The 49,918-nt window shown below is 57.8% G+C and carries 45 protein-coding genes, 2 tRNA genes, 1 pseudogene and 1 riboswitch; of the genes and pseudogenes, 22 read left to right on the forward strand and 26 right to left on the reverse strand.

Features of this window, described 5'->3' with window-relative positions; all coding sequences use genetic code 11:
- Nucleotides 1–60 precede the first annotated feature (60 nt).
- Nucleotides 61–240: riboswitch (cobalamin riboswitch) on the reverse strand.
- Between the two features lie 33 nt (nt 241–273).
- Both EYC79_RS01195 and EYC79_RS01200 read right to left on the reverse strand, forming a co-directional pair.
- The gene (locus EYC79_RS01195) at nt 274–1,104 is read right to left on the reverse strand and encodes a TolB family protein (protein ID WP_130976953.1); all 831 of its coding nucleotides are present in this window, start codon (nt 1,102–1,104) and stop codon (nt 274–276) included.
- 38 nt (nt 1,105–1,142) lie between these two features.
- Nucleotides 1,143–2,822 carry an NAD+ synthase gene (locus EYC79_RS01200; RefSeq protein ID WP_130976954.1) on the reverse strand — a complete coding sequence of 560 codons (1,680 nt, stop codon included), beginning with the start codon at nt 2,820–2,822 and terminating at the stop codon, nt 1,143–1,145.
- A 283-nt stretch (nt 2,823–3,105) separates the two neighbouring features.
- Here EYC79_RS01200 and EYC79_RS01205 point away from each other — a divergent pair, with 283 nt between their 5' ends.
- From EYC79_RS01205 to sthA, 3 genes are all read left to right on the forward strand, one after another.
- Nucleotides 3,106–5,001 (forward strand): LTA synthase family protein, encoded by a 1,896-nt coding sequence (locus tag EYC79_RS01205; RefSeq protein WP_130976979.1) that lies wholly within the window; start codon nt 3,106–3,108, stop codon nt 4,999–5,001.
- An 82-nt stretch (nt 5,002–5,083) separates the two neighbouring features.
- Nucleotides 5,084–5,629, forward strand: a complete 546-nt coding sequence (locus tag EYC79_RS01210) for a DUF1003 domain-containing protein (RefSeq protein WP_062425441.1) — start codon at nt 5,084–5,086, stop codon at nt 5,627–5,629.
- A 234-nt stretch (nt 5,630–5,863) separates the two neighbouring features.
- The gene (gene sthA / locus EYC79_RS01215) at nt 5,864–7,282 is read left to right on the forward strand and encodes a Si-specific NAD(P)(+) transhydrogenase (RefSeq protein WP_062598105.1); all 1,419 of its coding nucleotides are present in this window, start codon (nt 5,864–5,866) and stop codon (nt 7,280–7,282) included.
- 6 nt (nt 7,283–7,288) lie between these two features.
- Here sthA and EYC79_RS01220 read toward each other — a convergent pair whose 3' ends face one another.
- The 4 genes from EYC79_RS01220 to EYC79_RS01235 form a co-directional block, all read right to left on the reverse strand.
- Nucleotides 7,289–7,942: a hypothetical protein gene (locus EYC79_RS01220; RefSeq protein ID WP_130976955.1), complete on the reverse strand. Its 654-nt coding sequence runs from the start codon at nt 7,940–7,942 to the stop codon at nt 7,289–7,291.
- Between the two features lie 399 nt (nt 7,943–8,341).
- A complete protein-coding gene (locus EYC79_RS01225; RefSeq protein ID WP_130976956.1) occupies nt 8,342–8,866 on the reverse strand; it encodes a nucleoside/nucleotide kinase family protein in 525 nt (174 codons plus the stop codon).
- 162 nt (nt 8,867–9,028) lie between these two features.
- Entirely contained in the window at nt 9,029–10,504 is a 1,476-nt protein-coding gene (gene tig, locus EYC79_RS01230) for a trigger factor (RefSeq protein WP_130976957.1), read from the reverse strand.
- A 188-nt stretch (nt 10,505–10,692) separates the two neighbouring features.
- Nucleotides 10,693–10,777, reverse strand: a tRNA-Leu gene (locus tag EYC79_RS01235).
- 553 nt (nt 10,778–11,330) lie between these two features.
- Between EYC79_RS01235 and EYC79_RS01240 the strand changes: the two genes are divergently transcribed.
- From EYC79_RS01240 to trmFO, 3 genes are all read left to right on the forward strand, one after another.
- The gene (locus EYC79_RS01240) at nt 11,331–11,477 is read left to right on the forward strand and encodes a DUF1127 domain-containing protein (RefSeq protein ID WP_082447210.1); all 147 of its coding nucleotides are present in this window, start codon (nt 11,331–11,333) and stop codon (nt 11,475–11,477) included.
- 430 nt (nt 11,478–11,907) lie between these two features.
- Entirely contained in the window at nt 11,908–12,051 is a 144-nt protein-coding gene (locus EYC79_RS01245; RefSeq protein WP_082447266.1) for a DUF1127 domain-containing protein, read from the forward strand.
- Nucleotides 12,052–12,346: 295 nt separating this feature from the next.
- The gene (trmFO, locus tag EYC79_RS01250) at nt 12,347–13,816 is read left to right on the forward strand and encodes a methylenetetrahydrofolate--tRNA-(uracil(54)-C(5))-methyltransferase (FADH(2)-oxidizing) TrmFO (protein WP_130976958.1); all 1,470 of its coding nucleotides are present in this window, start codon (nt 12,347–12,349) and stop codon (nt 13,814–13,816) included.
- On the opposite strand, the gene EYC79_RS01255 is transcribed toward trmFO, so the two are convergent.
- The 5 genes from EYC79_RS01255 to yajC form a co-directional block, all read right to left on the reverse strand.
- The gene (locus tag EYC79_RS01255; RefSeq protein ID WP_130976959.1) at nt 13,768–14,250 is read right to left on the reverse strand and encodes a hypothetical protein; all 483 of its coding nucleotides are present in this window, start codon (nt 14,248–14,250) and stop codon (nt 13,768–13,770) included. The two genes, trmFO and EYC79_RS01255, sit on opposite strands and share 49 nt — an antisense overlap.
- A gap of 253 nt (nt 14,251–14,503) precedes the next feature.
- Entirely contained in the window at nt 14,504–15,352 is an 849-nt protein-coding gene (locus EYC79_RS01260) for a phytoene/squalene synthase family protein (protein ID WP_062437661.1), read from the reverse strand.
- A 13-nt stretch (nt 15,353–15,365) separates the two neighbouring features.
- On the reverse strand, nt 15,366–15,758 hold the full coding sequence (locus tag EYC79_RS01265; RefSeq protein WP_130976960.1) for an Mth938-like domain-containing protein: 393 nt from the start codon (nt 15,756–15,758) through the stop codon (nt 15,366–15,368).
- The gene (gene secDF / locus EYC79_RS01270; RefSeq protein ID WP_130976961.1) at nt 15,758–18,319 is read right to left on the reverse strand and encodes a protein translocase subunit SecDF; all 2,562 of its coding nucleotides are present in this window, start codon (nt 18,317–18,319) and stop codon (nt 15,758–15,760) included. The genes EYC79_RS01265 and secDF overlap by 1 nt, the downstream gene beginning before the upstream one ends.
- 63 nt (nt 18,320–18,382) lie before the next feature.
- Nucleotides 18,383–18,739, reverse strand: coding sequence for a preprotein translocase subunit YajC (yajC, locus tag EYC79_RS01275; RefSeq protein WP_113260685.1), 357 nt, complete (start codon nt 18,737–18,739; stop codon nt 18,383–18,385).
- Between the two features lie 234 nt (nt 18,740–18,973).
- On the opposite strand from yajC, the gene EYC79_RS01280 reads away from it, so the two are divergent.
- Together EYC79_RS01280 and EYC79_RS01285 are read left to right on the forward strand one after the other, a co-directional pair.
- Entirely contained in the window at nt 18,974–19,849 is an 876-nt protein-coding gene (locus tag EYC79_RS01280) for an ATP-binding protein (protein ID WP_113179530.1), read from the forward strand.
- A 152-nt stretch (nt 19,850–20,001) separates the two neighbouring features.
- Nucleotides 20,002–20,901: a PhnA-like protein gene (locus EYC79_RS01285; protein ID WP_245495162.1), complete on the forward strand. Its 900-nt coding sequence runs from the start codon at nt 20,002–20,004 to the stop codon at nt 20,899–20,901.
- A gap of 118 nt (nt 20,902–21,019) precedes the next feature.
- Here the strand turns inward: EYC79_RS01285 and dksA are convergent, their stop codons facing one another.
- On the reverse strand, nt 21,020–21,439 hold the full coding sequence (gene dksA, locus EYC79_RS01290) for an RNA polymerase-binding protein DksA (RefSeq protein ID WP_062425454.1): 420 nt from the start codon (nt 21,437–21,439) through the stop codon (nt 21,020–21,022).
- Nucleotides 21,440–21,707: 268 nt separating this feature from the next.
- Between dksA and EYC79_RS01295 the strand changes: the two genes are divergently transcribed.
- From EYC79_RS01295 to EYC79_RS01310, 4 genes are all read left to right on the forward strand, one after another.
- Nucleotides 21,708–22,217 (forward strand): SixA phosphatase family protein, encoded by a 510-nt coding sequence (locus EYC79_RS01295; RefSeq protein ID WP_130976962.1) that lies wholly within the window; start codon nt 21,708–21,710, stop codon nt 22,215–22,217.
- Nucleotides 22,218–22,318: 101 nt separating this feature from the next.
- Entirely contained in the window at nt 22,319–23,794 is a 1,476-nt protein-coding gene (locus tag EYC79_RS01300; protein WP_130976963.1) for a YcjX family GTP-binding protein, read from the forward strand.
- Nucleotides 23,791–24,867: a YcjF family protein gene (locus EYC79_RS01305; RefSeq protein WP_130976964.1), complete on the forward strand. Its 1,077-nt coding sequence runs from the start codon at nt 23,791–23,793 to the stop codon at nt 24,865–24,867. The genes EYC79_RS01300 and EYC79_RS01305 overlap by 4 nt, the downstream gene beginning before the upstream one ends.
- Before the next feature lie 128 nt (nt 24,868–24,995).
- A complete protein-coding gene (locus EYC79_RS01310; RefSeq protein ID WP_062425458.1) occupies nt 24,996–25,553 on the forward strand; it encodes a hypothetical protein in 558 nt (185 codons plus the stop codon).
- 127 nt (nt 25,554–25,680) lie between these two features.
- Here the strand turns inward: EYC79_RS01310 and folK are convergent, their stop codons facing one another.
- From folK to folP, 3 genes are read right to left on the reverse strand one after another with little or no spacing between them, the layout of a single operon-like run.
- Nucleotides 25,681–26,199 (reverse strand): 2-amino-4-hydroxy-6-hydroxymethyldihydropteridine diphosphokinase, encoded by a 519-nt coding sequence (folK, locus tag EYC79_RS01315; protein WP_130976965.1) that lies wholly within the window; start codon nt 26,197–26,199, stop codon nt 25,681–25,683.
- Nucleotides 26,192–26,557, reverse strand: coding sequence for a dihydroneopterin aldolase (gene folB, locus EYC79_RS01320; RefSeq protein ID WP_062425460.1), 366 nt, complete (start codon nt 26,555–26,557; stop codon nt 26,192–26,194). The genes folK and folB overlap by 8 nt, the downstream gene beginning before the upstream one ends.
- Nucleotides 26,554–27,417, reverse strand: a complete 864-nt coding sequence (gene folP / locus EYC79_RS01325; RefSeq protein WP_472240646.1) for a dihydropteroate synthase — start codon at nt 27,415–27,417, stop codon at nt 26,554–26,556. Before folP ends, folB begins: the two co-directional genes overlap by 4 nt.
- Before the next feature lie 208 nt (nt 27,418–27,625).
- On the opposite strand from folP, the gene EYC79_RS01330 reads away from it, so the two are divergent.
- Nucleotides 27,626–28,255, forward strand: coding sequence for a DUF922 domain-containing Zn-dependent protease (locus EYC79_RS01330; protein WP_130976966.1), 630 nt, complete (start codon nt 27,626–27,628; stop codon nt 28,253–28,255).
- Nucleotides 28,256–28,554: 299 nt separating this feature from the next.
- On the opposite strand, the gene EYC79_RS01335 is transcribed toward EYC79_RS01330, so the two are convergent.
- Nucleotides 28,555–28,875, reverse strand: a complete 321-nt coding sequence (locus EYC79_RS01335) for a 2Fe-2S iron-sulfur cluster-binding protein (RefSeq protein WP_062437684.1) — start codon at nt 28,873–28,875, stop codon at nt 28,555–28,557.
- Nucleotides 28,876–29,035: 160 nt separating this feature from the next.
- The gene (locus tag EYC79_RS01340) at nt 29,036–29,404 is read right to left on the reverse strand and encodes an Hpt domain-containing protein (protein WP_130976967.1); all 369 of its coding nucleotides are present in this window, start codon (nt 29,402–29,404) and stop codon (nt 29,036–29,038) included.
- A 615-nt stretch (nt 29,405–30,019) separates the two neighbouring features.
- Here EYC79_RS01340 and EYC79_RS01345 point away from each other — a divergent pair.
- Nucleotides 30,020–36,865: an apolipoprotein A-IV repeat region-like domain-containing protein gene (locus EYC79_RS01345; protein WP_165456933.1), complete on the forward strand. Its 6,846-nt coding sequence runs from the start codon at nt 30,020–30,022 to the stop codon at nt 36,863–36,865.
- A 646-nt stretch (nt 36,866–37,511) separates the two neighbouring features.
- Here EYC79_RS01345 and EYC79_RS01350 read toward each other — a convergent pair.
- Both EYC79_RS01350 and EYC79_RS01355 read right to left on the reverse strand, forming a co-directional pair.
- Entirely contained in the window at nt 37,512–38,447 is a 936-nt protein-coding gene (locus tag EYC79_RS01350; protein WP_112952445.1) for a PopZ family protein, read from the reverse strand.
- A 197-nt stretch (nt 38,448–38,644) separates the two neighbouring features.
- Nucleotides 38,645–39,316 (reverse strand): protein-L-isoaspartate O-methyltransferase family protein, encoded by a 672-nt coding sequence (locus EYC79_RS01355; RefSeq protein ID WP_130976969.1) that lies wholly within the window; start codon nt 39,314–39,316, stop codon nt 38,645–38,647.
- Nucleotides 39,317–39,559: 243 nt separating this feature from the next.
- On the opposite strand from EYC79_RS01355, the gene EYC79_RS01360 reads away from it, so the two are divergent.
- Together EYC79_RS01360 and EYC79_RS01365 are read left to right on the forward strand one after the other, a co-directional pair.
- Nucleotides 39,560–39,712: a DUF3309 family protein gene (locus EYC79_RS01360; RefSeq protein ID WP_082447214.1), complete on the forward strand. Its 153-nt coding sequence runs from the start codon at nt 39,560–39,562 to the stop codon at nt 39,710–39,712.
- A gap of 167 nt (nt 39,713–39,879) precedes the next feature.
- A tRNA-Cys gene (locus EYC79_RS01365) sits at nt 39,880–39,953 on the forward strand.
- 411 nt (nt 39,954–40,364) lie between these two features.
- On the opposite strand, the gene EYC79_RS01370 is transcribed toward EYC79_RS01365, so the two are convergent.
- Nucleotides 40,365–40,703: a hypothetical protein gene (locus EYC79_RS01370; protein WP_130976970.1), complete on the reverse strand. Its 339-nt coding sequence runs from the start codon at nt 40,701–40,703 to the stop codon at nt 40,365–40,367.
- Between the two features lie 399 nt (nt 40,704–41,102).
- Entirely contained in the window at nt 41,103–41,429 is a 327-nt protein-coding gene (locus EYC79_RS01375; RefSeq protein ID WP_130976971.1) for a hypothetical protein, read from the reverse strand.
- A 417-nt stretch (nt 41,430–41,846) separates the two neighbouring features.
- Here EYC79_RS01375 and EYC79_RS23665 point away from each other — a divergent pair, with 417 nt between their 5' ends.
- The 4 genes from EYC79_RS23665 (at nt 41,847) to EYC79_RS01390 (ending at nt 43,080) form a co-directional block, all read left to right on the forward strand.
- Nucleotides 41,847–41,987, forward strand: coding sequence for a hypothetical protein (locus EYC79_RS23665; protein ID WP_245495163.1), 141 nt, complete (start codon nt 41,847–41,849; stop codon nt 41,985–41,987).
- Nucleotides 41,921–42,406 (forward strand): RNA ligase family protein, encoded by a 486-nt coding sequence (locus EYC79_RS01380; protein ID WP_245495164.1) that lies wholly within the window; start codon nt 41,921–41,923, stop codon nt 42,404–42,406. Before EYC79_RS23665 ends, EYC79_RS01380 begins: the two co-directional genes overlap by 67 nt.
- Nucleotides 42,407–42,471: 65 nt before the next feature.
- Nucleotides 42,472–42,762 (forward strand): hypothetical protein, encoded by a 291-nt coding sequence (locus tag EYC79_RS01385; RefSeq protein WP_062426121.1) that lies wholly within the window; start codon nt 42,472–42,474, stop codon nt 42,760–42,762.
- Between the two features lie 72 nt (nt 42,763–42,834).
- A complete protein-coding gene (locus tag EYC79_RS01390) occupies nt 42,835–43,080 on the forward strand; it encodes a DUF982 domain-containing protein (protein ID WP_111847916.1) in 246 nt (81 codons plus the stop codon).
- 474 nt (nt 43,081–43,554) lie between these two features.
- Here EYC79_RS01390 and wrbA read toward each other — a convergent pair whose 3' ends face one another.
- On the reverse strand, nt 43,555–44,154 hold the full coding sequence (wrbA, locus tag EYC79_RS01395) for an NAD(P)H:quinone oxidoreductase type IV (RefSeq protein ID WP_112519040.1): 600 nt from the start codon (nt 44,152–44,154) through the stop codon (nt 43,555–43,557).
- Between the two features lie 245 nt (nt 44,155–44,399).
- Here wrbA and EYC79_RS01400 point away from each other — a divergent pair, with 245 nt between their 5' ends.
- Nucleotides 44,400–45,173, forward strand: a complete 774-nt coding sequence (locus EYC79_RS01400; RefSeq protein ID WP_062425469.1) for a competence/damage-inducible protein A — start codon at nt 44,400–44,402, stop codon at nt 45,171–45,173.
- A 119-nt stretch (nt 45,174–45,292) separates the two neighbouring features.
- Nucleotides 45,293–46,138, forward strand: a complete 846-nt coding sequence (locus tag EYC79_RS01405) for a universal stress protein (protein ID WP_130976972.1) — start codon at nt 45,293–45,295, stop codon at nt 46,136–46,138.
- Nucleotides 46,139–46,304: 166 nt separating this feature from the next.
- Here EYC79_RS01405 and EYC79_RS01410 read toward each other — a convergent pair whose 3' ends face one another.
- The 4 genes and pseudogenes from EYC79_RS01410 to EYC79_RS23670 all read right to left on the reverse strand — a co-directional run.
- Nucleotides 46,305–47,078, reverse strand: coding sequence for an amino acid ABC transporter ATP-binding protein (locus EYC79_RS01410; RefSeq protein WP_062425471.1), 774 nt, complete (start codon nt 47,076–47,078; stop codon nt 46,305–46,307).
- Nucleotides 47,079–47,089: 11 nt separating this feature from the next.
- Entirely contained in the window at nt 47,090–48,247 is a 1,158-nt protein-coding gene (locus EYC79_RS01415; protein WP_062425472.1) for an amino acid ABC transporter permease, read from the reverse strand.
- Between the two features lie 5 nt (nt 48,248–48,252).
- Entirely contained in the window at nt 48,253–49,449 is a 1,197-nt protein-coding gene (locus tag EYC79_RS01420) for an amino acid ABC transporter permease (RefSeq protein WP_113260702.1), read from the reverse strand.
- Between the two features lie 106 nt (nt 49,450–49,555).
- Nucleotides 49,556–49,918, reverse strand: a pseudogene (locus EYC79_RS23670) (amino acid ABC transporter substrate-binding protein); the annotation flags it as partial.

Genomic DNA, 49,918 nt, shown 5'->3' on the forward strand with positions numbered 1-49,918 from the left:
GGGCCGATGCTGTAGGCAGGCACAAACGCTCTTCCTCACAACCTGCCGCCGTCCGCGCGGACTGGTCTATCGTGTCAGGCCGGTCTTCTGACTTGGCTTCGTCTGCCCGTTGCCGCCTTCCCGATTGCTCAGTGGCTTATGGCAACAGGCATCCGCCTCACAGCGTTGGGCACGTTGCGGTCTTGCACCGCATTCCCGATTCTCCTGCTGAAAGCAGGCACCTGACGACGTTGCGTATGGGCAATTGCCGATCGGAAGGCAAGCGCGCTACGTCTATCCAACCGGAAAATATCGCACATAGGCGAACTCGTCACCATTCGGTGACCAGTTGGGCGAGTTCATCGTTCCCTGCCCGCCAAAGAGGTCGAAGAGCGTTTCGACGTTGCCACCATCCGGGTCCATAAGTCGCACGCGAACATCGAGATCACGCGGGTGGTCGAAGACGTCGCCGTCATAGGAAATGAAAACGACCTTGTCTCCCTTGGGAGAGGGATGCGGGAACCAGTCGCCATATGGGCTATCGGTGATCCGCTCGACGCCCGATCCATCCGGTCGCACCCGCCAGATCTGCATCTGTCCTGTGCGGCTGGAGTTGAAGTAGATCCACTGACCGTCAGGCGAATAATCCGGACCGTCGTTTCGCCCCTCGCCGTGGGTCAGACGTGTTTCGGTGCCGGTTTCGATGTCCATGGCATAGATATCGAAAACCTGATCCCTGATCCCGCAATAGGCGAAGCTTTTGCCGTCCGGCGCCCAACCATGCCAGTAGGACGGCAGGTTCCGCGTCATCAGTTTCGGCGCGCCGCCTATGGATGGAAGCACATAGATCGCGCTCTTGCCGAACTCGACCTTGTCGGAAATGGCATAGAGAGAACCGTCGGGCGAAATGCCGTGGTCGTTGTTGCACTGAACCGCGAAGCCGGTATCTACCTTATCGACCGAGATGTCTCCAGCAAGGGACAGGCGGTAGAGCACGCCATCACCGTTAAGCAGCAGATGTTGCCCATCTGGAGACCAGTTCGGCGCTTCGAAAAGCTTCTCGGTCTGCCAGACAATCCGATCTTCGCGGGTACGGATATTGAATATCTCGACTGAACTTCGCATCGTCCCTCCCGTTGCGATTGCCCACTGACCCGTCGGACCTACCTGTCGCGGAATCGATTGGTAATAGGATACCTGCGATCGCGACCGAAGTTCTTCTTGGTAATCTTCACGCCAGGTGCAGACTGCCGGCGCTTATATTCGGCCAAGTACAACAGATGCTCGATGCGATGAACCGTTGCGACGTCGTGACCGCGTGCCACGATTTCGTCGACGGACATTTCCTGTTCCACCAAGCACTCGAGAATATCGTCGAGAACGGGATAGGGTGGAAGCGAGTCCTGGTCGGTCTGATTGGGCCTCAATTCGGCCGATGGGGCCTTGGAAATGATGTTGGCGGGGATGACTTCGCCCGAAGGCCCAAGCGCGCCAGGCGGGACGTGAGCGTTGCGCCATCTGGAGATGGCGTAGACCTGCATCTTGTAAAGGTCCTTGATGGGGTTGAAGCCACCATTCATATCGCCATAGAGCGTGGCATAGCCGACGGACATTTCCGACTTGTTGCCGGTGGTTACCACCATCGAGCCGAACTTGTTTGAAACGCCCATCAGGATCGTCCCGCGCGCACGGCTCTGGAGGTTTTCCTCGGTGATTCCCTCTTCCGTGCCCTCGAACAGATCCGACAGCGCCGTCATGAAGCCATCGACAGGTTCGGCAATCGGAACGATGTCATAACGGCAGCCGAGCGCCCTGGCGCAATCGGCGGCGTCCTTCAGCGATTCTTCCGAGGTATAGCGGTAGGGCAGCATGATGCAGCGCACCCGCTCCTCGCCCAGCGCATCGACCGCGATCGCTGCGCAGATAGCCGAGTCGATGCCGCCGGAAAGGCCGAGAACGACGCTCTTGAAGCCATTCTTGTTGACGTAGTCGCGGAAGCCCAGCATGCAGGCCCGGTAATCGGCCTCCTCGCCTTCGGGAATATGGGAAACCGGACCATGGCTACAGTGCCAGCCATTCTCCGTGCGTTTCCAGTCCGTGACCGCCAACGTTGCTTCGAACTGGCTCATCTGGAAGGCCAGCGTCTTGTCGGCATTGAAACCGAAGCTCGCGCCGTCGAACACCAGTTCATCCTGGCCGCCGAGTTGGTTGACAAAGACCAGAGGCAGGCCACTTTCAATGACCTGGCGGAGGGCGACCTGATGACGGACATCGACCTTGCCGCGATAATAGGGCGAGCCATTGGGCACCAGCAAGATTTCGGCGCCGGCCTCAGCCAGCGTCTCGCACACGCCGAAATCGTTCCAGATTTCCTCGCAAATCGGAATGCCGATGCGAATGCCTCTAAAATTATAGGGGCCGGAGATAGAGCCTTCGCTAAAAACGCGCTTTTCGTCGAACTCGCCGTAATTTGGCAGGTCCACCTTGTCGCGTAGCGCGACGATCTTACCGCCATCGAGCAGAGCTACCGAATTGTGCCTGCCCTTTTCGCCCTGGCGCGGAAAGCCGATAATGACGCCCGGCCCGCCATCCGCGGTGTCCTCGGCCAACTCCTCCACTGCCTTGAGGCAGGATTTCAAAAACGCCGGTTTCAGCACCAAATCTTCTGGCGGGTAGCCGGAGATGAAAAGCTCCGTCAACAGGAGCAGGTCGGCGCCTTGCGCTGCCGCATCGGCTCTTGCCTCGCGCGCTTTGGCAAGGTTGCCTGCGACATCGCCGACGGTCGGGTTGAATTGTCCAACCGCAATCCGGAACGTGTGGGGAATGGTCTGTCCTGTGCTCATGCCTTCCTCATTATCGTGCCGGCTCTTACAGTGCAACGCGCCGCATAAACTGTTTCAAAACATCGGCCAGTCAAGAAGGTTCTGGCGGGTGCATGCGCCAAATAAACGGCTCACGCGATGGTTATCCTCGAGACCTGTGAATTTTGCATAGTTCATGTCGCGTTCATTGCGCGCATGTGACAGTTAGATGACGCTTATATGACAGGTGATTCACACCTGCTTTCGAGACTGCCGGAGTAGAAACGTGACGAAATCGGTGCCTAGAACAACGGTTGCCGAAAGGATGAAGCTCGTCCTTTCAAAGCCGTGGACACGGTCCCCTGCCCGCCTCGCAAACGATGCACAAACGCTGGCCAATCTGGTCCTTGCAGCGGTCCTACTCGTCGTCTGCATGGAATGGATCGCGCGCGGCACGTTGCATGATGTCGGCTCCTTTTTGCTGTCACCTGCACGACCTGGGCTGACGACGGTCGTCGCAGTCACTATCGGCCTCATGGCGCTTGATGCCGTCTTCGGGCGTCATTACCAGTCGCTTCTGATTGCCGTCCCGCTCCTGATCTTGCCGGCTTTCATCTCGAGCCAGAAGCAGCTTTACCTTTCCGATCCGCTCTATCCTTCCGACCTGCTGTTCGGCCGGCAAATTCTTCAGCTTTTGCCTGCCATGCTGAAGGCTCAGCCCGTGACGGCACTCGCCCTTGCGGCTGCGGTTGCGCTCGCTGCCTTTGCTATTGTGACGCTGTGGCGCATTTCGCGGCGTGCCATGCCTGTAATGTCGTTCAAAGCAAGGATGTGGCGGCTGGCGCTTGCCGTTCCACTCTTCGTCAGCTTTGGCTCCATGATGGAATACTCCAGCTATTCCTGGATCAGAGACCGCCTCAACATCATTCCGATGATGTGGGATCAAAAGGAAAACTATCGCCACAACGGTTTCCTCATGGCCTTCGCCTTCAATATCCCGATGGCGAAAGTGACAGCACCATATGGCTATGGCGAGGCGACGATCGCGGACATTGCGTCCGACAGTTCCGCCTTCGCGGTCAACCACAGCAAGCGTCCCGATGTCATTATGATCATGAGCGAATCGCTGTGGGATCCGACGCGCTTGGACAATGTCACGCTGTCGAAAGACCCGATGCCGCGCATCCGCGCCATGCAGTCAGGCCATGTGTTTTCACCCGAGTTTGGCGGCATGACGGCGAATGTCGAATTCGAAGCGCTGACCGGCTTCAGCAATGCGTTCTTGCCCTATGGCAGCATTCCCTATCAGCAATATGTGCGCCGCCCTGTTCCCTCACTTGCGACCTTCTTTCGCTCGGAGGGGTACTCCGCAATCGCCGTCCACCCATTCCGGGAATGGTTCTGGAATCGTCGTGAGGTCTACAAGCATTTCGGCTTTGAGGAGTTTCGCTCTGAAGAAACCTTGCCACCGATGGAAAAGCGTGGGGCGTTCGCCTCGGATGCGGCGCTGACGAACGAAATCATCCAAACGGTTGATGCGGCCGAAAAGCCGCAGTTTCTCTTTGCCGTCACGCTTCAGGGACACGGCCCCTATGAAGCGAACCGCTATGCTGAGAAAGCCGTCTCCGTCAGCGGTGATCTATCCGACAATGCACGCGATGCGCTCGCCACCTACGCGCAGGGCGTTTCGGAAGCCGACGACAGCTTTGCAAGGCTTATCGCCTGGGCCAAGGGTCGAGAGAGAGAAACCGTCATCGTGCTTTTTGGTGATCATCTGCCGCCGCTCGGGCAAGCCTTTGTCGAAAGCGGCTATATGCCGGGCATGGTGGCAACACGCCGCGCGCCGCTTGCCACGATGAAGACGGAGCATGAGACGCCTCTGGTGGTCTGGTCTTCAAAGGCAGGATTGCAGAACCGGATTGGCACGATCAGCCCCTCGTTGCTGCCCTATCACATCTTGAAAACCGCGGGCTTTGACGATCCCTTCTACACCGGCGTACTTGGCAAGGTGCATGCGTCCTACTCCGTCATCGATCGCCATATGCTGATGCAGCGAAACGGTTCGGGCGTGCCGGACTGGTCGATTGCGCCTGCGACTCTACCGTCGGCACTCAGCGAATACCGGCAACTGCAGTTCGACATGATGTTTGGCGACCAGTTCGGTAAAGAGCGATTCTTCCCCGGCTTCAACTGGATCAATGAGACCACGCCATCCAGTTAAGACGCCTTCGAACCCGCGATTTTGTTTGAACTTGCCGGCACCTTGGGCTTATCTCCAGCCAACGCATTGCCGGAGATGAATCATGTCTGCCATTCCAGATTACGTCCTGTCCCACTTCAAGCGATCCTCCCGACAGATCGGTGAGGTTGAAAAGCGGATTCTGGAGGTGGCGCATCAGAAGCAACTGATTTCCACTGACACGAATGCTGAGTTTTCGAAGGGATCCACAGTCGGCGAGAGGCTGGCGGACAGCATTGCCCGCGTCGGTGGCTCATGGGGCTTCATCATCAGCTTCCTGGTGTTTCTGGCCGTATGGGCCGTCATCAATACGATTGTTTTGACGACGAAGGCCTTTGACCCCTATCCCTTCGTGTTCCTCAATCTCATCCTTTCCATGCTGGCCGCGATCCAGGCACCCATCATCATGATGTCCCAGAACCGGCAGGCGGAACGCGATCGGTTTGAGGCAGCCAAGGACTACGAGGTCAACCTCAAGGCCGAGCTTGAGGTTCTGTCTCTTCACGAGAAGATCGATCTCAAGGTTCTGGCCGAACTCGCCGCATTGCGGGAAGACATCGCAAAGCTGCACCAACATCAGACCCAGCAAAGCGACCGCCCTTCGTCCTGATCGAATAGCCGATTTGCGGCTTTTTCTGTGCCGGTTACGAATCCGTCAGATTTCTGCGCTACAGATTGACGCAGGCATTTGTTGCATTGCACTCTGTGGTCTCACGACATCCAGATGTGCGGGTGCGGAGATCATTTCCGCAAGCTGAGAGCATCACGCTTTTCGCGGCAAATCCTCACATCGGATATTCACACATCCCGGCAATCTACCGGGTTTACGTCCAGAGGCTTTTTCATGAACCAGTACGATCTCATTGTTGTTGGCAGCGGTCCCGCCGGCAGACGTGCTGCCATCCAGGCGGCAAAGCTCGACAAGAAGGTCCTGGTCATCGAGAAGGGCAGCCGCGTCGGCGGTGTCTCGGTTCATACCGGCACCATCCCGTCTAAGACAATGCGCGAGACGGCGCTCAATCTTTCCGGATGGCGCGAGCGCGGCTTTTACGGCCAGTCCTATCGCGTCAAGCAGGAAATCAGTGCCGAAGATCTGCGCCAGCGCCTGCTGATCACTCTCAACCACGAAGTCGAAGTGCTCGAGCACCAGTTTGCCCGTAACCGCGTGCAGCACGTGCGCGGCAAGGCAAGCTTCCTCGCGCCCGATACGCTTCAGATCACCAAAGACGATGGCGAAGTGATGCATGTGTTGGGCAAGAGCATTCTGCTCGCCGTCGGCACTCGCCCATTCAGACCGGACTACATGCCGTTTGATGGCAAGACCGTCATCGACAGCGATGAATTGCTGCAGATGGAGAGGCTACCGCGCTCCCTGGTGGTCATTGGTGCCGGCGTCATTGGCATCGAATATGCGACCATTTTCAGCGCGCTCGATACCGCCGTCACGCTGATCGATCCCAAATCCACAATGCTCGATTTCATCGACAAGGAAATCGTCGAAGATTTCACCTACCAGCTCCGCGACCGGAACATGAAGCTGCTTCTCGGCCAGAAGGCCGAGAAAGTGGAACACACGCCGGAAGGCAAGGTGTCGATCACACTGGATAATGGCCGCACGATCGTGACCGAAATGGTGCTTTTTGCCGCAGGCAGAATGGGCGCAACCGACACGCTGAACCTCGCGGCAGCAGGCCTCGAGGCCGACAGCCGCGGCCGTCTCTCCGTCAATCCTGAGACCTTCGAAACTTCCGTACCGGGGATCTTTGCCGCCGGCGACGTTATCGGCTTCCCGAGCCTTGCCTCCACCTCCATGGAACAGGGCCGTATTGCCGCTCGCGTCGCGGTCGGCGCAATTGGCATGGAGCCGCAGAAATATTTCCCTTACGGCATCTATGCTGTCCCGGAAATCTCCACCTGCGGCCTGACGGAAGAAGAAATGAAGGAGCGCGGCATTCCTTACGAATGCGGGATTGCCCGCTTCCGGGAAACCTCGCGCGGCCACATCATGGGTCTTGATACCGGTCTTCTGAAGCTGATCTTCTCATTGAAGACGCGTCGGCTTCTCGGCGTTCACATTGTCGGCGAAGGCGCGACCGAACTGGTTCACATCGGTCAGGCTGTGTTGAACCTCAAAGGCACGGTCGAGTATTTCGTCGAAAATACCTTTAACTACCCGACGCTTGCCGAGGCCTACAAGATTGCCGGGCTGGATGCATGGAACCGCATGGGTGACATCAAGAACAGGAATGAAGCGGTCAAGTGAGCCGCTTCACCACCTGATCTTGTAGTTTGCATGCACCGCCGGGCGGAAACGATCTTCAAAGCCCCGGTCGAAACTGCCTGTTACCGTCAGATTGTCGGAGAGCTTCTGTTCGAGCGCGACGCTGGAACTGAACTCGTCGAATGTCTCGCGGCTCGCGCCCGTCAAGACGAAGGCGGTGCCGGTCGCAGAGCGCGTCAACCGCAGGGACTGCGACACATCGAGCCCGCTCCACTGCTGGCTATGGCCGTCATAGCGCAGCGTGACGTTTCGGTTCGATTCCACATCGAAATCGGCTGTGGCGACGCGCTTTTGCGTCATCGTCATCGTCACGGCGGCCGAGCCCGTCAGCGCGTTCATCAGAATGCCGACGTCTCTGGCGATCTTGACGCCCGGAAGATTGGTGGACATCAGCGTCATGTCACCCCAGAACTTTACAGGCGTATCGACCACCGCACCACTTTCAGACGCACTCATGCCCATCTCAAGGCCGGCGCGCAGCGGCGTTTCCGTCGGCAGCTTCGCACCCAGCCGCGCCGAATAGGAGCGGTCGGAATTCTTGGATGGCGCCCAGATCAATCCCCGCTCCTGCGCCTTCACCTCCACCGGGGACAAAAGGATGAGCGAGGCAGCGGCGAGCGTGCCCAATATCTTGACCAACATGTCATTTCCTCAAGCTTTAAAAAGACCAGCCACTCTTGGGAGGAAAACAGCAGGTCTCGTTTCGGCTTGGGCGATCCAGAAAACGGAGATCACCCGGACTCAATTCTGCCGGCGCTGGGCGCCAGACTTAACCGCGCTCGCTGACAGGCGACGCGAATCGACAAGCGCGACATCACACCCGCGCTCGAAAGAGAGATGAAACTGAAGGCTTAAAGCCAAGCCGCGTTTGGCGGCGGATCGCACTCAACGCAAAAGCGCGTCTGGCAAATCACTCCCAAAGGGTGCCAGATGAACGGGAGATGAACAAGAGCAACTGCAGCAAAAAGTCATTGTGCACTGCATTGTGACCGTCTGAGCACAGTTGGGGGACATGCTGCCCCGTCGGAAATGCCGGAATTGCTACGCGTTTGTGTGGGATAACAACTCCGCAACAACCGCTTCGACCGGCTGGGTAGAATCGATCGCGATGCCTTCCTTCGGAACGTCATCTCCACTCTCGTGGAGCGCCAGGATGAACGCCCGCTCCTCAGCTTTGCCACCGAACTCGTCTTCTGGCCTCGCGGACAGGCGCTTCTCCAAGGCGGCTCGATCAAGCTTGAGAATGAACACGGCGTCAAAGAAGCCGATGAAAGCGGAAAAGTTTCGGGCGCCGCCGCACAAGAAGGTGGCAGCATGGCTCTGATCGGCTACCAAATCTTTTACTCTCTCGGCACACCAGAGGTGATGACGGTGAGCAAAAGCGACATCCGTGGCCCACGCGCCACCCTGCCGCCCCTCCAAAGGTAAGCCGGTCTTAGGGTCACCTTTATAGGCGAGTTCCCTGTCGCCATGAATGACATGATAACCCTGTCGCTGAAGCTCCGTTGCCACAGACGTTTTGCCCGAACAGGACACACCTTCAACGAGGTAGTTTTTGACGCCCATGAGACCTCTACTTCAGCAAGATGCAGCAAAGGTCGCCCATACACTCTTCGGATGACGACAGGATGTCTTTTCGGCGTGAATGCAAACGCCTCTCGACATTCCTAAATGAAAAGGCCGCAGCTTTCGCCGCGGCCTCTTCGAAACAAATATGAGAAGAGCAGATTACTCTGCGTCGCCTTCTGCTGCCTTCTTCTTGGCAGGCGCCTTCTTCTTCGGAGCGGCTTCTTCGCCTTCAGCGGCGTCAGCCTTGGCTGCAGCCTTCTTCTTGGCCGGAGCCTTCTTCTTGGTTTCTTCGCCTTCTTCGGCGTCGTCAGCCAGAAGCTCTTCCTTGGAAACCGTCTTGTCGGTAACGGAGACTTCGGTCAGCAGCTTGTCGATGACCTTTTCTTCGAAGATCGGTGCACGCAGCGAAGCGGAGGCGCCAGGCGTATTGCGGAAGTAATCGAGGATTTCCTTCTGCTGGCCCGGGAACTGCTGCAGCTGCTGGAACAGAGCGCGCTGCATTTCTTCTTCGGTGACTTCAACGCCAGCCTTCTCGCCGATTTCGGAGAGAACGAGGCCGAGGCGAACGCGGCGCTCAGCGAGCTTGCGATATTCTTCGCGCGCTTCTTCTTCGGTCGTGTCTTCGTCAGCGAAGGTCTTGCCGGACTGTGCGAGATCGGTGTTGATCTGGCGCCAGATGTTGTCGAACTCAGCGTCAACGAGACCGGCAGGCGTGTCGAACTTGTAGAGTTCGTCCAGCTGGTCGAGGATTTGACGCTTGACCTTCTGACGGGTCACGTTGCCGTACTGGCTTTCGATCTGGCCGCGAACGATTTCCTTCAGCTTTTCAGCCGATTCGAGACCGAGCTTGGTCGCCAGCTCGTCGTTGATTTCAACGTCGGCGGCGGCAGCAACTTCCTTGACGGTGATGTCGAAGGTGGCTTCCTTGCCAGCCAGCTCAGCAGCCGGATATTCGCTCGGGAAGGTAACGGTAATGGTCTTCTCGTCGCCAGCCTTGACGCCAACGAGCTGGTCTTCGAAGCCTGGGATAAAGCGGCCGGAGCCGATAACCAGCTCGGCATCTTCAGCAGCGCCGCCATCGAAGGCTACGCCATCGACCTTGCCGAGATAGTTCATGGTAACGCGGTCGCCTTCAGAGGCCTTGCCCTTCTTCGTCTCGTAGCTACGAGCGCTTTCGGCGATCTTGAGGATCTGCTCGTTGATTTCGTCTTCGGTCACTTCAACGACTTCGCGCGTGACCTTGATGCCGTCATTCGACTTCAGCTCGATCGGCGGGATGACTTCGTAAGCAATATTGAATTCGAAATCGGTTTCGGCGGCGAGGATCTTGTCGGCTTCCTTCTCGTCTTCCGTCATGGAGATGGAAGGCTGAGTCGCAGACTTTTCGCCACGGCTGGAAATGATCTCGGAAGGCTTTTCGCGAACCAGCTCGTTGACGAGGTCAGCCATGATCGACTTGCCATACATCTTCTTCAGATGAGCGGCAGGGACCTTGCCCGGACGGAAGCCGTTGATACGAACCTTATCCTTGGCTTCGGCGAGGCGCTCGTCAAGGCGAGCCTTCATGTCAGCGGCCGGAATAACGACCTTGATTTCGCGCTTCAGCCCTTCAGCGAGCGTTTCGATAACCTGCATTTTCATACCTTCACATCATGGCGGCAGTGCTCAGACAGCCGTCGGTTTACTTTCGAGCACAGCGCCGGAATCTGAATTCACCGGCCGTGACTATAAAACTTGCATGCACAGGCGCGTTGCGGAGCAATTATGCCTGAGCCAGGGAAAGGGCAAAACGAAACGCTTTACCTGGCTTTCCCGGCGATTTGTGGTGCGGGTAGAGGGACTCGAACCCCCACAACTCTCGTCGCCAGAACCTAAATCTGGTGCGTCTACCAATTCCGCCATACCCGCGCTCTTTAAATCCTGCATAAACAACATCTGGCACATGAGGCCTTCCGGAGCGCGGCGTCTCTATATCATCCGTTTTCAGGAGCGCAAAGGAAAAATGACGCCGTACAAGCCCTATTTCCATGGGTTTTAAGGACTCTATGACAATGGCGAGCAGGCCATCTGCGGAATCACGAGGCTCGCGGTCCACGCAGTTCGATTTCATTGGGCCGCCCATGAAAGCCCCTCCCCGATGGAATGCTATACCAACGTGCCCACCTCTTGCCGCGGCAGTTGATGAGAGTTTGTGAGGCCCATTAAGATTTCGACTGGCCCGGAGACGAGCTTAAGAGCGTGACTGCTGCTGTTTGGGCCTGAAAATCCACTTCAAATGCTGTCAAATTATGCATTTGTTAAGGAAGTAGGGCGCCGATTCGGAGCTTGCCCTGCGTTATGCGCATAGGTGTCATCCTTCTTTGTCTGTTTTTGAAGCGCGGCGAAAGGCATATATTCAGTTTCAGAAAACGAAGCCGAGTTGATCCCAAGCAACCGGCGAACCGAAACGAGGAATAAGACCATGAACATTGCACGCTCGCTGAACAACTGGCGCAAGTATCGTCAGACCGTAACTGAACTGGACCGCATGAGCGATCGCGAACTGAGCGATCTCGGCATTGGCCGCACCGACATCCGTCGCGTTGCTCGCACTGCAGTCGGTATGTAATAGATCGATAACACCGGCTGGCGATCCTTCGTCTGCCCGATGTGTTACCCTCAAAAGGCCCTGAGCACCCGCTCCGGGCCTTTTCTTTTTGCGCTCAACGCCCCTGCCCGCCCTGAAATATCGGTCCGAAGACCAGCATCGATTTGCAGAAATCAGGATGCCTTGATGCAGCGTCGTCCGAGTGCTCAAAAAGCCGGGCGGGATCGTAGCAGCGCCTCACGGATTTCCGCTCAAATAATGCGCAGATCGATCCACAAGCTGCAAAAATAGACGACACATTGCACAAATGCATGGCAGTCGCTCAAAATCTGCACTCCAAATCATTGCTATGAATATGTATATACCACTCAACAGCCGAGAGCGCAGATTACCAGCGGCCCGGCGGACTGAATTTTAAAGATCAAACACATCAAAGATTGAGGAAACCACCATGAACCCGCTTCGCATCGCTAAGAACTGGATCAGCTATCGCCGTACGCTCAACGAACTGGGCAGCCTCTCCAACCAGGCTCTCAGCGATATCGGCCTGACCCGTTACGACATCCGTAACGTCGCATCCCGTTCGTTCCGCTAATCAGCGTACAAGGTCATCCGCAAGAGCCGACCTCCCACGGCACCGGATGGCTGAGCGACAGGCAAAAAAACGGCGCCATGAGCGCCGTTTTTTGATTCTTGCAGGTCGCTCACGATCGTCGCTTGAATCTCCTTCTCCTGACGTCTGAGACTCGCAAGCTTTCGAAAAAGTTTGGCGGCCCGCACTGCTCGTGATACTGCATCGGGCAAATGCCTCCTCAGAGTGAGGCTAAGCCAATCAAGAAAGATCGTCGACCCGCAGCACCCTAAGTGCCGGTTGGCAACGTGAGCGCGCGATGCAAGACACTATGAACTCTCCCATCCATGTCATTGGCGGCGGCCTTGCCGGCTCGGAAGCGGCCTGGCAGGTCGCTCAGGCTGGCATTCCCGTCATCCTGCACGAAATGCGCGGCGTTCGCGGCACGGATGCTCACAAGGGTGACAGCCTTGCTGAACTCGTTTGCTCCAACTCCTTCCGTTCCGACGATGCGACGGCCAATGCCGTCGGTGTCATTCATGCGGAAATGCGTCTGGCGGGCTCGCTCATCATGGCCTGCGCCGACAAGCACAAGGTTCCGGCCGGCGGCGCTCTCGCCGTCGATCGCGATGGCTTTGCCGAAGCGGTTACGGCGCAACTTGAGGCGCATCAACTCATTACCATTGTTCGCGAAGTTGTTCCGGGCCTCCCACCGAAGGAATGGGGCAATACGATCATTGCCACGGGCCCGCTCACCGCGCCCGAGCTTGCCGCCGCCATCCAGGCGGAGACAGGCGAAGATGCGCTGGCGTTCTTCGACGCAATCGCGCCGATTGTCCATCGCGACAGCATCAACATGGATGTCTGCTGGTACCAGTCCCGCTACGACAAGGTGGGGCCTGGTGGCAACGGCAAGGACTACATCAACTGCCCCATGGATGAGGCACAGTATCATGCCTTCATCGATGCGCTGATCGCCGGCGACACGGTGGGCTTCAAGGAATGGGAAGGCACGCCCTATTTCGATGGCTGTCTGCCAATCGAGATCATGGCGGAACGCGGACGCGAAACGCTTCGTCACGGCCCGATGAAGCCGATGGGTCTGACCAATGCCCATAACCCGACAGTCAAGCCCTATGCGGTAGTACAGCTGCGTCAGGACAATGCACTAGGCACGCTCTACAACATGGTCGGCTTCCAGACGAAGCTCAAATATGGCGCGCAGGCGGACGTCTTCCGTATGATTCCGGGCCTGGAAAATGCCGAGTTTGCGCGTCTCGGTGGCCTGCACCGCAACACCTATATCGATTCGCCGCGGCTGCTCGATCCGTCGCTGAAGCTGAAGTCTCGTCCGGACATCCGTTTTGCCGGCCAGATCACCGGCTGCGAAGGCTATGTCGAGAGTGCGTCCATCGGGCTGCTTTGCGGTCGGTTCGCCAGTGCCGAGCATAAGGGCGAGCCGGTCCGCCTGCCGCCGGCGACGACTGCGCTTGGCGCTCTGCTCAACCACATTACCGGCGGGCATCTTTCCACCGACGAGGAACCGGGCAAGCGTTCGTTCCAGCCGATGAATGTCAATTTCGGCCTGTTTCCTGAGCTTGCGCCGGGCTCGATCGTCAAGCCCGAAGGCGTGAAGCGCTTCCGCGGCAAGGACAAGACCATCATGAAGCGTCAGTTGATGTGCGCACGCGCGCTGCAAGATTGCGCGACATGGCTTGGCGTCGAAGCGCCGGTTCTTAATCAGGTTGCGGAGGAAGGTGAGGAGCTGGCGTCAGCTTCCTTAGGCTGATCGGGCTCTGCATCCGCTGCTTCCAGATAGCTTCCGAGCAACCAGAGAGACACTTCTGCGGCCTCCCCAACCGTCTTGAAACGATAGGCACCGCTATATTTCGGCGTGTCGATGAAGGCGACGACGAAACCGTCGCCGCTTTCCAGATGTTCCACCGTGACGCGCTCCGGGTTCAGCATCATGCAGGCATTGTGCTTGCCCATGTTGCGCATGAAGCCAGCCTTGTTGTCATGCAGCCGAACGAAAACGGCGTTGCCGTCTGCGGTCATATGCAGGCTGCGGATCGCCTCATTGGGAAAGGCCCGGGCGAAATCCAAAATGGCCTGCCCCGTATCGTAGCTGCTTTCGCCTTCCGAGAAACGCTTCAGGCGCCAGAGATAGATCGCGACCGCGATCAAAAGCGCGAGGATGATGATCCAAATGGTAAGGCTCATCTCTGTCACTCCTTGGAGAGTCTTCAGCCCTTCGGGACCTACAAGACACGCTCTGACTTCTCGAAATCACGTATTGGACAATGCTGTCGTCCATACCAGCTCATCAAGCGGCTTAGCAACCAAGACTTGCGCGGAGGTGAAGCGCGCTTGCAGCGTCGTGCTGAGATTTAAGAAAGTTGAGCGTCCGAAAGACTCACTGCGCTTTAAAGGCATGTCGTTATCGCAAAACCGCTGCGGCTTTGCGTGCCACGCTCTAGAAACGCTTCAGATAGGCGGCCTTAGCGAGCAGCCACTGGCGACGGAGCAATGAGAGCTGGATGCCGTTTTCAACAACGTCCGCGCCAGCGCGACGTGCCGCCTTCAACACAGCCTCGACCTGTGCCACGGGCAAGAAAGCGGGAACGACCGCTTTAGGCAGGGACGTCTGGCGCGCCCTGTTCAGATGATCCTGTGCATGCGCGCAGAATATCTCGATCGCCGCACCGACCTTCTCACGGTCCTTGCCTTCCAGAAAACTCTCGCGGTTCAATCCGGCTGCCGACAGAACGTCCTGCGGAACATATACCTGACCTCGACGGCGATGCAGCGGCATCAACAGCAGCATGCCAGCCATGGCCTGGGCAACGCCTGCGTGGCCCGCGGTCTCGGCGTTTCTCGCCGCATCATCCGGCGAAAGCACGATGCTGGAGAGCTGTATCAATGCAGACGCCGTCTCGCCCGCATAGCCCTCGAGAGCGTTGCGATTCTCGAAGACGTCATCGTAGAGATCGAAGATGCGCGCCTCGATCATGTCGATCAAAGTCTGCCGCGGCAGATTATGGGTGGCGATCGCGTTGAGCAGTGCTGCGGCAACCGGATGGCCGACGCTGTCCCCATGCGGATTTCCCTCCAGGAGATCGCGCCACCACTGCATGCGCACTTCACCTGGAAGCGGCTCACGAACGACATCGCGGATGCGGGCAATCTCGGCGTTGAAAGCGTAAAGGGCCGCGAGATCGCCGCGCTTGTCTTCCGGCGCAAGAAGGCATGCGAGATATCTGTCGCGATCCATGTCACGCAGCATCGTCAGGCAAGCGCCCTTATCCGCCGGCAGGTCTGTCATCGATAACCGTTCTTCAGCCTTCGACCGCAATCAGGGCGGCAGCCACTGCCCGCGATTCGGAAAGCATGATGTTGTATGTTCTGACCGCAGCACCCGTGCTCATCGGATCGACAGAGATTCCAGCCTCTTTCAAGGCGGCCTTCAGTGCGCTCGGGACGATCCGCATGGAGTCGCCCATGCCGATCAACAGAAACTCGATGTCGGCCGCTTGTTCCAGAACCTTGGTGAAGTTATCGACCGAAAGCTGCAAGGGATCGGTCACGTCCCATCCGTGAATGCCGGAAGGAAGGCAGAGAAGCGAGCCGCGATGCGACATCTCGGCGAAGCGAAAACCGCCATTTCCATAAGCATCGATAGGCGCCCGGCCAGGAAAATGGGCCGGGCGTATTTCTATTCCGCCAGCCATCAGACTGCCGGTCTGCCGCTGATCGAATTCGCCTTCTGGTCGTCCTTGTCATCGGCATCCGTGCTGGTCGGACGCAGATTGAAGGCGATCAGAACAGGAGCCGCGATGTAGATAGACGAGAACACGCCGATACCGACACCGAAGAGCATGGCGAAGGTGAAGGAGCGTATGACCTCTCCACCGAAGAGGTAGAGCGATAGCAGCGCAAGCATCACTGTCAGGCCGGTCAAGATCGTACGCGACAGCGTCTGGTTCAGAGAGACGTCGATGATCATGGACAGCGGCATTTTCTTGTAGCGCCGCAGGTTCTCTCGAATTCGGTCGTAAATGACCACCGTATCGTTCAGCGAGTAACCGATAATGGTCAATATCGCCGCGATACTGGTGAGGTTGAACTCGATCCCCAGGAAGACGAAGAGGCCTATGGTGAAGACCACGTCGTGCACCATGGAGATGATCGCACCGAGCGCAAACTGCCACTCAAAGCGGAACCAGATGTAGATCATGATCGCGATCATGGCGAGCGCGATGCCGATGGTCGAGGTGACGGTGAGATCGCCCGAGACGGCCGGTCCCACGACTTCCACGCGGCGGAAGTCATACTTATCCTGCAACTCGCCACGGATCATCGTGATTGCCGACTGCTCGGCATTCTCGCCGCCTTCCTGCGCCTGGATGCGGATCAGAACGTCGTCGGGAGAACCGAAGCTTTGAGCCTGAATTTCTCCAAGGTTCAACTGGCTCAGGCGCTCACGAATATCTGCGATATCGGCAGGACCGCTTTTCGACTGCACCTCGATGATCGAGCCGCCTTGGAAGTCGATGCCAAGGTTCAGACCCTTGGTCATGAAGCCGCCAAGGCAGGTCAGCATGATGACGCCGGTAATACCGAAGACGATGCGACGGTACTTCATGAAAGGAATATCCTTGCCGTCAAACATGCCGGTGCGGATGCCTTTCGGCAGATGCTTGGGACGGCTGCGACGAACCCAGACACCAAACAGCCAAGCCGTCAGCGTATAGGCGGTAAAGACAGTCGTCACGATACCGACGGCGAGCGTGACCGCAAAGCCCTTCACCGGTCCGGTACCCATATAGAAGAGTACGCAGGCCACGATAAATGTGGTCAGATTGGCGTCGATGATGGTGGCGAAAGCACGGGTAAAGCCGTTCTCAAGCGACGATATCAACGGTTTGCCCGCTTTGACTTCCTCGCGGATACGCTCATAGATCAGAACGTTCGAGTCCACCGCCATACCGATTGTCAAGACGATACCGGCAATGCCCGGCAATGTCAGCGTCGACCCAATGATGCTGAGAATGGCCAGCAGCATGACGATATTGACCACGAGAGCGATATTCGCCAGCAGGCCGAAGAAGCCATAGAAGATGAACATGAAAAGGACGACGCCGATGGCGCCGATGGCGCTGGCAGTCAGGCCGGCATGGATGGAGTCACTGCCAAGGCTTGGGCCAACGGTCCGCTCTTCAACCACCGTCAACGTCGCAGGTAAGGCGCCGGCACGCAGGAGAACGGCGAGGTCATTTGCACCCTGAACGGTGAAGTTACCGGAAATCTGGCCCGAACCGCCAACGATGGGCTCACGGATCACGGGGGCGGAAATAACCTGGTTATCGAGAACGATGGCGAAAGGTTTGCCGACATTCTGCTGGGTGGCCTGCGCGAAACGCTGCGCACCGCGGCTATCGAACCGGAATGTAACAACAGGCTCATTGGTCTGCTGATTGAAGCTTGCCTGCGCATCGACTAGATTGTCACCAGACACAAGCGCACGGCGTTCGACAAGGTAAGGAACTGGCGGGTCGTCCTGCGAATAGAGGATTTCATCTGTCGCAGGTGGGCGTCCGTTCAACGCTTCCTGAACCGGCATGGATGTATCCACCATGCGGAAGGAAAGCTTGGCTGTCTGATTCAACAGAGACTTCAAGCGCTGCGGATCCTGGAGGCCCGGGACCTGAACAATGATACGGTCATTGCCCTGGCGCACGATCAGCGGCTCGGTCGTGCCGAGTTCGTCGACACGGCGGCGGACGACTTCGATCGACTGGGCAACGGCAGAAGACAGGCGATAATCGATGCCTGCATCGGTGAGGTTCAGGCGCAGGAGATTGTCGCCGCCATCACTCATCGTCACTTCCTGCACCGATCCACCGGTCAGCGTACCGACGGAGACTGGCAGCGTCAGATCTTTCAACGCATTCTTGGCCGCCTCATACTGAGCCGGATCGGTGATACGAACCTGAATCTGCTGGCCGTTGCCGGCCAGACCGGAATAGCGGATATTGGCGTCGCGCAACTGGGCGCGGACGTCGCCGACGATAGTTTCGAGACGTTCCTTGACGATGTCGGAACGCTCGACTTTGAGCATGATGTAGGAACCGCCCTGAAGGTCGAGACCAAGCGTCACCTTGTTGTGCTTGTACCAGTTTGGCATTCCCTCCAGCTGCTTGTCCGTGAACAGGTTGGGGGAAGCGATGACGGCGCTTATCAGCACGATCAACCAGATGAAGACTGTTTTCCAGCGGGAAAAATGAAGCATTTCGGTCTCGGTCAGGGTTGGGTTAGAAAACCCAGGCCGCGTCGATGCGCAGCCTGCTTATTGTTACTTCGCGTTAGCAGGAGCTTCGGTCTTGACCGGCTCACCCTTGACACGAACCTCGGCGATATAGGTGCGCGATGCGCGGACCTTGACGCCTTCGGCAATTTCGACTTCAAGTTCGTTATCGTCGATAACCTTGGTCACCTTGCCGACAATGCCGCCGCCCAACACAACCTGATCGCCACGGCGAATGTTGGTGAGCGTCTCCTGACGCTTCTTCATTTGCGCGCGCTGCGGACGGATCAGGAAAAAGTACCACACGACCATGAGCGGGGCGAAAAGGAAAAGCATTTCCAGGCCGGACCCGAAAGCCGATGGTGTGCCTGCTGCATCCTGAGCAAAGGCTTGGCTAATGAACATAAAAAACTCCTCAGATTTCAGGCACAGTCTTAAGCCACTGGCCAGCTTTCAAGCCGCCGGAATATAGTTGCGATCCCCTAGAATGCAACAGAAAGACTTCGACCCCCGTACCGTTTCCACGGCTCATACTCTTTCGGGGCATGAAACACCATGCTAGGCCGCGCAAATTCCACGTCTGTTCCGGCATTTGACCGGGTTCAACGAGCCGCGGAAAGTCGACAAGGAGCATCGATCATGACGTCAGAAGAAACCAGCGCACTCCTGCTTCTCGAACTTCGCCGTCTTGCCGACGCCGTGGAGCGGCTCGCAGGCCCCGCACCTGCGTCAAATGACTGGAATAGCGCCGATTGTTTTGTCTGGACGCCTGGCAATGCCTGGCTGCAGCCCGTGCCGCGTCCGAACCGAATTGCGCTGACGCTGATCCGCGGTGTGGACCACGTCCGGGATATCCTGCACGAGAACACGTTGCGCTTCGCAGAAGGCTTTGCTGCCAACAATGTGCTGCTTTGGGGCGCGCGCGGCATGGGCAAATCATCGCTGGTGAAGGCGGTTCACGAAGACGTGCGCACCGCAAGCGGCACGTCGTTGAAGCTTGTCGAGGTGCATCGCGAAGACATTCACACCTTGCCCGTCCTCCTCGATATCCTGAAAGCCGCTCCGCACAGAATCATCCTCTTCTGCGACGATCTTTCTTTCGACCATGACGATACGGCCTATAAGTCTCTGAAGGCGGCACTGGACGGCGGTATTGAAGGCCGACCGGAGAATGTGCTGTTCTACGCGACGTCCAACCGCCGTCATCTCCTGCCGAGACACATGATGGAAAATGAGCAGTCGACTGCCATCAATCCATCTGAAGCGGTCGAGGAAAAAGTCTCGCTGTCCGATCGTTTCGGCCTATGGCTTGGGTTCCATAAATGCAGCCAGGATGACTACCTGGCGATGATCGATGGCTATGCTGACCATTTCGACCTCGGTCTCGCGCGCGATGTCCTGCACCGCGAAGCGCTGGAATGGGCGACGACACGTGGCGGCAGATCCGGTCGCGTGGCCTGGCAATATATCCAGGATGCAGCCGGGCGTCTGCGCAAGCCTCTGGACCAGCGATAGACAGCTAAGTGACTGATCACAGCCATAGCGATAGACATTAAATCAGAGACACTTCGGTATCCGCGATAACTTAGTGCGCAATGGAACCAACGGATGGGAAGGCCGTTGCTCCGCATGCGCAACCATCGCGCGATACATTAGGAGAGTCTCAAATGGCCGGTCAGGTCCGCTATGCAACATCGACGGTGGCCGCGCGCAGCGCAGTCTTGCCGGAAGCCGTGACACGTATTTCCTGGGGTGGCGTTTTTGCCGGTGTCGCCGTGGCACTGACGCTTCAGTTGGTTCTCAACATTCTCGGCGCCGCCATCGGTGCTGGCGTAATCGACCCTGCTCGTAACGATACGCCATCGGCAATGTCGCTTTCGACCGGCTCCGTTATCTGGATCATCGCCAGCGGCATCATCTCGTCCTTCGTCGGTGGCTATGTCGCAAGCCGCCTGTCTGGCCGCGCGGTCCGTTCCACTGGCGCCCTTCATGGCCTGACCACCTGGGCCGTAACCACGCTGATCGTCTTCTATATGCTGACCACCTCGGTTGGAGCGTTGATCGGCGGCGCATTCACCGGTGTGACGAGCGTCTTCTCCGGCGCAGGCTCGACAATCGCAACCGCTGCGACGACTGCAGCCCCTGCGCTTGCCAACACATCCGATCCACTGGCGGGTATCGAGCAGCGCATTCGCGATGCGAGCGGTGGAAACGATCCGCAGGCGCTGCGTGATACAGCCGTCAGCGCCGTCCGCGCCGTGCTGACTGGCGACCAGGCTCAGGCTGAAGATGCACGCAACCGTGCCGCCGACGCCCTTGCCCGCGCACAGAATATCCCGGTCGATCAGGCCCGCCAGCAGGTCACAGATTACGAAAATCAGTACCGTCAGGCTGTAGAGCAGGCCAAGGTACGTGCGACCGAAGCTGCCCAGGCAACTGCGACCGCCGTGTCGACAGCGTCTTACGTTGCCTTTGGTGCGCTCCTGGTCGGTGCGGTTGCCGCTCTCTTCGGCGGCAGCGTTGGCACAAGCCGCGCTTACCGCGAGGGCGACGTCGTCGTCGAATAATATCGATCGAAAGATCGTCTGGAATGCCCGCGCAAGTCGCGGGCATTTTTATGAGGACATGAAGAAGGCCGCCTCATTTCTGAGGCGGCCTTCTGATCATCGTATCTGATAGGACTGACTACTCGTCACGGTACACTTTTTCGCGACGCTCGTGACGCTCCTGCGCCTCGATCGACAGCGTTGCAATCGGGCGAGCATCCAGACGCTTGATACCGATCGGCTCGCCTGTTTCCTCACAGTAGCCGTAGGTTCCGTCCTCGATGCGCTGAAGGGCGGCGTCGATCTTGGAAATCAGCTTGCGCTGACGATCGCGGGCTCGAAGTTCGATAGCTCTGTCGGTTTCGGACGAAGCGCGGTCGGCCAGATCAGGGTGATTGGCACTTTCCTCTGCGAGATGACCGAGTGTCTCGCGCGCTTCTCGCAAAATGTCATTTTTCCAACCGATCAGCTTGGCCCTGAAATAGGCGCGCTGGTTGGCATTCATGAACTCATCGTTTTCCGAGAGCACATAGTTACTAAGATCGATCTTCTCACTCAACGCGATTCTCCTCGAAGAACATCTCATATGGCGGGGGTATACTCCAATGCCGTGTAGCCATTCAAGTCTGGAGATTCGTTTTTAGGCATTTTTAAATCTGTCATAAAAATCATCTAAACGACTATTTTTTATACATTATTGCGACGTCACGGATTATTTCTTCAATCACTTTATCTAGACTTGCTTCGCGATCGACGCCTCTTGCGAGTTTGCCCCCTCCTCCTGTAAACATCGTTCTCCCTCTTTGATTGCATTAGGATGCTCCGGAATGGCGCCGTCTCAACAGCAAACTTTCCGGCTTTACCTGTTGCGTCACGCTCAGGCAGGATGGGCGGAACCCGGCGAACGCGATTTCAATAGAAGACTAACCGAGGAAGGCAAGGCCGAGGCCGCTCTCATCGGCAAATCCGCCGCGGAAAAAAACTATCGCCCGGATCTCGTGATCAGCTCCGCCGCCATCCGATGTCGCGAAACCACGCGGATTTTCCTGCATTCATTCCGTGGAGCTATTGAAGCGTCCTATCTGGACGAAATGTATAACGCGCAGGCTGAAACCTATCTCAATCTCGCGCTGGCGCGGGACGAGGTTTCCTCCCTCATGCTTGTGGGACATAATCCGACAATGGAGGCCGTTGCTGAAGCCCTGCTCGGCCGCGACATCCTCGAAGCGTCGCTGCCGCATGGGTTTCCCACGGCGGGGCTTGCGGTGCTGGACTGCGCGTCTAGGGACAAAGCCAAGCGCGACTCCTGGCGCCTCATCGACTTTCTGACGCCATAGCCAAGATCGAAGGCCAAGCAAAACTTTCTTCAGCGCTTCTTTTTTGAGCATGCGACAACCCTATATATTTTCGGGAAACCGATTATTTTTAGGAAGAGTCATTGCCACCATCCCTGACATCCTTCACCGACAGTGCATTGATCGCCCTCGACAACCTTGCCGACCGGGCAAATGCGCTTGCCAATCCCACGTTGCGGCTCGGTGTGACGGGACTTTCGCGCGCGGGCAAGACGGTGTTCATCTCGTCGCTCGTCCATAATCTCCTAAATGGTGGACGCCTGCCACTCTTCGAGGCAACCCGGTCCGGCCGGGTGTCGAATGTGCGCCTGGAGCCGCAACCCGATGACGCCATTCCGCGCTTCCAATACGAAGATCATATCCAGGCACTGGTGCGAGACCGTGTCTGGCCGGACTCCACACGCGCTATTTCGGAGCTGCGCATCACGCTGGATTACCAGAGCGCGAGCGGCTGGGGACGGTGGTTTTCACCTGGCAGACTTTCCATCGATATCGTCGATTATCCGGGGGAATGGCTGCTCGATCTGCCGCTGCTGGCGCAGGATTACAAGACCTTCAGCGACAACACGGTGTCGCTGGCGCAGACAGGTGTTCGCGCCGAGCTTGCCCGCGACTGGCTGGAGATTGCCTCCTCCCTCGATATCGATGCACCCGCCGACGAGATGACCGCCAAGCGCCTGGCAGAAAGCTTCGCGGCCTATCTCAAGGCCTGCAAATCCGATGAACGTTCGCTTTCGACACTGCCGCCCGGTCGCTTCCTGATGCCGGGCGATCTCGAAGGTTCGCCTGCCCTCACCTTTTCACCTCTTCCCGGTATCGGCACCGAGAAGGCTGCCAAGGGATCGCTCCGCGCCATGATGGAGCGGCGCTTCGAGGCCTATAAGTCAATCGTGGTGAAGCCGTTCTTCCGCGAGCATTTCGCCCGTCTCGACAGGCAGATCGTGCTCATTGATGCCCTGCAGGCGGTCAACCGCGGACCGGAAGCGGTACAGGATCTGGAGCGCGCGCTTGGCGACGTGCTTGCCTGTTTCCGCCCTGGCAAGAACAGCCTGCTCTCGTCACTCGTCGGACGGCGAATCGACAAGGTGCTGGTGGCCGCGACCAAGGCGGATCATCTGCACCACGAAAGTCATGATCGGCTGGAAAATCTCACAGCGCGTCTGGTCGATCGCGCCGTGACGGCGATCGGCATGAGTGGGGCGGGTATCGAAGTCATGGCGCTTGCCTCGGTGCGCGCGACGAAGGAAGCAAGCGTGCGTCAGGACGGCGTGTCACTGCCCGTCATCGTCGGGACGCCGATTGCCGGCGAGACGATCAATGGTGAGGTCTTCGATGGCAATCGCAGCACGGCAATCTTTCCCGGCGATCTGCCGGAAGACCCCGAGCCGCTGTTTCGCCAGATCGACGCGCAGGGCGCTTCGGCAGACCTGCCGGACGTCAACGTCATCCGCTTTCGTCCGCCGAAGCTCGAAGAGACGGCTGGCGGCATCAAGCTCTCGGTTCCGCATATCCGGCTCGACCGCGCCATGCAGTTCCTGTTTGGAGACAAGCTCGCATGAAAGACGACACTAACGGCTCTTCCCGCAGACCTGCCGCTTTCACGCTGGAAACGGAAGCGAGACAAGACACGCCGACGGCTTTGCCACGGCGCCAGCCACGCAGCTTCGATAGCGATGTCTCCATGGTGCCGGATGAAGAGGATCCATTCCTGGCACCGGAGGAGATCGATGCAGCACCGCTTCCCGTGGCTGAACCGCGTCGTCACCGCTTCTCCTTCGGCAGGCTTGCTCTCGGCGCAGTTGGCGTTCTTTTGTCACTTGCCTTCGGGCTGTGGGCGGACCAGCTGATCCGCGACCTGTTTTCGCGCTCTGACTGGTTGGGTTACACGGCAAGCATCGCCCTCATCGTTGCCGTCTTCGCCGTCCTCGTGCTTGTCGGGCGAGAATTTTTTGGAATCATGCGGTTGAATGCGGTGCAGTCACTGAAGGCCGATGCGCAAGACGCTGCCAGCCAAAAGAAGGCGTCTGCCGCGCGCTCGGTTATCACAAAGCTGACGGCTGTCCTTTCTCACCGAGCGGAGACAGCAAAAGGTCGTGCCGCCCTGAAGGACACCGAAAACGATGTGATCGACGGCCCGCACCTGATGGAGCTTGCCGAAAGGGAGCTTCTGACCCCGCTTGACCGGCAGGCGCGTGCGCTGATTCTCAATTCTTCGAAGCGCGTCTCCGTCGTGACTGCCGTCAGCCCGCGGGCGATCGTCGATCTTGCCTATGTTCTGTTTGAAGTGACCCGGCTCATTCGCGCCATGGCAGAACTTTATGGCGGACGTCCCGGCACGCTCGGCATGATCCGGCTGCTGCGTGATGTGATTGCCCATCTGGCGGTGACAGGCTCGATTGCGGTGGGTGATGGGCTTGCTCAGCAGGTGCTTGGACATGGTCTCGCCTCACGCCTTTCGGCCCGTCTCGGCGAGGGTGTCATCAATGGACTGATGACCGCACGGATCGGTATTGCCGCAATGGACCTCTGCCGCCCGCTTCCTTTCCGGGCTCTAAAACGGCCTGGCATCAGCGACTTCATGTCTGATCTCACACCGGATCTGAAAGGTGGTTTGAAGACTGAAAAGCCCTGATTTCAGGGCTCTTCAGGACCAAATGGTTACAATTCGTTATCCTTATTTCAGCGAAATATACCAAGCGTTAACCATTCGCGACATAGATTGCTCCCACACAAAGCGACCTACTCGCCAGGGAAAGTATCATGTTTTCGCGCTTCTTTTCGCTTCTGGGCGGGCTTGCCGCCGTTATGTCCGTGAGCAGCGGGCTCGCAGTTTCCGACGTTCAAGCCGCATCGCGTGACGATGTCTTCTTCGGATCGGTCGCCGGCACGTGGTCCGGCCCGGGCGAGATCGTCGCGGGCAAGTACAAGGGCACCAAGTTCAATTGCGATCTCACCGGCGAACCGCTGGGTGAAAAAGAGACCGGCATCAAGCTTGGCGGCACCTGCCGCGTTGGCGTCTTCAAGCAGCCCATGTCCGCCATCATTGCCAAGAAGGGCAGCGGCTATGAGGGCAAGTTCCTTGATGGCTCCGAGGGCAAGGGACTGGACGTCACCTCCGGACAGGTCAGCGGTGACAAGGTGGTGCTCGGCATCAACCGTGCGAAACTCAACGGCGCCATGGTTGCTCGCGTGATGGAAGACAACAAGTCGATGAACATCACGATCTCGGTGAAGGTCGCAGACCAGATGATTCCCGTGATCGGCCTGACATTGGCACGCAATGTCGACTCGATGGCGGTCGGTTCGATCAAGCCGTAAAGCGCCTCAATCCAATTCTGATTGCTACAGCATCGGCCCGAAAATCGGACTCGATTTTCGGAAAGCACGATGCGTAGATCAAAGAAGATAGAGTGTCCTTTGTGCGTCCAATAGGACGCACGGCGCTCTAAGCGGGAGTGGCCCACCATTCCCGCTTTTCGTTTGCGCGCACGATGCCGGTCTTATCCGCGTCTGCCAGCCATTCGATCACCCGCCTGCCCTTGACCACCAGATCCGGCGCAATATCGGCAAGCGGCATCAACACGAAGGCTCGCTCCGTCATTCTGGGATGGGGAATTTCGACACGCTCCGTCAGGACCTGCGCGTCGCCATAGGTCAGCACATCGATATCGATGGTGCGCGGTCCCCAGCGCTCAAGGCGCACACGCTTCATCCCGCATTCAATATCAAGGCAGAGATCGAGCAAGGCCTCGGCAGGCAGCGCCGTTTCGATCAAAGCGCAGGAGTTGAAGAAATCAGCCTGATCGGTCTTGCCCCAGGGCGGTGTGCGGTAAAGCTCGGACACGGACACAAGGCGACAATCGCTACGGTCGCTTAAAGCAGCCAGCGCTTTGGTCATGGCCGCCCTCGGGTCACCGATATTGCCGCCGAGACCGAGTGTTGCGGATGTCCAGATCTCAGGCATGCTGCTCGACGCAGACCTGAGCATAATCGAGGATGCCTGGAACAGGCGCCGAGGGCTTGCGCACGGTGATCTTGACCCGCACGATTTGCGGGTAACGCTGCCGAAGCGCCGTGGCGATATCATTGGCCAAAGCTTCGATCAGATAGCGCCGTTGGCCGACGACGATCTTTTCGATGACGGCGAAGGCCACGCCGTAATCCACGGTGTTGCCGATCTCGTCCGTCTCGAGTGCATCTCCGGCCTCGACATCCATTTCGGCGTCGACGAAGAAGCGCTGGCCCAGAACCTCTTCCTGCTCCAGCAGGCCATGGCGAGCGAAGAACGAACAGTTTTTCAATAGGATCGTGTAACGGCTCAAGCGCGTGTCTCCTGTCGCTTCTTCTGGTCGAGGACAGCATCGGCGACAGCCAAGGCATCCCTTGTCATGGACACGTTATGAACGCGGAAAATGACCGCGCCTGCAAGACGTAAGATCGTGGTTGTTGCCGCCGTTCCCACATCGCGCTCATCCGCTGCTTCCCGCCCGGTCAGCGCGCCGATGAAGCGCTTGCGGGACGTGCCAGCCAGCATAGGCAGGCGGAAGGATGCAAGCTCATCGAAACGCGACATTAGTGCGACATTTTCATCCACATCCTTGGCAAAGCCGAAGCCGGGATCAAGCACGATACGATCGCGCGCAATGCCGGCAGCGTCGGCGATACCGAGAGAGTGGTTCAAAAAAACGAATTGGTCGGCGATGACGTCGTCCAGCTTCTGACGCTCTCGGCCGGTGTGCATGATGCAGACGCCTGCCCCGGAGCCCGCCACGACCTTGGCCATGTCAGGATCTTTCTGCAGGCCGAAAACGTCGTTGACGATGTGAGCCCCCGCCTCGATTGCCAGGCGCGCCGTCGATGCCCGGTAGGTATCGACGGAGATCAGCGCATCCGTTTCCCGAGACAGCTTTTCGATCACTGGAAGAACGCGATCCTGTTCCTCCGCATCTGTGACACTTGCCGCCCCTGGACGGGTCGATTCACCGCCGATATCAACGATATGCGCGCCGTCTTTTACGCAGGCCAAGGCGTGCTGGACGGCCTGGTCCACGGTCGCAAAGCGTCCCCCATCGGAGAAAGAATCCGGCGTGGCGTTGACGATCGCCATGATAAGGCCATGTCCATCAAGTTTCAGGAAGCGACCATGGGCCGCTTGCCACAGATTAATGCTGGCTGTTATCAAGTAACATACGCCTTTCCGAATTCGTGGAGTGCCTTACCATCTATACCGATCCCGCTCCGTTTTCCGCATCGGTCGTTGTCAGACCGGTATCGACTTTCTCCAGGCGCGGTACGTTTTACGAAGGATTGAAGGGTCGTGTTAACACTTCTTCGGCCACCTTGGGCTCTATGCCGCAATCCTCCGGCAAGTTCAACATGAAGGCCGGAAAATGAAGCAGCTTTCAAATGTCTGCCGCGCGCTCCTCGCGGGTGCCCTGTTGCTCTCATGTCTGAACCGTCCGGCTGTCGCCGAGGCCATCAGCACCAAGACCTATTCCTATTTCACCATTGGCGGGAAGACGGCTGAAGATCTGGATCGCGAGCTTTCGCAGCGCGGCCCGGTCACCAAGTCCACGGGCTTCCGCCATCCGGGGGCGACGGAAATCAAGTTCGGTGGCGAACTCACCTATGTGGAGAAGAATGGACGGTGCGGCGTGGGCACGGTGAAGGTCACGCTGCACACGAAGATTCTTCTGCCACGCTGGTCGAACCGGCGTCGCACCAATGCCGATCTGGCACTGATCTGGGATACGCTTGCCGCCGACATCAAGCGCCATGAGGAACGGCACGCCGAGATTGCCCGCGGCTATGCCCGCGATCTCGATCAGAAGCTGCGCGCGCTTCGTCCGCAAGCCAATTGCGAGACCATGCAGAAGATGGTCGCGGAAGTCAGCCAGGAGGTCATGGATGCGCATGACAAGGATCAGGTGCGTTTCGACAAGATCGAGTCCAAGAACTTCGACGCGAGAATGACGCGGCTTCTCAAGAACCGCATTCAACAACGTGCAGGCTCACGTTGATGACGGCATGAAGCACATGGCGCTTGCGTCAACCATGTCATCGACCAAAAGGTTTTGCCGGATAATCACCGTTGATTTCTTGCCATGGCCGCCTGAGGCAGACTCACGTATTGGTGAAAGCACCAGATAACAGACATATTCGAAGACTTGAAATTCACGATCGCACGGGCTCTCCCGGTGCGTATGAAGCCGCAGGTGTCTTCCTCTCCGCCTGCAGGTAACGCGCCCAACTGGAGCGGCAGGTGGAGTGACTGTGGCCACCGCCGCTCAATCTTTTCAAAGACTTCTGGTAATTTTGATCAGCCCTGTCGCTCAGGCACGTGAACGACCAGACCATCAAGGTCGTCGGTCATCTTGATCTGACAGGAAAGACGCGAGGTCGGACGGACGTCGAAAGCGAAATCGAGCATGTCCTCCTCCATCGGTTCGGGCGGCCCTACCCGCTCCGTCCATTGATCATCCACATAGACATGACAGGTGGCACAGGCACAGGCACCACCGCATTCAGCATCAATGCCGGGAACGGAATTGCGAACAGCGTTCTCCATCACGGTGGAGCCGTTGCTGACGTCAAGTTCATGGGACGTGCCGTCGAAAGCAACGATAGTCAGTTTGGTCATTTCAAAAGATCCAGGCAGAGTGTTTGAGAATTCTTCTAAAGACATAGAAAGGCCGGCTGCGATTGGCAACCCGTCAATGTGGTTGCGAACCGAACCGGCCCTCGTCAGGTGCTGTGTTCCGGGCGCAGATTTGCCCGGATGCCATCCGTTTCGCTAAAGATTATCGGCAGAGCTTCAGAATGAAGTTTTCGGCTTCCAGAACGGAGGCTGCTAGCTTTGCAAGCGACGCACCGTCATGCTGGCCGTTTTCGAGGGCTTCGGCGGCAGCGGAGACGTTAAAGGCGCCAACGGCATCGGCCGAGCCCTTAAGGCGACCGGCAATGGTGCGCGCCGAGGGCTTATCGGCAAACGCAAGCTCCTGCAAAATGGACCGCGCATGCCGCGAGAAGAGCTGAAGAACAGCGATTTCAAGGTCCTTGTCACCCTTAGTCTGAGTGGCAAGGAGAGCGAAGTCGATCGGTTTCTTTCCAGTAGCGGTGTTGCCGCCATGATTGTCCGGCGCTTCGAACGCGATACTCAGCGCAGCCATTTCCGTCATCCTTCATTATCTATGGGTAGAAGTTGCTTGAATGTGTTTCACATCAAAGCAGGCTATTGTCGCTTTCCGCTAAAAATGCGGCGCCTATAACGGGAAAATCTTTCGCTATGGTTAATTTATGTTAAACTTCTCATAATTCAGGGTTTCCAGCCCTTTTACGGGTTTAAAAACTGTTAACAAGCAGGCACTTGGACTGCCTTCCCCGCCCGTGTTAATTGTTTAAAAGCTGCAAATGTGTCACTACCGTTATTCGGTGCCGCATCACCTCTTCCCCGGTTTTGCGGATTCGGCAAGCTGATGTATTTTTTGCCTTAAAGCTGGGTGACCACTTTCAGGTGTTAGTAAGGAACAGGCCACCGGGCAACCATGATGGTTCAAGGTGTCTTGCAGGCATGATGGCGGATATTCGTTTGCAGGCGGCGGGCGAATGAACGGCATGAGCCGGGCGTATATGTAACGAGGCGTAACCGCATGGCGAACAACAAGTTTAGCGACTCGATCGACGAGACTGCGTATCAGGCACTTGAAGATGCTTTGCAGCTCGGCGCATACGAAAACCAGCCGGAGCCTCGTAGAAGGTCCACTCCCAAGCCCGCGGAGGCAAGAGTGCCAGAACAGAATAGACCGCGTAAGAACGACCAGCAGGCACAGTCTTCGGCTCAAGCAGCGGCAGCGCGTGCGGCGAGCGAGCAGCAGTCGCGAGCCGGAGGGCTTGAGGCTGCCAATGACGGCACCAAGCGTAGCCCGGCCATGATCCTGCGATCGCTGGAGGCCGGCTCCATGACGGGCGCCATCCGCAATGCATCAATCGTATCGGTCTTCTGGGCGATTGCCGGCGTCGGTCTTGCACATGCCATCTATGGCGGCCAGATCTGGAATGTAGGCTCGATTGCACAGCTTTTCGCGATTCCCGGCCTGATGGCGATCATGGTCGGCATTGTCGTTCCGATCATGCTGTTCTTCGCCTTCGCCATCATGATGGCGCGTGCCAAGGATCTGCGCAATGCCGCACGCTCCATGGCAGAAGTCGCGCTGCGTCTCGCAGAGCCGGAGACGATCGCATCCGAGCGGATCATGTCGGTTGGCCAGGCGGTTCGCCGCGAAGTGTCCGCCATGAATGACGGCATCGAGCGCACCATTGCCCGCGCGACCGAGCTTGAGACGCTGGTTCATTCGGAGGTCAACGCGCTTGAGCGCAGCTACGCCGACAACGAACTGCGCGTGCGCGGCCTCGTTCACGAGCTGACCGCAGAACGCGACGCCATTATCAGCCATGCTGAACGTATCCGCTCCTCGATCTTCGGCGCCCAGGAGCAGCTCAAGGAAGAGCTGTCACTGGTCGGTGAAGAGCTTTCCATGCGTCTTGCCACCAGTGGTGAGGCGTTCGCGTCGATGATCGACACGCGCTCCGCAGCGCTTCTTGAGAAATCCCGCGTTTCGACGGAAGCGATGGGCACGCTGATTGCAGCGAAGACCGAGAATTTGCTGAATGCTCTGAACAGTTCTGGAGCGGCGCTCAACAACGAATTCGATCTGCGTCTCCACGATCTCTCCAATACGTTCGACGAGCGTGGAAATGCTCTGATCGAGAAATTCGCAACGCATGCCACTGCCCTTTCGAGCGGCACGGAAATGCTCAACCAGTCCATGGACGAGCACACCCGCCTGCTCAACGACACGCTGACCAAGCGCACGCAGGAACTGTCGCAGAATATCAGCCGCGGCCAACAGGTCATCGATGGGTCTCTCGACACGGTGCTCGGCAAGCTCTCCGCGACGTTGGAAGAGAAGGGCATGTCCTTCCGCCAGAGCCTGCAGAGCACGGCAGACGATGCGATCATGGATCTCGATCTGCGTTCGGGCCTCTTCGAAGAGAAGCTTCAGACGACCGTCGGTCTCGTGAACACTGCGTTCGACTCCCATGTTGCAGAGTTTGCCAGCGCCTTCGATCAGCGCGCCGGTACACTCGACAGCAAGCTGATGGAGAGCCTCGCCCGCATCAACGAGACGGTTGCAGGCGGCACGGATTCGCTCAGTGGCATTCTAAGTTCCAATATCGATCGCCTGAACAGCACCCTCACCGACCAGTCTCTGGCTCTCGCGACCTCGCTGGGCGCTGGCCAGGAAATGCTGGAAAGCTCGCTCGAAACGCGCACCCGCGAACTGACGGACGCCTTGAGCGCCCGCACCAACGAGATTTCCAGCGCGATCGTCGGCACGCATGCGAAGATCGATGCGGTTCTTGCCGAGCGTAGCGCCCAGCTGTTCGGCGCGCTTACCGAAAGCCAGAACCGTTTCGACAGCGCGCTTGCAAGCCGCTCGGAAGCCATCACCGGATCGGTTGCCGGTACCGCCGAGCACCTTGCCGCACTGCTGGATGAGCGAGCCGCCGCCATCAACAACGTCGTCGCCGAAGTCGAGCGTCGCCTGGCCGAAACGCTGGATAGCCGCGCTGCTGCCATTACCGGCGCCGTCTCCGGCGTTGAAGACCGCATCGCCGACACGTTGGACAGCCGCACCGCAGCGCTCAGCCACGTCGTTGCCGGCGTTGAAGAACGTATCGCCGATACGCTCGATAGCCGCACCATGGCGCTCGACATGGCGTTCTCAACCGCCGAAGAGCGCATTGCCGAGACACTCGATACGCGGACCTCTGCTCTGACGACCATGGTCAACGATGTCGACAGCCGTCTGGCCGACACGTTGGACAGCCGCACGTCTGCACTTGGCACTGTCGTTGCCGGTGTGGAAGAGCGCATCACCGATGCACTCGATAGCCGCACCATGGCGCTCGACATGGCATTCTCTACCGCTGAAGAGCGGATCGCTGAAACGCTGGACACCCGCACGTCCAACTTGACCAACCTCGTCAGCGGTGTCGAAGGCCGTTTGGCCGACACGTTGGACAGCCGCACGTCTGCCTTGGGCAATGTCGTTGCGGGCGTGGAAGAACGCATTGCCGATGCTCTCGACAGCCGCACCATGGCCCTCGACATGGCATTCTCCAGCGCTGAAGAGCGCATTGCCGAAACGCTCGATACCCGCACGTCCAACCTGACCAACCTCGTCAGCGGTGCCGAAGGCCGTTTGGCCGATACGCTGGACAGCCGCACGTCTGCCTTGGGCAATGTCGTTGCGGGCGTTGAAGACCGTATCGCCGATGCCCTCGACAGCCGCACCATGGCCCTCGACATGGCATTCTCTACAGCCGAAGAGCGGATTGCGGAAACGCTCGATACCCGCGCGTCGAACCTCACCAACATCGTCAGCAATGTCGAAGGCCGTTTGGCCGACACGCTGGACAGCCGTACCTTGGCGCTCAACAGCGTTGTTGCAGGTGTGGAAGAGCGCATCGCCGATACACTCGACAGCCGCACTATGGCCATCGACATGGCATTCTCGTCCGCTGAAGAACGGATTGCAGAAACGCTCGACAGCCGTGCAGCCTCATTGACGTCGGCCGTTTCCGGTATCGAGACCCGTATTGCCGATACGTTGGAGAGCCGCACTCAAGCACTGAACGATGCCGTCAATGGGGTCGAAGGCCGCATCGCCGACACGTTGGATAGCCGGACGATGGCGATCAACATCGCCTTCTCCAGTGCTGAAGAGCGTCTGGCCGAAACTCTGGATGGTCGCACCAACGCCCTCACTTCCGTGGTGTCCGGCGTAGAGGAACGTCTTACCGATACGCTTGATAGCCGCACCATGGCTATCGACATGGCCTTCTCGTCTGCCGAAGAGCGTCTGGCCGAGACCCTGGATGGCCGCACCAACGCCCTCACCTCCGTGGTGTCCGGCGTGGAAGAGCGTATCACCGATACGCTTGATAGCCGCACCATGGCCATCGACATGGCCTTCTCTTCTGCCGAAGAGCGTCTGGCCGAAACCCTGGATGGCCGCACCAGCGCCCTGACTTCCGTCGTGTCCGGCGTCGAAGAACGTCTTACCGATACGCTCGACAGCCGCACCATGGCCATCGACATGGCCTTCTCTTCTGCTGAAGAGCGTCTTGCCGAAACCCTGGATGGCCGCACCAGCGCCCTTACCTCGATCGTGTCCGGCGTCGAAGAACGTCTGGCCGATACGCTCGACAGCCGTACCATGGCCATCGACATGGCATTCTCGTCGGCCGAAGAACGTCTGGCCGGGACTTTGGATGGCCGGACAGGTGCCCTCACCTCCGTGGTGTCCGGCGTGGAAGAACGTCTGGCCGACACACTCGACAGCCGCACCATCGCCATCGACATGGCGATCTCGTCGGCCGAAGAGCGCCTTGCTTCTGCTCTCGATGGCCGCGCTGCGAGCCTTGCCCGCACGGTCTCGGATGCCGAAGAACGACTGACGTCGACGACATCCGCCATGGAAGAAGCACTATCGGTCGGACATCTGCGTCTTGACACGATGCTTGGCACGCAGGCCTACACCATCAGCCGGACCGTCGAGCGCAACAGCGAGTTGATCGAGCAGACGGTTGCCTCTGCAGCGACGCGTATCGAAACCGCAGTCGAATCCGGTGCCGGTAACTTCGCCAACACGATGGAAACAGGCGTCCAGCGCCTGGAAAACAATCTTCAGACATCGCACGACGCCATCCGCACCACGTTGGATCAGCATCATTCCGCTCTTTCGGAAACACTAGGCTCTGCCAAGGAACAGCTTGGCGATCTTCTGTCTGACCAGACCATGTCGCTTGCAACCACCGTTGCCTCAAGCACCAGCATGCTGGAGATGTCGTTCGAAACGCAGCAGGAAGTTCTGCAGCGGACGATCGACACGGCGTCGGAATCGCTGACCTCGCGTATCGAAAACTCCGTCAACACGGTCTCCGACCGTCTTGGTGAAACCGGCACGCGACTGGAAAACAATATCGGAGCTCTGCATGGCAAGCTCCAGTCCGATCTGACCAACGTCAATGCAACGCTTGATGACGCCACGCAGAAGCTCGAGGGCGTGTTCTTGACCGGTACGGCTCGGATCGACGAGCGTCTAGGCACGATGGATCGCGCGCTTAATGTCGGCCTAGAAAACGTCAACCGCACGATTGAAGGCAAGGCTTCCGGCCTTGCTCGCACGCTTCGCGATGCGGTGGCTGACGCCGCCCAGAGCATCGATCATGAGGCGGTGCGCTCGACCGAGTTCATCAGCAAGACCGGCCTTGAGTTTGCAGACCAGATCAAGTCCCGCAACGACGAGTTCACCCGCACCATCGAACAGCGCTCCGATGAGATCGTCGGCCGCATTTCCGATGCGCAGAGCAGGCTTTCTGGCCAGGCCGCTGCGGTTGCACAGACCTTCTCCGATGCTGGCAACGCCATCGTCAACAAGGTTGCCGAAGCAGAAGCTGTCGTCCGCACCCAGGTTGGCGCCATTTCCGAGACGCTGACCAATGTCGAAAGCGCGCTCGATGCCCGTGGCGAGTCTATCCGCCATACGCTCGACAGCCGCACCCGCGAACTCAACTCCATGCTGGCAAGCCGTTCTGCCGAACTGTCTCGCCTCATCGAGGAGAAGGCAAAGCCGATCGTCAACGAATATGCTGTCGTCGGCCAGGATGCGGCCGAGAAGATTGTTACTGCTGCTCAGCAGAGCGCAAACCTTCTGTCGGAAACCAATAGTGGCATGGTCGGCATGGTCGAGCAGGCCATCGATGATTACGCTCGCGCCAGCAGCGATGCTGCCAACAAGCTGGTTTCGGCGACGCGTCAGAGCACCGACATGCTGTCACACAGCCATTCGAGCATGACCGATGTAGTGAACGGCGCTACCGACAGCCTGAATGTGGCCGTGGCACGTGCGACACAGGAATTCAAGCAGGCCGATGTGGCTCTCAACAGCGCCACCACAAGCTTCTCGGAATCCGCATCGCGCGCATCCGACCTGATCACCACCTCCAGCCGCCTGCTCGAGAGCAAGGTCGATCGTCTGGCCAATGTGTCCGGAACCACGCTGTCTCAGGTCGCCGGCATTGTGGCACGCTTCGACGAGCACACTTCGGTTCTGTCGCAGGCAGGCGAGCTTCTGACCTCCGCACAGGCCAACCTTGTCGGCACGCTGGAAGAACGTCAGGAAGCGCTTCGTTCGCTCTCCGTCGGTCTGTTGCAGCGCTCCGAGGAAATCGAAAACTCAATGCGCGGCGTCATGTCCGTCGTGGAGCAGACGTTGGGCGAAGCCGAGCAGCGCTCCACCAAAGTGGCGGGCAACCTGCGCGAAAACCTCAACTCTTCCTTCGACGATATCGGTCGCTCGCTGGACGAGACCGAACAGCGGGCGCGCAGTGCGGCGCAGAACATGCGTGGCGCGCTTCTGGCAGCCAGCCAGGAAGCGGCACGTGCGATCGAAGGCACCATGTCCGAGACGCAGAAGTATTCGGACGAGCTTGCCGGTCGTCTGCGCAACGGCGTCGCCTCGTCGCTGTCCGACGTCGACAAGCTGATCAATACCGCCACCGACAAGTCGAATGCGGCTGCCACCGTCATGCGCGAAACATTGCGTGAAGCGGTACAGGAAGCGGTCAATCGTTTCTCCGGCGCAACGGAAGAGATCCGCCGCTCCAGCCAGGATATCCGCCAGGAACTCGATGCCACCCGCGCCGAATTGAAGCGTGGTGCATTCGACCTGCCGGAAGAAGCCAAGGAAAGTGCAGCCGCAATGCGTCGCGCCGTTTCCGAGCAGATCAAGGCACTGCAGGATATTTCTCAGCTGGTGGGTCGCTCCACGCAGCAGTTTGAAATCTCCGAGCCGGCAGCACGGGCGATTGCGGCCACCAAGCCAGCAGCCCCGCAGCCTCAACAGGCGCGCGTAGAGCCACGCCCGCAACCGCAGCCGCTGCCTACACCGGCAGCAACAGCAGCTCCCGTGCAGCAGCAGCCAGCCGCACCGGTCATCCGCAACGTCGCTCCCGTCGAGCAACGTCCAGCGCCTTCGCAGCCTGGTCTTTCGGCACCGCTTCAGCGCCGTGAAGAAGGCGGTGGGTGGATTAGCGATCTGTTGCGCGGCGCCTCTCGCGACGCTCAGGACGGCGCAGCACCGATGGCACCTGCCCCGTCTGCAGCCCGGCCTGCAGCCGAACAGCAGACGCGTGCCGCCGACAGCCGCAACCCGCGCCATGTCGTCGAGTCACTGAATTCGCTTTCCGTGGATATCGCACGGGCCATCGATCACGATGCGTCTGTCGAGTTGTGGGGTCGCTATCAGCGCGGCGAGCGCGACGTCTTCACGCGTCGCCTCTACACACTGAAGGGCCAGCAGACCTTCGACGAGATCAAGCGCAAATATGAGCGTGAGTCGGAGTTCCGCACCGCGGTCGACCGGTACATCTCCGATTTCGAAAAGCTTCTGGCGGATGTTGCCCGCACGGACCGTGATCGCACGGTGACACAATCCTACCTGACGTCCGATACCGGCAAGGTTTACACCATGCTGGCCCACGCAGCCGGGCGCTTCAGCTAAGCAAGCGCTTCGATAAGCTTTTGGAAAACGCCCTCGCCACCGCGGGGGCGTTTTCGTTTGATGGACGCACCTTGGATCTCGACCGACCTGTCTTCACAGAAGACTAAGCGCAACGCCGCACAGCAAAGCGTTCGCGACAATTCAGGCAGAGTGAATGGACGGCTAAAGCGCTGTGCGTCCAATTGGGCGCACAGCGCTTTACTTTTTGGATCTACGCATCGTGCTTTTTCGAAAATCGAGTCCGATTGTTGGGCCGATGCTGTGGTCAACACGTCATCATCTTGCGACTCGGAGCTCGATCCAACTCTGAGGTCGATCCACATCGCGTCGTGGTTTTCCTCTTCGCCTTTCTGCAGAGTCGAGTACCAAGACCAATTATTGTCGGAACCGAAATAGACAGTCTCTGACACTTTGTAGAAGGCCCGTTTGAATAAGCTTCGCAGTACATCCGTGATGACGCGCTCTGAAAAACAACGCTGCGACAGAAGGCGTCAAGCGCCGGCGCAAACGAAGCATATAAAAGCGAAAGCCGCTGAGGAGATCATCTCCACAGCGGCTTTCTGTATCAACGAAAGGTCATCATGACCTCAAGGTGACCCCGTCCCGGCACGATCAGGAGAAAGGTGCAGCCTTCCTCCAATGTGCATCAACGACGAGGACCACGCGCAACGCGCTCGATTTCTTCACGAACCATACGCTCGACGATCGTCGGCAGGTTGTCTTCCAGCCATTCCTGCAGCATTGGACGCAGCATGTCCTGAGCGACAGTCTCGATCGTCGGGTTACGCACGCCGTCAAATACTTCAGCAAGAGCGCCGAAGGACCGGGCGATCTGGGCGCCGGCCTCGGCGGACACCAAGTTCACCGGTAGATCGAGCTTGGGCTCGCTCTTCTGAACGGCAGGTTCGGCCATAGGCTCCTGGCGAATGTCGACAGCGCGAGATACGGGCTTCTCTTCTTCCACCGCGCCGCGCAACTGCATCGTTTCCCAAACGGGGACAGGCTGTGGTGCTGGCGCAGGTGCCGCAGCTTGCGGCGGAGGATTGAACGTCGGCATTTCCCGGGGCTGCTGAGGTGCTGTGGCAGCCAACAACGGACGCACATCCGTAGGGCGGGCAGGCTGTGCTACCTGTGGGCGCTCAGCCTCCAGAGAGGACTGCGTTGGCGCTGGTGAAGCGGTAGGCGCCGGCGTCACGCCCTGCCCGTGAGCCAGGCTGCCCTGAGGCCCAAGCGTTGCATTACGATCTGCGGCTGCGCGAACCCGTGCTGCTACATCGGCGAGCGACATCGACTTCTCGGCGACAGGCTCTTCTCTTTCGACGACAGGCGCGAAATCGTTGAACTGGCGCGCGCCATAGCCCTGATTGGCAGCCGGAGGAACATGGGCCGGCGGGCTCGGGATCTCTGCTGAGATATCCTCGGCAAAGTCCATATCCAGCTCCACCTCGCCAAGTTCGAACTCGGTAGCCGGCTGACCTGGAAATCCATTCGACGGCGCAGGTTCGTTGCTTTCAATGATCCTGCGGATCGATGCCAGAATCTCTTCCATGGATGGTTCACGCGCTACACTCGGCTGAGCCATTTTTATCCCCGATTTTCACATTCAAGACGGGCCGGAGCAGAATACGCATGCTCCGAATCATCTTGAGTGTAGGGCACAAGCGCTCAGAAGAGAATCCATGCGGGTGGCTGATTTGCGCGATACACAGCTTTATTTACAAACAAAAATGGCCCGGCGTGCACCGGGCCATCTGTTAACCATCTGCTTTTGCAACCGATTTAGAAAACGAATTCCTTAGCCTTGGCAAAGCCCGGAAGCGGCTTCAGCGACGCATTGAAGAAGGTCGCCGCCGACACACCCTTGCCGTCCCGGCGATAAACGCTGGCTTTGGCTGCATTGCCATAACCCACGACGGCAATCAGACGACCACCATCGGCGAGCTGGTCGAGAAGCGCCTGCGGCACCTCCTCAACAGCGCCATTGATGAAGATCACATCATAGGGTGCCTGTGCGGCATGTCCCTGCTCCAGCGGGCCGGCAACCGTGACCACATTGACGTAACCCAGTGCGGCAAGCGTTTCGGTCGCCTTCGCAGAAAGTTCAGGATCGCTTTCCAGCGAAACAACGGAGCCTGCGAGTTCCGAGAGGATTGCGGAGACGTAACCCGTCGCACCACCAACTTCCAGCACCAAATCATCTTTGGTGACAGCCACGAGCTGCAGCATCTTGGCGATGGGCGAAGCCTTCAACAGGTAACGCGCCGCAAGCCCATCCTTGGCAGGACAGATTTGCAGATCTTCGTCCATGTAGGCGACCTGCTTGACGTTGTCTGGAACGAAGGCCTCACGCGGTACGGAAAGAATCGCCTTGAGCACCGAATGGGACGTTACATCGGTCGTACGCACCTGGCCGTCCACCATTTTCGCGCGTGCGGTTTCAAAATCCATCATGTCGTGCTTGCCTCGAGTAAAAGTCTGGCAGACACAGCTGTGTCCGCATTTTGCTAATCGTCTTAATGGGCTCCGCCCGCGCTTTCAAGCACAAGCATGCATCAGTGGGCTAAAAAGAAACGACCATACGCCGCGGCACATCTGCTACCCGAAACAACGTCGGCTGATACCGCTCCCGGGAACTTTTTTATCCGCCTAATCATTATTGCGTTACTGACGTATCATCAACGGGTGGAGGCAAACATGCTCGGTACAATCCTAGTCATCCTTCTGATTCTATTCCTGGTCGGCGCACTTCCGAACTGGGGATACCACAACTATGGATGGGGCCCGTCGGGCGGTCTTGGTCTGGTCCTAGTCATCGTCCTGATCCTCGTTCTGCTTGGCAGAATTTGATTTAGGAGAAGACAAGTAGCCCCGATGCGATCGAAAGGTCTGACGGGGCTCTTTCATGATCCTAAAGCTGCATGAAAAACTTATCGGGAGTTTTTCCGACTCCCCTATTGCACCGAAAATGGATTCGTTCTAAATCCCGGCCATCGCTCAAACAGACGAGCGTGTGAGGCCTCGTGGCGGAGTGGTGACGCAGAGGACTGCAAATCCTTGTACCCCGGTTCAATTCCGGGCGAGGCCTCCAAAAAAATCACATTACAAATCAAGCACTTGAGGTCGAAATTCGACTGACGGCGCAGCTTTAATGTCGCATGCATGTTGCGCGTTGATTCCCTTTGTTTCCGAGCATTTCATTCGGGCCCCGGCGAATCCGTGCGACATGTATTGCAACATGAGAGGTTCGCTGGCAGCATCTGGCTTCTGATGGGAGTGCATACATGAGAAATGAAACGGAATGGGTCTGTCCCGATTGTGGCTACAAGCCTGAGGTCGCACTTCGCAATCGAGGTGCGGTATTCTATCGTGACAAGGATATCAGAGGCATCTGTCCGATCATGAAAAAGCAAGTGGCCGCCGGTCAGACACCGAATTGCCCACAGCATACCTCAATACTTGGAAGGATACTACAGCACGGCTAGGCCATAGGCTCCAGCGCCTACTCAAGCATCAACGCCTTCGCTACCGCTGAGGGGGCACAGTTATGCATCTCTTTGCGAAGAATGGCGATGCGCTGAAGTACAAGCGCCTTCCCCTTCTCCACCTCTTCAGACCGCCCCATACCCATAGGGGATCTTCGAAATTCCACGGATAGTGCATGGAATGCAGAGAGGACGTCGTCCGCGCTGGCGAGTGCCAAGTCACTACGCTCGACCATTTCGAAAGCGTTTCTCAACCCGTTCTGAAGGTTTCTCTCTATGCCCGAGAAGCTGACCGCGTTCATTCTATCGATGTCGCGCGCCACCATGTCCAGGTGAGCTTCGAACGCACGTTCCATTTCAGTTCCTCGCCACAGATTCGTCCCTGTTAAATTGAAACTGAAACTGTAAAAATGGAAACATAAAAATTACTCAAACTGTGCGCTGCTTCCGACCCGCGGACCATGGGTCCAGGGGCCGAAGAACCTACTCGTGGGGAGGCGCGGTGCCAAAAAGTAAGATCTACGCCCCTATCACGGTCGAGCGCGCCCTCGATAAGCTTGCAGAGATAATTGTTTTCTTGGGAGATGATGGGGTGAATGTCCTACCCCTCTATGACCGCCTCGAGTCGGAGCTCGAGACGTTGAAAGCGCATGAGGTCAGAATGGACGAGATCCGCGCCCGCGCCGTTCGCTTAAAGTAGTTTCGTGAGCGCGAAGACCGTTCGCGATAAACCATCCGGCCGCACGCTTGCGATCTCAAAGCGGCGGGCATCGTCCAACGTGATCGTTTTGCTTGACGCTGGCGGCCGCTGGATAACGCAGCACATCGACGCTGAAAACAAAGTCAGCGCCATGAATGAGCGTAGCGAGGTCATTTCCGCTGCGATCGCGTTTCCCTTGCTCAACTGCAGCGTAAGCTGGAGCCTCATCGAAGATTCCGCGGATATGAATTTCTCTGCGATCGGGATCCGGCTGCGATCGACCATTCGGCGTCGACACAACGCCGTCGATAACAGCTGAGACCGAATACATGCGATCGCACTGCTTGGATGCTAGGCGGTCGAGTTTGTTGAAGATTGCCATTTGGGATCCCTTCGCGGGCTGAAAAGAAATCCCTCCCGAGAAATCCGCGAGGGGTCCACCATTGGCCTGGGGTGATTACATGCGATCACCGGCGCCATGCCCGGGCGCGAAGCCGCAAGGCCTTTCCGGGCAATCTCTTATCACTATGAAAGTCCGGCGTTTTGTACTAGCCGCGCCAGTCCATGAAGCCACCACCAAAATCCAGCCGAACCTTTGTCTCAACGAGGCCTCCAAAAATCTACGCATAGTCACCTCTGAATATCGCCCGCGCTTGCCGCGTTGGTGCGTAGCCAGCATGACCTGCTGGACGCTCTGGTGACTTATCGATGACGGGCATGTTATCTCTTCCATATGAGAAAATACGGCCGCACATTTCACCTGCCACACTCGCCGGGAGCAACGAGCGACGACAAGATCATGCCATCTCTCGATGGCTTGAAGGTCGGTGATCTGGTTGTCACCGAAAAGATGGATGGTGAGAGAACACGACCATTCACGCAGGCGGGTGCCATGCGCGAAGCCCGGATGGCCGCTATCATTCTTCTCGTGACTGGGTAAAGGCGTTTGCCGCGGGTATTTCTTCTCACCTCGCAGAGGACGAACGTATTGTTGGCGAAAACCTATACGCCCGTCACTCCATCACTTATCATTCTTTACCCTCGTATTTCCTGGGTTTTGCGTGGATCGTTGGTGACGAAATCCAGTCATGGGACATGACGCTTGCTCGTTTCACAGAGCTAAAGATTCAACATGTTCCGATAATGTATCGTGGCCCTTACAAGCAGGGTTTATTTGATGATCTCGCGAAGGCGCTCAATACGTGCCAACAGGAGGGCTTCGTGGTCAGGCGTGCGTCCGCCTTTGCAGAGAGCGCTATGCCCGACTTCTTAGGCAAGTATGTGAGAGAAGGACATGTACAAACGGATGTCCACTGGATGAAGATGGACATCGTACCCAACGGCTTGGCGGGAGAATAGGAACCTTGGTCGAGGCTTTCAGTTACTCCTCAGCCGAAGTCATTTGGCGTCGCAAGGAGCGTATCATGAAAGCGAAGTCCCTTATCGCAGTTTCCATCCTCGCACTCGCGCTTGCAAGCTGCACGACCGGAATCTCGTCTGCAAATCTCGAGCCTATTCCTGGCAGTATCACCTATAATGGTCAGCCGCGCACCAAGCTGACGAAGTCGCCTATCGGCAGCACCTTCACCCACAACTTCAGGCGCTGGAATGGTGACCGCGTGATTGAGACCTATCAGATCCAGCCGGATCGTTCGATCAAGATCATCGATCGCCGCATCATCCGCGATTGGCTGACCTTTGGGCGTGATGACTAATCCGAACCGTTGAACACAGCGCTCGAACGGGCTACAGGCATCCTCTGATCGAGTGGAGCGGTAGAGGATAAGATGCACACGAAATGGAGCAAGCCGGTTCTGGTCGCGCTGGAAGAACCTGGCAATTACATCAGCATCGAAACGACCCAAGCCGCCTCCTGGGCGATGATCGAGGACTGGCCCGTGGAAGACGGTGACGCACTCGATCAAGCTCTCCTCGTCTGCGCTGCTGTCGGATCTGGCAAAAAGAAACCCGAGGATGCACGGCGCGCTTTTGTGGCCGCTGCACTTGAGGCTGGCCTCGATATCAAGGCATAATGTCGCAACAGCGAGACTATGGCTTAACGCCCGCGCTTACGGCGCGTAGAAGATCGCGATCGATTAGGCTTGGAAGAGTGTAGAAAACGATGAAGAAGCCCCTGCTCCTGCTTTTGATGACCTGCCTTGTGGTGGGTATCGTCGGCCATCTTATCATCGCCTTCGTCATTACCGGCTGACCGAAACACGGGATAAGAGATTTTCTTTACCGTCCATTAAGATTCGTATCGTTGTCGCGGAACTACGTTATGTTTTCCACGTTTTCCTGGTACGGAAATCTGGAGGGTAATGAGATGCGTGACGGCCTAAACAGTTTGCTCGAAATATCGCTTCTGGGATTTGTGGTTGTGACCTGCCTGATCATGGTCAACCCGCTGGTCTGAAGCTCGTAAACAATTCGATATCTCAGCTGCCCCTCACGGCAGTTATGAAAATGCGGCCTCACGGGCCGCATTTTCGTTTTGTCTATGAGGCTTAGGCCGACAGCTTGGCTGCGAGCTTGGCGACATGCGCGCCCTGGAACTTTGCGCCTTCCAGCTCGACTGCCGAAGGCTGGCGCGAGCCGTCACCATCGGTGATGGTCGATGCGCCGTAAGGCGAGCCGCCCTTGATTTCGTCCACGCCCATTTGACCCTGGAAGGCATAAGGCAGACCTGCCACGACCATGCCGTGGTGAAGGAAGGTCGGGATGAAGCCGAGGATGGTGGATTCCTGGCCGCCGTGCTGCGTCGCCGTGGAGGTGAAGGCCGAGCCCACCTTGCCAACCAGCTTGCCGCTGAACCACAGGCTACCGGTCTGATCCCAGAAGTTACGCATCTGCGAGGCAACGGTGCCGAAGCGTGTGCCGGCGCCGACGATGATCGCGTCGTAATCTGCAAGCTCTTCGACGGTCGCGATCGGTGCCTGCTGATCCAGCTTGAAGTGAGAGGACTTCGCGACCTCTTCCGGAACGAGTTCGGGAACGCGCTTCACGACGACGTCGGCGCCTGCAGACTTTGCACCTTCTGCAACGGCGTAAGCCATTGTTTCCACATGACCGTAGGACGAGTAATAGAGCACCAGAACTTTTGCCATCGTTGGTCTTTCCTCATTGTTTGTTGTTCAGCATCAGGATCGCGGACGATTTCTACGCCGCTGATGTAACAGGACGCTAACAGAGGAATGGGGCGAGAGCGAGAGGTGCGAAAAGGACGCACCGTTCTCGATTTGCGAACGACGGCAGTACGTCGGTATACAGTCCTATTTTATGACCTTGCATATTGCATTCGCCGCTGGCGGGTTTAACGTCTGCGCACATTGTGTCGCGTGAGTATCCTTCCATGTCTTCTGCCTCTCCCTCCTCCCCGGTTACGGCCGCCATGCTCGCCATCGGCGATGAGCTCTTGTCGGGTCGCACCAAGGACAAGAATATCGGGCACCTTGCCGATGTCCTCACCATGTCCGGCATCGACCTGAAGGAAGTGCGGATCGTCGCCGATGATGAACCAGCCATTGTCGAAGCTTTGAACGCTCTTCGTGCTCGCTACGATTACGTGTTCACCTCGGGCGGAATCGGCCCGACGCATGACGACATTACGGCCGATGCCGTGTCCGTTGCATTCGACCTGCCTTGTGAGCATGATGCGGACGCCTTGCGCATTCTCGCAGACATGTATCGCGCCCGGGAAATGGAGTTTACCGAGGCGCGCAAACGCATGGCCCGCATGCCGCGCGGTGCACAGCACATCGCCAATCCTGTCTCGGTCGCGCCAGGCTTCATCGTCGAGAATGTCTATGTCATGGCGGGCGTCCCGCAGGTTTTCCAAGCCATGCTCGACAATGTCGTGCCCACCCTCAAAACGGGCGCGAAGATGATGTCCCAGTCGGTGACATCGCAATTTGGGGAGGGTGACATCGGAACGCCTCTGAGCGAAATCCAGAAGGCCCACCCTGAGACCAGCATCGGTTCCTATCCGAAATATGACGGGCAGCGCTTCTCCACCGAGATCGTGGTCCGCGCACGCGATGCACACCTGTTGGAGGCAGCAGCAAGAGACGTGGCGGCGATGATTGAAAACATTGCGAAAGCGAAGGCGTCCTCCACGTTTGCGTGAACTCCTTTGGGCGCAATACGTTTAATCTGTGCAGGTTTCGTCTTGATAAAGATCAAGGCGACGAGCGAATGACAGGTTCATCTTGGATCTGTCATTGATGCGTCACAAGGAGAATGGCCATGGGCTACAGAACGATCCTCGCTGTTGTCGACACCGCTGAAAACACGCGTCATCTGGACGCGTTCGTGGCTCAGCTGGCGCAACAATTCTCTTCACATGTGATAGGGCTTCATATGGAAACGCTGGCGGCCGTTCCGCTTGTCGCGCCTATGGAAATTCCCGATCCCGCCACCGTGCAGGCGGTACAGGATGTGGCCCATAAGGAAACCGAAGAGTCCCAAAGAGTCTTTGCCGAAGGCATGACAGCGAACGGTATTTCCAGCGAATGGCGCAGCTTCGCCTCTTCGGTCGGTTACTCCGCCAAGTCCTCGCTTCAAAGCGCGCGCTGCGCCGATCTGATCGTAGCACGACAGCATGCTTCGTTTGCCTTGTCGGATAGCCGCGCCGATATCGACAATTTTCTCTATGAGAGCGGTCGTCCTGTTCTTCTCATCCCTAACATTTTAACCGCGCCGAAACCGATCCGCCGGGTGCTGATCGCGTGGAATGGATCGCGAGAAGCAACACGCGCTACCTTTGACGCCCTGCCCTTCCTTAAAGCAGCAGAGAGCGTCGAAGTGTTCTCCGTCGACATGGAAGACAATGATTCGCAGACCGCAGCCTTGGCGGGTTCTGAGATCGCCGCAACGCTTGCACGCCACGGCATCAATGTGACTGTGACCTCGCAGGAAAAGATCCAAGGTGTCGCGCCGCATACGGCGATTGAAAATCGACTGGCGGATACCAGCATCGATCTGCTGGTGATGGGTGCCTATGGTCATTCCCGCTGGTGGGAAATGCTGTTTGGCGGCGTGACCCGCACGCTCCTCGACTCGATGACGGCGATGACCTTGATGTCCCGCTGACGCGAAACATCCTTCAAAAAGAAACCCGCCGGGCGACCGGCGGGTTTTTTGTTTCTTTAGTCAGAAAAGTCTTAAAGCGTGTCGCGATCTTTCAGATGCGCTCCATACGCTTTAAGTCCTTGTTTTGTCGCATGTCGTTATCGCAAAACCTTGCGCGGACCATGCTTTAATGCAGGATCTGACTAAGGAAGAGCTTGGTGCGCTCATGCTGCGGATTGTCGAAGAACTCCTGCGGGGCGTTCTGTTCGACGATCTGACCCTGGTCCATGAAGATCACGCGGTTGGCCACCTGGCGGGCAAAGCCCATTTCGTGGGTGACGCAGAGCATGGTCATGCCGTCTTCGGCAAGGCTCACCATGGTGTCGAGCACTTCCTTGACCATTTCCGGGTCGAGCGCCGATGTCGGTTCGTCGAAGAGCATGATCTTCGGCTTCATGCATAGCGAGCGAGCAATCGCCACACGCTGCTGCTGGCCACCGGAAAGCTGGCCGGGATATTTATGCGCCTGCTCGGGGATCTTGACGCGCTTCAGATAGTGCATCGCGATCTCTTCGGCCTCCTTCTTGGGCATCTTGCGAACCCAGATCGGCGCCAGTGTGCAGTTTTCCAGAATGGTCAGATGCGGGAAGAGGTTGAAGTGCTGGAACACCATGCCGACTTCACGGCGCACTTCATCGATCTTCTTCAGGTCGTTGGTCAGTTCGATGCCATCGACGACGATGCTGCCCGACTGGTGCTCTTCCAGGCGGTTGATGCAGCGGATCATCGTGGATTTACCGGAACCGGAAGGACCGGCGATGACGATGCGCTCGCCCTTCATGACCTTGAGGTTGATATCGCGCAGCACGTGAAAATCGCCGTACCACTTGTTCATGCCAGTGATTTCGATCGCGACATCCGTCGCCGAAACTTCGAGCTTCTTTGCTTGGGTTTCTGCCATGAGATTTTCCCTTACTTTCTATGTCCGGTGTCGAGATGGCGCTCCATGAACAGGGAATAGCGCGACATGCCGAAGCAGAATATCCAGAATACGAACCCGGCAAACACATAACCCGTGACAGGTGTCACCGGTGTTGCCCAGTTCGCATCCGACTGGTTGAGGTTGACGATACCGAGGAGGTCGAACATGCCAATGATCGACACGAGCGACGTATCCTTGAAGAGACCGATAAAGGTGTTGACGATGCCGGGAATGACGAGCTTCAGCGCCTGCGGCAAAACGATCAGACGCGTCTTCTGCCAATAATTCAGGCCAAGCGAATCCGCACCTTCATACTGCCCCTTCGGAATGGCCTGAAGGCCACCGCGAATAACTTCCGCCATATAAGCGGATGCAAACAGCGACACCCCGACCAGAGCACGCATGAACTTGTCGAAGGTCACGCCTTCCGGCAGGAACAGCGGCAGCATGATGCTGGCGAAGAACAGGACCGTGATCAGTGGAATGCCGCGAATGACCTCGATGAAGGTCACGCACAGTGTCTTGATCACCGGCATCGTTGAACGACGACCAAGCGCCAGGAGAATGCCAAGCGGCAGCGATACGGTGATCCCGAAGAAGGACAGGATGAGCGTGACCATCAGCCCGCCCCAGAGCTGCGTCTCCACCCGCGGCAGGCCGAAGTAACCACCGACCAGCAGGAAGAAGGAGACGAAAGGCAGCACGAGGAAAAGCAACACGGCATTGGCCGTCTTGAAGGGTGCCTTCGGGATCAGCATCGGGATGAGCAGAATGACAAACATTGCTGCGACCAGAAGCGGACGCCAGCGTTCATCAAATGGATAACGTCCAAACATGAACTGCTGGAACTTGGCGCCAACGAAAGCCCAGCAGGCTCCGGCTTGGCCATCCGGCAGAGTGCCGCCCTGCGCGACGGTGAGGCAAGCCAAGCGATCGGTACCAGTCCAGACGGCATCGACGAACAAAAACTGCACCAGAGGTGGAAGGATGTAGGCGAGCAGTGCGATGGACAGCACTGTCATCACGACGTCCTTCGGCGTGGCGAAGAGTTTCGTCTTGAGCCAATGCGCGACCCCGACCTGGCTGGATGGAGCCGGCTGAGCCGGCACCAATTCGCGGCGGATATAGGAAACGGAAGTACTTGTCATATCGCTTATCTCTCCACCAATGCCATCTTCGCGTTGAACCAGTTCATGAACAACGCCGTCGTGATGGACAGCGACAGATAGACGATCATCCAGATCGCCACGACTTCGACAGCCTGACCCGTCTGGTTGAGGATGGTCCCGCCAACGGCGACGAGATCCGAGAAGCCAACGGCAACAGCCAGCGACGAATTTTTCGTCAGATTGAGATATTGGCTGGTGAGCGGCGGAATGATGATGCGCATCGCCTGCGGAACGACGATTAGGCGCGTCGTGGTGCTGGAACGAAGGCCGAGTGCCTCGGCCGCTTCCGTCTGCCCCTTCGCAACGGCCTTGATGCCGCCACGGACGATTTCAGCGATGAAGGAGGCGGTGTAGAAGGAAAGCGCTAGGTAGAGCGACATGAATTCCGGTGCAATGACCGAGCCGCCAGCCAGATTGAACCGACCAAGAACCGGCACGTCAAAGGTCAACGGCGCGCCGAGCGCAAGAAAGGTCAGGAGCGGCAGGCCGATGATGATGGCCGTGCCGACGAGGCCCGTGCGGAAGGGCTGGCCGGTGCGCATCTGCCGGGCCTTTGCCCAGCGATAGACGAAGAAGGTGATGATGATACCGACGAGGAATGCCACCGGAACCATCCAGGTGCCCTCGCCCCAGACGAACTTGGGGTAAAAGAAACCGCGATTGTTCAAATAGGTATCGAGTGGCAGAGCAAGCGATTCACGTGCCTGCGGAAGGATAGTGATGACGCCTTTGTACCAGAAGAAGATGACGAGAAGCGGCGGCAGATTGCGGAAGATCTCCACATAGGCCTGAGCGAGCTTCGAGACCAGCCAGTTTTTGGACAGGCGTGCGATACCGACGAGGAAACCGATGATCGAGGCCGTGATAATGCCGAGAACTGCCACCTGCAAGGTGTTCAATATACCGACGATCAGTGCGCGACCAAACGTGTTGTCATTGTTGTAGTCGATCAGCGTCTGACCGATATCGAAACCGGCTCTCCCGTTCAGGAAGCCAAAGCCAGAGGCGATGTTGGCTCTCTGAAGATTCTGGATGGTGTTGTTGGTGATGAACCAGACGGCCAGCACCAGGATGATGAGCGTCACGGTCTGATAGAAGATAGACCGCATGCGCGGATCGTTGATCATGGACGTCGCGCCGGATGCGCCGGACGGTCCAGAACGGATCGTCTTGCCTGCCATAGGCACCTTTCCCTCTATATGCTCTTTTCGAGCTTATTTTATGAAGAAGAAGGAGGCAGAGATGAACATCCCCGCCTCCTGCACAAGCTTTTAGGCTTTAAAGCAATCAGCGAACCGGAGGCGCGTACTGCAGGCCGCCCTTGTTCCACAGAGAGTTGAGGCCGCGCTCGATCTTAAGCGGAGAGCCAGGACCGACGTTGCGGTCGAAGACTTCGCCGTAGTTGCCGACAGTCTTGATGATGTTGTAGGCCCACTCGTTGGTGACGCCGAGATCGGTACCGATCTTGGTGCCCTCTTCGGTGCCGAGAAGACGCTTGACGTCCGGGTTGGCAGAAGCCTTCTGCTCGTCAACGTTCTTGGAGGTGATGCCGAGCTCTTCAGCATTGATCATGGCGTAGTGAACCCAGCTGACAAGGTCGAACCACTGGTCGTCACCTTGACGAACGGCCGGTCCGAGAGGCTCCTTGGA

Source organism: Agrobacterium cavarae (assembly GCF_004310285.1).
Taxonomy (GTDB): domain Bacteria; phylum Pseudomonadota; class Alphaproteobacteria; order Rhizobiales; family Rhizobiaceae; genus Agrobacterium; species Agrobacterium cavarae.

Coding starts and splice junctions, on each gene's coding strand:
- EYC79_RS01195 (WP_130976953.1), bottom strand. CDS start 1,104: ATGCGAAGTTCAGTCGAGATATTCAATATCCGTACCCGCGAAGATCGG.
- EYC79_RS01200 (WP_130976954.1), bottom strand. CDS start 2,822: ATGAGCACAGGACAGACCATTCCCCACACGTTCCGGATTGCGGTTGGA.
- EYC79_RS01205 (WP_130976979.1), top strand. CDS start 3,106: ATGAAGCTCGTCCTTTCAAAGCCGTGGACACGGTCCCCTGCCCGCCTC.
- EYC79_RS01210 (WP_062425441.1), top strand. CDS start 5,084: ATGTCTGCCATTCCAGATTACGTCCTGTCCCACTTCAAGCGATCCTCC.
- sthA (WP_062598105.1), top strand. CDS start 5,864: ATGAACCAGTACGATCTCATTGTTGTTGGCAGCGGTCCCGCCGGCAGA.
- EYC79_RS01220 (WP_130976955.1), bottom strand. CDS start 7,942: ATGTTGGTCAAGATATTGGGCACGCTCGCCGCTGCCTCGCTCATCCTT.
- EYC79_RS01225 (WP_130976956.1), bottom strand. CDS start 8,866: ATGGGCGTCAAAAACTACCTCGTTGAAGGTGTGTCCTGTTCGGGCAAA.
- tig (WP_130976957.1), bottom strand. CDS start 10,504: ATGCAGGTTATCGAAACGCTCGCTGAAGGGCTGAAGCGCGAAATCAAG.
- EYC79_RS01240 (WP_082447210.1), top strand. CDS start 11,331: ATGAACATTGCACGCTCGCTGAACAACTGGCGCAAGTATCGTCAGACC.
- EYC79_RS01245 (WP_082447266.1), top strand. CDS start 11,908: ATGAACCCGCTTCGCATCGCTAAGAACTGGATCAGCTATCGCCGTACG.
- trmFO (WP_130976958.1), top strand. CDS start 12,347: ATGCAAGACACTATGAACTCTCCCATCCATGTCATTGGCGGCGGCCTT.
- EYC79_RS01255 (WP_130976959.1), bottom strand. CDS start 14,250: ATGAGCCTTACCATTTGGATCATCATCCTCGCGCTTTTGATCGCGGTC.
- EYC79_RS01260 (WP_062437661.1), bottom strand. CDS start 15,352: ATGACAGACCTGCCGGCGGATAAGGGCGCTTGCCTGACGATGCTGCGT.
- EYC79_RS01265 (WP_130976960.1), bottom strand. CDS start 15,758: ATGGCTGGCGGAATAGAAATACGCCCGGCCCATTTTCCTGGCCGGGCG.
- secDF (WP_130976961.1), bottom strand. CDS start 18,319: ATGCTTCATTTTTCCCGCTGGAAAACAGTCTTCATCTGGTTGATCGTG.
- yajC (WP_113260685.1), bottom strand. CDS start 18,739: ATGTTCATTAGCCAAGCCTTTGCTCAGGATGCAGCAGGCACACCATCG.
- EYC79_RS01280 (WP_113179530.1), top strand. CDS start 18,974: ATGACGTCAGAAGAAACCAGCGCACTCCTGCTTCTCGAACTTCGCCGT.
- EYC79_RS01285 (WP_245495162.1), top strand. CDS start 20,002: ATGGCCGGTCAGGTCCGCTATGCAACATCGACGGTGGCCGCGCGCAGC.
- EYC79_RS01295 (WP_130976962.1), top strand. CDS start 21,708: ATGGCGCCGTCTCAACAGCAAACTTTCCGGCTTTACCTGTTGCGTCAC.
- EYC79_RS01305 (WP_130976964.1), top strand. CDS start 23,791: ATGAAAGACGACACTAACGGCTCTTCCCGCAGACCTGCCGCTTTCACG.
- EYC79_RS01310 (WP_062425458.1), top strand. CDS start 24,996: ATGTTTTCGCGCTTCTTTTCGCTTCTGGGCGGGCTTGCCGCCGTTATG.
- folK (WP_130976965.1), bottom strand. CDS start 26,199: ATGCCTGAGATCTGGACATCCGCAACACTCGGTCTCGGCGGCAATATC.
- EYC79_RS01330 (WP_130976966.1), top strand. CDS start 27,626: ATGAAGCAGCTTTCAAATGTCTGCCGCGCGCTCCTCGCGGGTGCCCTG.
- EYC79_RS01335 (WP_062437684.1), bottom strand. CDS start 28,875: ATGACCAAACTGACTATCGTTGCTTTCGACGGCACGTCCCATGAACTT.
- EYC79_RS01340 (WP_130976967.1), bottom strand. CDS start 29,404: ATGGCTGCGCTGAGTATCGCGTTCGAAGCGCCGGACAATCATGGCGGC.
- EYC79_RS01350 (WP_112952445.1), bottom strand. CDS start 38,447: ATGGCTCAGCCGAGTGTAGCGCGTGAACCATCCATGGAAGAGATTCTG.
- EYC79_RS01355 (WP_130976969.1), bottom strand. CDS start 39,316: ATGATGGATTTTGAAACCGCACGCGCGAAAATGGTGGACGGCCAGGTG.
- EYC79_RS01360 (WP_082447214.1), top strand. CDS start 39,560: ATGCTCGGTACAATCCTAGTCATCCTTCTGATTCTATTCCTGGTCGGC.
- EYC79_RS01370 (WP_130976970.1), bottom strand. CDS start 40,703: ATGGAACGTGCGTTCGAAGCTCACCTGGACATGGTGGCGCGCGACATC.
- EYC79_RS01375 (WP_130976971.1), bottom strand. CDS start 41,429: ATGGCAATCTTCAACAAACTCGACCGCCTAGCATCCAAGCAGTGCGAT.
- EYC79_RS23665 (WP_245495163.1), top strand. CDS start 41,847: ATGCCATCTCTCGATGGCTTGAAGGTCGGTGATCTGGTTGTCACCGAA.
- EYC79_RS01385 (WP_062426121.1), top strand. CDS start 42,472: ATGAAAGCGAAGTCCCTTATCGCAGTTTCCATCCTCGCACTCGCGCTT.
- EYC79_RS01390 (WP_111847916.1), top strand. CDS start 42,835: ATGCACACGAAATGGAGCAAGCCGGTTCTGGTCGCGCTGGAAGAACCT.
- wrbA (WP_112519040.1), bottom strand. CDS start 44,154: ATGGCAAAAGTTCTGGTGCTCTATTACTCGTCCTACGGTCATGTGGAA.
- EYC79_RS01400 (WP_062425469.1), top strand. CDS start 44,400: ATGTCTTCTGCCTCTCCCTCCTCCCCGGTTACGGCCGCCATGCTCGCC.
- EYC79_RS01405 (WP_130976972.1), top strand. CDS start 45,293: ATGGGCTACAGAACGATCCTCGCTGTTGTCGACACCGCTGAAAACACG.
- EYC79_RS01410 (WP_062425471.1), bottom strand. CDS start 47,078: ATGGCAGAAACCCAAGCAAAGAAGCTCGAAGTTTCGGCGACGGATGTC.
- EYC79_RS01415 (WP_062425472.1), bottom strand. CDS start 48,247: ATGACAAGTACTTCCGTTTCCTATATCCGCCGCGAATTGGTGCCGGCT.
- EYC79_RS01420 (WP_113260702.1), bottom strand. CDS start 49,449: ATGGCAGGCAAGACGATCCGTTCTGGACCGTCCGGCGCATCCGGCGCG.